A 56,707-nucleotide genomic window follows, 5' to 3' on the forward strand; every position below is an offset into this window, starting at 1 on the left:
ATTATTATTGTATTGCTGGTCGGCGCTGCGGCGTTACTGGTGGTGCCGGCGATGCGCCAAAGCGACAAAAACACTGCCGCTAGCCGCGATACGCTGAATAAAGCGTTTTATCAGGATCGTCTGCACGAACTGGAGCAGGACGAAGATCAGGGCGTGGTTGCCGAGCGTCCGGAGATGGTGAAGGAACTGCAGCAAAATCTGCTCAATGATATTCCCGGTCAGCAGGACGCGCAGGCGAAGCCGATCAACCGTTGGGCACTGGTGCCCGGCGTAGCGTTACTGGTGGTGGTCACCCTGGGGTTCTATCTGAAAACCGGTGGACTGGCGCAGGTGCTGGACTGGCAGCAGGTGGAAGCTCAAATGCCGGAGCTACGCGCTCGGGTTGCCAATGAACGTGCCCAACCGCTGAGCATGGAAGAGATTGCCCGTCTCGGCCTGGGGCTGCGTACTGCGTTGCAACAGGATGACCGCAATATCAACGACTGGATGATGTTGGGGCGGGTCGGCATGGCATTGAACAACGCTACCACCGCGACTCAGGCATTCGCCCATGCTTATCAACTCGATCCGAATAGTCTGGAAGTGCGCCTCGGCTACGCGGAAGTCTTGACGCGCTCTAACGATCCAGAGGATAACAAGCAGGCCACGCAGATGCTGCGCAAGATGATCGCCGAAGATCATACCAATCTGCGCGTGTTGAGCCTGTTGGCGTTTAATTCCTTTGAGCAGGGCGATTTCAAGCAGGCTATTGGTGCCTGGCAGGTCATGCTGAAACTGTTGCCGGCTAACGATCAACGCGCCGAAGTGATAAAGCGCAGTATTGAACAAGCAAAAACACAGGCAGGCGGAGAAACTGTTAAACTTGGCGTTAACGTGACGTTATCGCCGCAGGCGACTAACGCTTTGCCGCCGCAGGGGACGCTGGTAATCTCGGTGACCGATGGTGCCAATCCGGTGCCGGTGGCGGTAAAACAGCTGCCCTTAAGCCGTTTCCCGCTATCATTCTCTTTGGATGACAGCAATGCCATGATGCCTGAACGCCTGCTTTCGGCCCAGCATCAGGTCAAGGTGCGGGTGCGGATTTCTCAGGACGGTCTGGCCACGCCACAGGCGGGTGACTGGTTCGGTGAGAGTGCGCTGCAGAATTTCAGCGGTAAAGAGCAGATTGACGTTCAGATAAACAAACAGGTTCCCTGAATAAAAAGACCGAACGTGTTTTCATGGAGAAGAATATGAATTTTCGCCTGACTGGGCTGGCTTTCACAACGGTGTTATTGGTGGGCTGTGCCAGCACGCCACAAAATGAACCACAAGGGCGATCCGATCCTCTGGAAGGATTTAACCGGACGATGTTCAACTTTAACTATAACGTCCTGGATCCGTATGTCCTGCGCCCGGTGGCCGTGGCCTGGCGTGACTATCTGCCGATGCCGGCGCGTAATGGCATCAGCAACTTCACCTCCAACCTGGAAGAACCGGCCAGCATGGTCAACTCCTTCCTGAAGGGTGATCCGTACAAGGGAATGATCCACTTTAACCGTTTCTTCCTCAACACCCTGTTGGGGATGGGCGGCCTGATCGACGTGGCTGGCATGGCTAACCCGAAACTGGCGCGTGAAGAGCCGAACCGTTTCGGCAGCACTCTGGGGCACTACGGTGTGGGTTACGGCCCTTATGTGATGTTGCCGGGCTATGGCAGCTTCACCCTGCGTGAAGAGGGCGGTGACTGGGCGGATAGCCTCTATCCGGTGCTGAGCTACCTGACCTTCTGGATGTCGGCGGGTAAATGGGTGGTTGAGGGGATAGAAACCCGTGCCGAGCTGCTCGATTCCGACGGCCTGCTGCACAACTCTTCCGATCCATACCTGATGGTGCGTGAAGCCTACTTCCAGCGCAACGACTTCCTGGCGAACGGCGGCTCGCTGAAGCCGGAAGTTAACCCGAACGCCCAGGCAATTCAGGGCGATCTGGACGAGATAGACTCGCAATAACCTCGGTTGGTAGCGAAGATAAAGAACCCGCTTTGATGGCGGGTTTTTTATGCTTTGAGATTAGCGGGCAAAAAAAAGCGCCCCGCAGGGCGCTCTGACTTCATCATCGAAAGGATTAGAAGCGGTAGTTGAAGTTGGCGCCGTACAGCCAGGCCTTGCCCACTGAATCGAAGGTGTATGGACCTTCTTTGATGGTGACTTTCTGGCCGTGCATGTAGGAGATACCGACGTCAACCGAGGCGTCTTTGTTGAACGCATAGCTGGTACCGGCACTCAGCCACAGGCGGTCCTGATCCGGGATTGAGATCGAACGGTTTTGAGCAGGAACCGGGCTGTCATCGAAGGCGATACCGGTACGGAAGGTCCAGTTGTCGTCGTAGAAGTAGGTGGTACCCAATGCGATGCGGTAAGAATCTTTGAAGCCTTCATGCTTCTCGAACAGCGTCTGACCGTTGCTGCCGGTGGCTTTCAGCTCCTGGAACTGGCTCCAACTGGTGTAAGCCATGCTGTAGTGAACGGCCCACTGTGGCGCAACCTTGTTGTAGCCCGAGATTTCCCACATTTCTGGCAGGTTCAAGTCCAGAGAACCGGGAATGGTGCTGCCGTTGGTGCCCATAGGCAGGCCGAGAGCACCCAGGAGTGGATTATAGGCGGATGGCAGGCTGCTCTTGTAATCGCCGTCGAACTTGATTTTCACTTCGGAGCGGTAGGTGAAACCGTAACGGTTGTTTTCATCCACTTCATACAAAATACCGGCATTCCAACCGAAACCCCATTTGTCACCTTTCAGGTGAGATATCTGGGTATCGGCCGGGATCTGTGATACCGGGCCTGCCAATTGCGGAGGCAACTGACCAGAGCCTGCGATCAATTTCGGCAATTCACCGGCATAACGCTCAAGCTTGGCTTTGGCGTAAACCGCATCAAAGCCCAGGCCGAAGCTGAATTGTTTGTTCAGACGATAAGCACCGCTCAGATTGAGGTTTAGGGTGGTCAGGTCGGTTTTACCGCCATAAGCCCCTGCGGTGTAACCGTCGTTGAATTCGGTAGCCAGGCCGTAGTTACTGGTGACAGAGCCACCCACGGCAAACTGATCGTTAATTGGCTGTACATAATGCAGGTTCGGCACCCAGGCGGTAGGGGCGATGTTTTTTGCGTCCAGGCTGGCACCTGAAGGTGATTTGCCTGAAATGTCCACGTCCGGATCGATAAACACAGCGCCGAAAGACAGCTCTGGGCGAGTGTACATCATCAACAGGGCTGGGTTACGGCTGGCAGAAGCCGCAGTGTCTGCCATGGCACCTTCACCAGAATACGCACGTCCTAAACCAGCTGCTGAGAACTCGTTCAGCTGGAATCCGGCGGCAGACACGTTTGAAGAAATAATTGCCACTGCAGCTGCGAGAGCTGATTTAGTAAATAGGTTTTTCTGGCTCATGACCAAAACCTCATTTTATGTGTTTATTATTTAAACATGTTACATAAAGTAACAAGGAAGCGCGCGATTGTAGGGTCCGATCCCATTCAGACAAATCAGACCAGTGGCTGAATTATAGGTCCGACCTGTGAGAATGTTGCAACATTGTTTTTGAAATATTTCCAAATTGATATCAAAAGAGAGATCTGGCTAACAAAAAACCAGCGATAGATAACAAAATTCTTACCATTCCTTAGCAGACAACGATTTTCATTTGTGATTTCCATCACTTAAAACACCTATAAAAAGTAAGTGCTAGTGATCGGTTTCACCACAGAGTAAAATAGACACAGAATCTTGTATCTTTGCGCCAGCGTTTAAATGGCAATTTGGATGCGCGTAATGGCGGTCCCTGAGGAGAATTAACCATGTCAAATTCACTTAATAAATGTAGCGCCCAGGAAACTGCCGCTTGTTGCTGTGTAGACGTTGGCACCGTCATGGACAATACCGATTGCACCGCCTCCTACAGCCAGGTGTTTGCCAATCAGCAGGATGCAGAGAAAATGTTGGCCGCGTTGACTGAAAAAGCCCGGGGTGTGGAATCTGACCCTTGCGACATCAGCAGTAGCATTAAACCGGTTGACGGTGGTGTAGAACTGGTGGCTGATTTCACCTTTGCCTGCCAGGCAGAAACCTTTATTTTCCAGCTCGGCCTGCGTTAATTGCTGCTTTAAAAGGGTGCGGGGCTTACCCGCACCGTCTTCTGCCCCATAATCCCTCCCTGGAAAGTTGCTCCTGCTCTCAGTTTTCACTTCTGCCGGTTTGCCAAATATAAACATTTGGTTAACAATGACCCCATCAGGTCAGACCTCTTTTTAGCCGTTGCGCTGACGTTATTCTCTTCAGGAGCGTTTATGAGTAAGGCACTGCCGTTGGTGACCCGTCACGGTGACCGTATTGCGATTATAAATGGACTGCGCACCCCCTTTGCCAAACAGGCGACCGCTTATCACGGTATTCCGGCGGTGGATTTGGGTAAAACGGCGGTGAGTGAACTGTTGGCCCGCACTGGCATCGATCCGGCGTTGATCGAGCAACTGGTGTTCGGCCAGGTGGTGCAAATGCCTGAAGCGCCGAATATTGCGCGTGAAATTGTGCTCGGTACCGGTATGAGCGTGCATACCGATGCCTACAGCGTGTCGCGTGCCTGCGCCACCAGCTTCCAGGCGATTGCCAACGTGGCGGAAAGCATTATGGCCGGTAGCATCAGTATCGGCATTGCCGGCGGCGCTGACTCTTCTTCCGTTTTGCCTATCGGCGTCAGCAAAGCGCTGGCGCGCACGCTGGTGGACGTTAACAAGGCCCGTACCCTGTCACAGCGCCTCAAGCTGTTCAGCCGACTGAAATTCCGTGACCTGATGCCGGTCCCTCCGGCGGTGGCGGAATATTCTACCGGCCTGCGTATGGGGGATACTGCCGAGCAAATGGCGAAAAGCCACGGCATCACCCGGGAAGAGCAGGATGCGCTGGCGCACCGTTCACATCAGTTGGCGGCCAAAGCCTGGGAACAGGGGCTGTTGCACGATGAGGTGATGACCGCCTACGTGCCGCCGTATCGCACCCAAATTAGCGAAGACAACAACGTCCGCAAAGACTCCAGCCTGGCTTCCTACGCGAAGCTGAAACCGGCATTTGACCGTAAGCATGGCAGCGTTACTGCCGCCAACAGCACGCCGTTGACCGACGGTGCGGCGGCGGTACTGATGATGAGTGAATCGCGGGCGAAAGAGCTGGGCTTACAACCGCTGGGCTACCTGCGCAGCTTTGCCTTCTCTGCCATCGACGTGTGGGAAGATATGTTGCTCGGGCCGTCCTACGCAACACCGCTGGCGTTGGATCGCGCCGGTATCGGCCTGGCTGATCTGACGCTTATCGACATGCATGAAGCTTTCGCCGCACAAACCCTGGCCAACCTGAAGATGTTTGCCAGTGACGAGTTTGCCCAGCAAAAATTGGGTCGCAGCCGGGCGATTGGTGAAGTGGATATGGATAAATTCAACGTATTGGGCGGCTCGATCGCCTACGGCCACCCGTTTGCCGCTACCGGCGCACGCATGATCACCCAAACGCTGCACGAGCTGAAACGCCGTGGTGGTGGGCTGGGGTTGACCACCGCCTGTGCGGCCGGAGGGTTAGGGGCCGCAATGATCGTAGAGGTGGAATAATGAGTTTTGAAAACGCATTGCACGAACAGCGAGCCAAGCCCTCAGCCTTTCAGCTGACGATACGTCCGGACAACATTGGCGTGATCACCATTGATGTCCCCGGCGAGAAGGTGAATACGCTGAAGGCCGAATTTATCGAACAGGTCAACGACGTACTGATCCGCGCGCAGCAGCATCCAGCGCTGGAAGGGCTGGTGATCGTTTCCGGCAAGCCGGATTCGTTTATTGCCGGCGCAGACATCACCATGATTGCCGCCTGTACCACCGCCAAAGAAGTCGAAACGCTGGCGAAGAAAGGCCAAAGCACCCTGGCACAGATTGCGGCATTCCAGGTTCCGGTAGTGGCAGCCATTCACGGTGCCTGCCTGGGTGGCGGCCTGGAGCTGGTTTTGGCCTGCCACGGCCGCGTCTGCTCATTGGATGATAAAACTGCACTCGGCCTGCCGGAAGTTCAGTTGGGTTTGCTGCCGGGATCCGGCGGCACTCAGCGCTTGCCGCGGTTGATTGGTGCCAGCAAGGCGCTGGACATGATCCTGACCGGCAAACACATTCGGGCGCGTCAGGCGCTGCGTCTGGGGCTGGTGGACGACGCGGTGCCGCAATCGATCTTGCTGCAGACCGCCATCGAACGAGTCAAACAGGGTTGGCAAAGCCGACGTGAATTGCCGTGGCAGGAGCGTTTGCTCAACGGCCCGCTGGGTAAAAGCCTGCTGTTCAGCATTGTACGCAAGAAAACGCTGGCAAAAACGCACGGCAACTATCCGGCGGCGGAGCGCATTATTCAGGTGGTGCGTACCGGTCTGGATAATGGTAGCGCCAGCGGTTATGAAGCCGAGGCCAAGGCCTTCGGCGAGCTGGCGATGACGCCACAGTCAGCGGCGTTACGCAGCCTGTTCTTTGCCTCTACCGCGTTGAAGAAAGAGCGCGGCGGCAATGCACAACCTCATGCATTACATCGTATCGGGATCCTCGGTGGCGGCTTGATGGGCGGTGGGATTGCCTGCGTGACCGCTACGCGCGGCGGTCTGCCGGTACGAATTAAAGACGTTAACGAAACGGGCATTAACCACGCGTTAAAATACAGCTGGGATGTGCTCAGCAAACGGGTTCGCAGTAAACGCATGCGTCCGGCTGAGCGACAAAAACAGATGATGCTGATCTCCGGTTCGACCGATTACACCGGTTTTGATCGGGTGGACGTGGTGATTGAGGCGGTGTTTGAAGATCTGTCGCTCAAGCAGCAGATGGTGGCCGAGATCGAACAACACGCGGCCCCGCACACTATTTTTGCCTCCAATACTTCATCGCTGCCGATTGGCCAGATTGCTGCCGGCGCGCAGCGGCCGGAGCAGGTGATCGGCCTGCATTATTTCAGCCCGGTCGATAAAATGCCGCTGGTAGAGGTGATACCTCATGCCGGTACCAGCGAAGAAACCATTGCCACCACCGTGGCATTGGCGCAAAAACAGGGCAAGACGGCGATTGTGGTTGCCGATCGTGCCGGTTTCTACGTTAACCGCATTTTGGCTCCTTATATAAATGAAGCGGCGCGTTGTCTGTTGGAAGGTGAGCCGATCGAATCGCTGGACAAGGCGCTGGTCGACTTCGGCTTCCCGGTCGGGCCGATAACCCTGCTCGATGAAGTGGGCATTGACGTCGGCACCAAGATAAGTCCGGTGCTGGTGGAACAGTTGGGGCCGCGCTTTGCCGCCCCGGCGGCTTTCGATGCGGTGCTCAAAGACGGGCGTAAAGGGCGCAAAAACGGCCGTGGCTTTTATCTGTACCCGAGTGAAGGCCAGCAACGTCAGCGGCACAAACGTGCCGATACCTCGGTGTATGTTCTGCTTGGCATTACACCGAAGTCGCATTTGCAGCAGGCGGTTATTGCGCAGCGTTGCGTGATGATGATGCTGAACGAAGCGGCGCGCTGTCTGGATGAAGGCGTGATCCGCAGCGCCCGCGACGGTGACATCGGTGCCGTGTTCGGCATTGGCTTCCCACCGTTCCTTGGCGGGCCCTTCCGCTATATGGATCAGCTTGGCGCCGACAAGGTGGTTAAAACGCTGGAGTACCTGCAGCGCCAGCACGGGGAATATTTTGCGCCCTGTGAACGTTTGCAGCGCATGGCCCAGCAGGGCGAGCGCTTCTATCCGCAGGGGTCTTGAGCGGCGCGCTGACGTGAATTGTACTAGAGTAGGATCAAGGGGCTTTGTGATCGTTATCACTCCTTGCACTACCGGCAATCCCACCCACTGTACAGGGGGATAGGGACGAGGTAACGTAGCCCGATGGCGGTGTAAAACTGGCCGCCATCAATAAAATTCATGTTGAGAAGGTTAAAATTTAACCTGTTGAATTGGTTGTTATGTGAGCATTGAATGCGTATCGGAACGCTATTGATGTAAAAAACAGCGTTTTCTTTACGTGAACTTTCAGGCAAAATGCCCGGCCGCCATAAAGAGACGGCGCGTTATCGTTTCAAAGCTTTTGCTTTGGGGTTGTAAAACTCGGCGATACAGCACGCTCGGCGTTTCTGTATAGCGTTATTTTGTCAACAACAGCGGTGCAATATGCAAGTTTTGATTATGCGTCACGGAGAGGCGGCACTCGATGCGGCCAGCGATTCGGTAAGACCTCTTACTGTTTGTGGCCGTGATGAGTCACGTCAGATGGCGGCCTGGTTAAATACCAAGTCTGTGGATATTGAACGAGTGCTGGTCAGCCCCTATCTGCGGGCCGAACAGACGCTGGCCACGGTGCGCGAAGCCTTGACCTTGCCGGCGAGCGAAGAAGTGCTGCCTGAGTTGACGCCGGGCGGAGACGCCAGCCTGGTGGGCAGTTATTTGCAGGTGCTGGCACAGCAGGGGATCAGCTCGGTGCTGATTGTCTCCCACTTGCCGCTGGTGGGTTACCTGGTGGCTGAGCTTTGCCCGGGTGAATGTCCGCCGATGTTTGCCACCTCGGCAATCGCCAACGTTGATCTGGCGGCTGACGGCAGCTGCGGTAAATTTGAATGGCAGGTCAGTCCGTCGCAGGTGATGGCTAAAGTGTAGGGGCCGCAGGCCGGTTGCAAACAAAAGGGCGATGTTAAATATCGCCCTTTTGTCATTTCTGCCGTTTAGTCGGCCAGTTCGACCAGCAGCAAGATGGCCGCGGTACCGCCCCATTCCTTGGGGGCCTGGTGGAACACCAGTACGTCGGGATGCTGCGCCAGCCACAGCGGGGTTTGCTGTTTAAGGATATGCTTGCCGTGGCCGTGCATCACACAGGCGCAGTGTACGTGTTCGCGTCGGCAAGCGGCGATCAATGCGCCCAACTCCTGCTTGGCCTGCATTTGGGTCAGGCCGTGCAAATCGAGAAACAGCTCCGGTGAATAGTCACCGCGGCGCAGTTTTTTCAGTTCAAAAGCACTGTAACCGGGGCGCACATAGCGCGTCGGGCCTTCCTCTTCCAACTGCGGTTGGTATTCATCCGAGAAATAATAACTGGCGTCCACCTGTTCCTGCAGCAGGCGCTGCGGGGCAATTTGTTTGGTTTTTGGCTTGGGTTTACGGTGGACAATGGTGTCCTGACGCAGCTTTTTTGCGTCTACTACCGACTCTCTGAAGAGCTGCAATTCATCTTTGCTCAGAGGGTGCTTGTTCTTCATTTTTCATTCACCGGAAATCATTTATCGCGGTAGTTTACCGTGTCGCGGGTATCTGTCGACGCAAAATTCGCGCCAAAATGAAAAGCGCAAGGGGTTAGCGTGATTTGTCGCGGGCTTCATGGCAAACTATGCGGCTAAATCATGAATCACAGTGCCTGCCGGAGGGCAAATTGGACAAAATTTTCGTCGAGGAAGCAGTGAATGAACTGCACACCATTCAGGATATGCTGCGCTGGACGGTGAGCCGTTTTAACGCCGCGGATATCTACTATGGTCACGGAACCGACAATCCGTGGGACGAAGCGGTGCAATTGGTGCTGCCGAGCCTGTTCCTGCCGCTGGATATTCCAGAGGACATGCACACCGCACGTTTGACCTCCAGTGAGCGCCACCGCATCGTTGAACGCGTGATCCGCCGCGTCAACGAGCGCATTCCGGTCGCCTACCTGACCAACAAAGCCTGGTTCTGCGACCTGGAGTTTTATGTTGATGAGCGCGTGCTGGTACCGCGTTCCCCGATTGGCGAACTGATCAACGATCGCTTCAGCGCACTGATCCCTCATCCTCCGAGCCATATTCTCGACATGTGTACCGGCAGCGGCTGTATTGCCATTGCCTGCGGCTATGCTTTCCCGGATGCGGAAGTGGACGCGGTAGACATCTCCGCCGACGTGCTGGCGGTGACCGAGCGCAATATTCAGGCGTTGGGTGTTGAACAGCAGGTGACGCCGATCCGTTCCGATCTGTTCCGCGATCTTCCGGCGATCCAGTACGATTTGATTGTCACCAACCCACCGTACGTTGATGCAGAAGACATGTCAGATCTGCCGGAAGAGTTCCGCTTTGAACCTGAACTGGGTCTGGCGGCGGGTAGTGACGGCCTGAAGCTGGTACGTCGCATTCTGGCCTGTGCGCCGGATTACCTGAGCGACGACGGCGTGCTGATTTGTGAAGTGGGTAACAGCATGGTACATCTGATGGAACAGTATCCGGATATTCCGTTCAGCTGGTTGGAGTTCGAAAACGGCGGTGACGGGGTGTTCATGCTAACCAAACAGCAATTGGTAGATTGCAAAGAGCATTTCAGCATCTATCGCAGCTAAGCATTCTTCGGGCCTGCTCTGGCGGGCCCAACAGAGATAATAATTAAGGGTAAGGATCCGCGATGGCAGGAAACAGTATTGGGCAGATTTTCCGCGTCACCACTTTTGGTGAATCTCACGGTGTGGCGCTGGGCTGTATCGTAGACGGTGTGCCGCCGGGCATTCCGCTTACCGAAGCTGATTTGCAGCACGATCTGGACCGCCGTCGTCCAGGCACCTCGCGTTATACCACCCAACGCCGTGAGCCGGATCAGGTCCGTATTCTTTCCGGCGTGTTTGAAGGTGTGACTACCGGTACCAGCATCGGGCTGATAATCGAAAACACCGACCAGCGCTCGCAGGACTACGGTGCGATTAAAGACGTGTTCCGTCCGGGGCATGCAGATTACACCTACGAACAAAAATACGGCGTGCGCGACTACCGTGGCGGCGGCCGTTCTTCGGCACGTGAAACGGCCATGCGTGTTGCAGCAGGGGCGATTGCCAAGAAATACCTGCAGCAGAAATTTGGCGTACAGGTGCGTGGTTACCTGGCGCAGATCGGCGACGTGGTCTGTGAGCTGAAAGACTGGGAGCAGGTCGAACAGAACCCGTTCTTCTGTCCGGATCCGGACAAGCTGGAAGCCCTGGACGAGCTGATGCGCGCGCTGAAAAAAGAGGGCGACTCCATTGGCGCCAAGGTCAGCGTAGTGGCAGAAAACGTGCCGGTAGGCCTTGGCGAACCGGTGTTTGACCGCCTCGACGCGGATTTGGCGCATGCGTTGATGAGCATCAATGCGGTAAAAGGCGTGGAAATTGGCGACGGCTTTAGCGTTGTGACCAAGCGCGGCAGCGAAAACCGCGACGAAATCACCCCGGAAGGTTTCCAGAGCAACCATGCGGGCGGCATCCTTGGCGGTATCAGCAGCGGGCAGGCGGTGATCGCCCATCTGGCGCTGAAACCAACCTCCAGCATCATGGTGCCGGGCAAAACCATCAATCGCCAGGGCGAAGCCGTGGAAATGGTCACCCGTGGCCGCCATGACCCTTGCGTAGGCATCCGTGCGGTACCAATTGCCGAAGCGATGATGGCGATTGTGCTGATGGATCACCTGCTGCGCCAACGTGCGCAGAACGGTGATGTGGTTTCTAACGTTCCACGCTGGTAATCACCATGAAAAACTGGATGTTGGGCATTCTTGCCCTGATGGCTTCGGGTTCCGCCATGGCATTGACGCCGTGGCAGAAAATCGAGAACCCGGTGGCCGGTGCGCCGCAGGCGGTGGGGGGGTTTGCCAATGGTTGCATTATCGGTGCCCAGCCGCTGCCGTTGAACTCGCCGGATTATCAGGTGATGCGCCCCGATCAACGCCGCTACTTTGGCCACCCGGATCTGCTGGCGTTTATCCAGCGTCTGAGCAGCAAGGCAAGCCAAAAAAATCTCGGAACGGTACTGATCGGCGATATGGCGATGCCGGCCGGCGGGCGCTTCAGCAGCGGCCATGCCAGCCATCAGTCCGGGCTTGATGTCGATATCTGGCTACAGTTGCCGCGCCAACGCTGGAGTGCACAGCAACTGCTGAAGCCGCAACCGATCGATTTGGTTTCCAGCGACGGTAAGCAGGTGGTTGCGCGCCAGTGGCAACCGCAGATTGAAACTTTAATCAAAGCGGCGGCGCAGGATCGGGAAGTGACACGCATCTTCGTCAACCCGGCGATCAAGCAGCGTCTGTGCCTGGATGCCGGTGCCGATCGTGACTGGTTGCACAAGGTGCGGCCGTGGTTTGGCCATCGTGCGCACATGCATGTGCGCCTGCGTTGTCCGGCCGGTAGCCTGGAGTGTAAAGAACAGGATACCCCACCGCCGGGTGACGGCTGTGGTGCCGAACTGGCAAGTTGGTTCATTCCGCATCAGCCGAGTGCCAAGCCGGGTAAACCGGTACCGCCGCCATTACCGCCTACCTGTCAGGCATTGCTGAATAACCATTTTGCTGCGGAATAATATACCCAAAGTAATTGGAGTTGCATCAAGGCGGTAAGGGAATGAATCCCGATGAGCTTACATGAGTAAGTGATTCGGGTGAATGAGTGCAATCAACACAGATGCAGCTTCAAATAAGAGGGGTATAAATGGAGTGGTTCGTCGTTGGCCCCGAGATGCTCGGGGTTTTGTTTGTGGTGGCATTGCTGGCGGGCTTTATCGACTCCATTGCCGGTGGGGGTGGGTTGTTGACCGTACCGGCACTGCTGGCGGTGGGGGTGTCTCCAGCGCAGGCGCTGGCGACCAACAAACTGCAGTCGGTGGGGGGCTCCTTATCCGCCAGCCTGTATTTCATCCGCCGACGAGCCGTTGATCTCAACGATCAAAAGCTGACAATTCTGTTGGCGCTGATCGGTTCTGTTGCCGGAGCGATCCTGGTGCAGCACATGCGTGCCGATCTGCTACGGCAAATGTTGCCGTTATTGGTGATCGGCATCGGCCTGTACTTTCTGCTGACCCCGCGTCTGGGGGAGAGTGATCGACAGCGCCGTTTGAGCGCCTTGCCGTTCGGGCTGGTGGCCGGGGGCTGCGTGGGTTTTTATGACGGCTTCTTTGGCCCTGGTGCCGGCTCCTTCTACGCACTGGCCTATGTGACGCTGTGCGGTTTTAACCTGGCCAAATCCACCGCTCACGCCAAGGTGCTGAACTTTACTTCCAATTTTGGCAGCCTGGTGTTGTTTATTATCGGCGGCAAAGTGGTGTGGAGCATCGGTCTGGTGATGCTGGTAGGGCAGGTGCTGGGAGCACGGCTCGGGGCGCATATGGTGATGACCCGTGGGCAAAAGCTGATCCGCCCGATGATCGTCATCGTTTCTCTGGTGATGAGCTGCAAGCTGTTGTACGACAATCACGGTACGGAAATTCAGCAGTGGCTGGCGCTGCATTTTTAGCATGCCAAGCGAGCGGTAACATGAAATAATTACCGCTTTATTTTTGTGGTTATTGGATTTGTTTATGTCAGACACGCAGGCTACCCATCAATACGAACAGCTGATTGATATCTTTAATCAGTGCTTCAGTGATGATTACAACACCCGGCTGGTTAAAGGCGACGATGAGCCGATTTATTTGCCGGCCGACGACCAACTGCCATACCACCGCATTGTCTTTGCCCACGGCTATTACGCCAGCGGCATGCATGAGATTTCTCACTGGTGCATTGCCGGTGAACAGCGTCGCAAACTGGTCGATTTCGGTTACTGGTACTGCCCGGACGGGCGCGACGCACAGACGCAAAGCGAATTTGAAGCGGTGGAAATTAAACCGCAGTCGCTGGAGTGGATGTTCTGCGTGGCGGCCGGTTTCCCGTTCAACGTCAGCTGCGACAATCTGAACGGTGACTGCGAACCGGATCGCATCGCCTTCCAGCGTAAGGTACGCGAACGGGTACTGTTGCTGTTGGAACAGGGAATACCCACAAGACCTGCGCGCTTTATTCAGGCGTTACAATCGTTTTACAATACGCCACCGCTGACGGCTGAGCTTTTCCCCTATCCGGAAGATCTCAACTGACTATATTGTTTAAATGAAAAATATACCCAATAGCTTTCGAGCTGTAGCTAGGCGGCAAGCAAACGAATCCTCAGGAGCTTACCTTGGTAAGTGACTGGGGTGAGCGAGCGTAGCCAACAATGCTGCGGTTTGGAAGATGAAGGGTATTAGAGGAAATTTGATGATCGCAGAATTCGAAGCGCGCATTTTGGCGCTGATTGATGACATGGTAGAGCACGCCAGCGATGATGAACTGTTTGCCGGTGGCTACCTGCGCGGTCATCTGACGTTGGCGGTTGCCGAAGTGGAAGAGCTGGGTGAGCACAGCGCCGAAGCGCTGAAAACGCAGGTGGAAAGCAGCCTGCATAAAGCCATTGCTGCCGGTGAGCTGTCGCCGCCGGACCAGGTATTGGTGTATGGCATGTGGGAAAATCTGTATCAAACCGCACTGCCGACCGCCTGACTCGCTTTACGAGGCGCTGATAACAGCGCCTCGTAACACCGCGATTAAACCGCACGCCCCTTCAGCAGTTTTCTTACCCACATCCGGTTCGGATTCAATGCCGCCAACATTTCTGCGTCGCCCGGCAAGGGTTCGCCGAACAGCTGCGCCGCCAAAATTTCCGCCGCCAGCGGTGCCGAGCACAGTCCACGCGAACCTAGCGCGCCAATCACAAACAGATTGGGATAACCTGGCGCATTGGCGATAGCCTCGCCGCGTTGATGCTGGCGTTGCAGATGCTGATACTGCGTCAGCGTAACCTGATAGTCTGGTACCGCGCCAATCATCGGCAGATGATCGCGGGTGGCGCTGCGCACGCCGCAGCGGGCATGCTGACCGCTGACGTCCACCTGCAGCGGCCAGCTCTGATCCGGCAGGCAGCGCAGCAGGCGGGCACGGTTATCCTGCTGTTCTTCCTCGCGGTATTCGGTGGCGGTTTCACCGCGCTGGTAGCTGGCGCCGATACAGTGCTGTTGGTTGTTGGCATTGACCGGCGTCAGGTAGCCGTCGTAACACAGTACCTGTTTCAATTCGCTCAGCGCTGGAGTGGTGGGAATATGGGAGACTTGGCCGCGCACCGCATAAACCGGCAGCGCTTCGCTGGGCGCCAGTTCGCCAAGCCGGTGGCCGTTGGCCAGGATCACCGTCGCATGCTGTCGGATTTCACCCTGGTTGACACTGAGCTGCCAGCCGCTGTCGGTGGCGGTCAGGGCCTTGACGTCAGATTCATAGTGACAACTCAACCCCTGACGTTGCGCCAGGGCTATCGCATTGCGCGTCAGCTCGGCCGGACACAGCCAGCCACCCTGCGGGTAGTTAATGCCGCCAAAACCACTGTCGATACCGCACAGGGCGCTGAGCGTGGTGCGATCGGCCGCCACGGCCAGCTGCGGTGGCCATGCAACCGCCAACATGTTGGCAATCTTCCCGGCACTCTTTTCATCATAGGCCAATTGGCTGACGCCACACCACTGGTGGTCAAACGTCACGCCCTGTTTTACCAGCGTGTCGTACTGACGGCGGGCAAAAAGGAAAGCGGCGCTGAAGAAATTCTCCAGGGCATCGCCGCGGCCGTTCAGCAACGGATAAAGCGCTCCCTGACGGTTGCCCGATGCCCCTTCGGCCGCCTGAGGTTCGGCACAATACAGCGTGACCTTGGCACCACGGCGCAGCAAGGCGAGGGCAGTCAAGGCGCTGGCAACGCCGCCGCCAATGATAGCGATATCGTCGGTATTGTCGGCTGCCGGGCGCAGTAACCAGGGCGTGGGGTGGGCAACTGCCGGCGCATCGGCAGGCAACTCGCCAATCAGCATTTCACGTTTCTGGCCGAACCCTTTGCTTTTTATGACTTCAAATCCGGCCTGCTGCAGCCCGCGCCGCACAAAACCTGCGGCGGTGAAGGTGGCCAGGCTGCCCCCCGGCCGGGCAAAGCGCGCCATGGCGGCGAACAGCTGCTCGGTCCACATATCCGGATTTTTCGACGGGGCGAAGCCGTCGAGGAACCAGGCGTCGATTTGGCGGTGCATGCTGGCGTCGAAGTGCGGTAGCAATTCGTTCACGTCACCGAACCACAGATCCAGCGTAATGCGGCCTTCCGCCAGCAACAGCCGGTGGCAGCCCGGCAGCGGCAACGGCCATTGGGCGCGTAACTCGTCGGCATAGGAAGCCAGCTCTGGCCAACGCGCATGTGCCGCTGCGAGATCGGCCTGCAGCAGCGGGAATTTTTCAAAGCTGATAAAGTGCAGCCGCTGCAGCGTGGCCTCCGGCGTTGTGGCACGGAAGTCGGCAAAGGCTTGCCACAGGGTTAAAAAATTAAGTCCGGTGCCGAAGCCGGTTTCCGCCACGATAAACAGCGGGCGAGGGTGCTCGCCAAAACGTGGCGGCAGCCGATTGCCCTTGAGAAACACGTAGCGGGTTTCTTCCAGCCCATCCTGATTAGAAAAGTAGACGTCATCAAACTGTTTCGAAACAGGTGTACCCTGTTCATTCCAGGATAACGCTGCGGTTTGGATCGGGGCGTGGCTCACGGTTGGTTGCTCGTAACTCAAGGGGTGACGGGATTCTAACGGCGCTGGCGCTATGGCGCAAACTGGATAAGAATAAAGCTGAAAAACGCTGATCGGACTTGTTCGGCGTACATCTGTACGCTAAAGTGCGATGCAAAATCCCGAATGTAAAATTGTGGAAGAGGTACTGAATGAAACGTGCAGTGATTACTGGCCTGGGAATCGTCTCCAGCATTGGTAACAACCAGCAGGAGGTCCTGGCGAGCCTGCAGGAAGGACGTTCTGGGATCACTTTCTCCCAGGAGCTGAAAGATTCCGGCATGCGTAGTCACGTATGGGGCGATGTTAAACTGGACACTACCGGTCTGATCGACCGTAAAGTGATGCGCTTTATGAGCGATGCGTCCGTTTATGCCTATCTTTCCATGGAAGAAGCTATCAAAGACTCAGGTCTGGCTGCCGATCAGGTTTCCAACGATCGCACCGGTCTGGTCGTTGGCTCAGGTGGCGGCTCTCCGCGTAACCAGGTTGCCGGATCCGACGGCATGCGGGCCAAAGGCCTGCGCGGCGTTGGCCCGTACATGGTGACCAAAGCTATGGCTTCAGGCGTTTCCGCCTGCCTGGCAACCCCGTTCAAAATTCGTGGCGTCAACTATTCCATCAGCTCAGCCTGCGCAACCTCTGCACACTGCATTGGCCACGCGGTTGAACTGATTCAACTGGGCAAGCAGGACGTAGTCTTTGCCGGCGGTGGTGAAGAACTGTGCTGGGAAATGGCCTGTGAGTTCGATGCAATGGGCGCTCTGTCCACCAGCTACAACGACACCCCGGAAAAAGCTTCCCGTACCTATGACGCAGCGCGTGACGGTTTCGTCATCGCCGGCGGCGGCGGTATGGTGGTAGTAGAAGAGCTGGAACATGCTCTGGCACGTGGCGCGCACATCTACGCTGAGATCATCGGCTACGGGGCGACCTCCGACGGTGCCGATATGGTTGCGCCGTCAGGCGAAGGCGCAGTGCGTTGCATGAAGATGGCTATGCAGGGCGTTGACACCCCAATCGACTACATGAACGTGCACGGGACTTCTACGCCGGTTGGCGATGTGAAAGAACTGGGCGCTATCCGTGAAGTGTTTGGCGACAACACCCCGGCAATCTCCTCCACCAAGGCCATGACCGGTCACTCACTGGGCGCCGCCGGCGTGCAGGAAGCGATCTACAGCCTGTTGATGGTTGAGCACGGCTTTATTGCGCCGAGCATCAACATCGAAAATCTGGATGAGAAAGCTGCAGGCATGAACATCGTGACTCAGCCGACTCAACGCGAGCTGACTACCGTAATGTCCAACAGCTTCGGTTTCGGCGGCACCAACGCCACGCTGGTAATGCGTAAGCTGCAGAAGTAATACCGGCTCAAGGTTTTAGAATAAAGCCCGCGTTTTCGCGGGCTTTTTAATGCCTGTCGATCCTGCCGGTTGGCCGCTCGGAGTTATCTCAAATTACATCTTCTGACGGAACGTTAACGCTTCATTCAGCCTTTTGCGCATACAATGGCTCAATAGCGCGTATATCACTCGGCGTAGGATTTCAGAGTGATCGAACATTGAGGCAATAGAATGAAAAAGTTAATTGCAGTTGGGCTGCTGTCGGTATTTTTGGCTGGGTGCGCGACTGAATCACCTTGTGTTCCGGTTTATGACGATCAGGGGCGTTTGGTGCACACCAACACCTGTATGAAAGGCACCACTCAGGATAACTGGGAAACCGCAGGCGCTATCGCCGGTGGTGCAGCGGCGGTTGCCGGTCTGACGCTGGGTATTATCGCGTTAACCAAATAACCTTCCGTCGGTGAGTTTCCCCGTATAAAACCCAGCCTCCGCGCTGGGTTTTTGTTTGGCTGAGACGCCACCGGTTGATTGATATTAAAGTATTTTTATTTCCAGCCACCTGGCAAAGACGGCTTTGACAGCGGGTGTAAATTCCATTCTTGCGCAAGCACTTGGCCGATATAATCCGGCATTCCACACTCTGGAATCACCTGATGTCGGCTTTGGCGTCCATCTCTTTATCCACGCACCGTTTGCACTTCGCTAAAAAGCGGGCCTGTGCAGGGATGGCTATTGGTCGTCAGTTGGCTGTTGTTGAATACCCAATTGGCGTTGGCCAGCCATAATTGCAGCCTGCAGTTCAGCGGTGAAGCGCCAATGGACCAGCATACGATGCATATGCAAAACAGCCTGCCTTCGTCAGATCAGATGCAAACTCAGGGGCCACTGCTGTCGATGCTGGTGGTGCCGGCGGTGTATTTGTTGTTGCACCGTAAGGGATGATGGAACGGGGGCGCGGTATTCTGCGCCCCCGGATCACTGCGTCAGAAATTACTTCACCAGGAAGGCTTTAAACTGGGGGGTCATCACGGCACTGAACCCTTCGTCGGTCTTGCTGATCAGATAGACCGCCAGCCCTTTCTCCTGCGCCAGTTTCAGGGCTTTTTCTGTCCCCAGTACCATCAGTCCGGTATCCCAACCGTCGGCTTCCAGCGCGGTTGGGGCGATCACCGTGGCGGACACCAGACGGTGGGTTATCGGCCGGCCGGTGGTGGGATCGATCACGTGCGAATAGCGCTTACCGTCCTGTTCGAAATAGTTGCGGTAGCTACCGGCAGTACTGATGCCATAACCCTGTAAATCCACCAAAGCCTGTACCGCATTTTCGCGGTCGGTAGGCTTTTGGATCGCCACCCGCCAGGGTTTGCCCTGGCCGTTAACGCCGCGGGAAGAAACCGCACCGCCAACCGAGACCAGGTAGTTGGTGATGCCGTTGCGCGCCATCAACCCTACCAACTGGTCAACGCCATAGCCTTCACCCAGCGTTGAGAGATCGACATACATCTCCGGCAGATCTTTTTGCAACCATTCACCATGATCGTCAGCGATCAGTTTGAGGTGCTGCAGGCCAACATTTTTTTGCGCCGCCTCTATTTGCTGTTGGCTCGGTACCTTGACCACTCGCTTATCCGGCCCAAAGCCCCACAAATTGACCAGTGGGCCGACGGTAATATTCATCGCGCCCTGAGTATCGCGGCCGATGCGCTGGGCCATCAGAATAATGTCCGCCATGCCGCGTGGGATCTGCTGTGGATCTACGCTGCGGCTCTGATTAAAGCGCGACAGCACAGAATCATTGCGGTAGGTGGAGATATCGTCGTTGGCGCGTTCCAGCACGGCGTCGATCTGCTGCTGTAACTGTTGTTGATTGATGGCCACATCACCGCTGACCTTGACGCTGTAGAAGGTGCCCATGGTTTTGCCCTCAATATCAATCTGCGGGCGGGTATTCTGGTCATTGCAGGCGGTCAGCAAGCTGAGCGCCATGCTCAGCAACAGCCCTTTGGCGAAAACGTTAGCCATAAAAAATCCTTCAAATCTGGGAAAGGCGTTACAAATAAAGCAAAGTGCGGCGAATGAAAAGCGGATAAAGGTAAAAGAGCATTTTACTGGCGTTGCCGTCGCGCTTGGGCTAACTTCTGGCTCCTGATCCCCGGTTGTTTTTTTGAAGCGCTCAACATGAGTTCAAATATCGTTATCCGGCTGTTCCAGCCGTTCCTGAAAGATCGTTTTTTACATATTCTGCTGGTGGCCGGCGTGTTGATGGCGGTTGTTAATCCGCAACAACTGCCTGCACTCGGCGGTTTTATCGACTGGCGAACCATTATTACCCTGCTGGGACTGATGCTGTTGACCAAGGGGGTTGAGGTCAGCGGCTATTTTGACTTTATTGGCCGCAAGATAGTCAATACGCTGCACAGTGAGCGGCGGCTGGCGCTGTTTCTGGTGTTTGCTGCCGCACTTTTGTCGTCATTCCTGACCAACGACGTGGCGCTGTTTATCGTTATTCCGCTGACTATCACGCTAAAAAAACTGTCTTCGCTGCCAATTAGTCGGTTAATTATCTTCCAGGCGCTGGCGGTCAATGCCGGTTCGCTGCTGACACCGATTGGTAACCCGCAGAACATTTTGCTATGGAGCAAATCCTCGCTGTCGTTTCTGGCTTTTATTGCCCAGATGGCGCCCTTTGGTGCAGCGATGCTGGCCAGCCTGCTGCTGTTAACCTGGTTCAGTTTCCCGGCGCGGGAGATCGTTAAAGCCCCACATACCGAAGGCTACCCTTACCAGCGACGCCTGTTGCTGAGCTGCGTGGCACTGTACGTGATTTTTCTGCTGTGTCTGGATATCGACCTGCCACTGTATGGCCTGTTGGCGGTGTTCGCCGGTTTTTTACTGCTGGCACGCCGGGTGTTGTTGCAGATTGACTGGAGCCTGATTTTTGTCTTTATCGCCATGTTTATTGACGTGGGGTTATTCACCCGTCTTGAGGCCGTTCAGCCCTGGTTCGCGGACATTGCCAGGCTGGGCGAGGGGGGTATTTATGCCCTGGGGATCGGCCTGTCGCAGGTGATCAGCAACGTGCCGGCGACCATTTTACTGCTTAACTACGTGCCTTCCAGCCAACTGTTGGCCTATGCGGTCAACGCCGGTGGCTTTGGCTTGGCGATAGGCTCACTGGCTAACCTGATTGCACTGCGGATGGCGGGCGAGCGAAAAATCTGGCTGAAATTCCATTACTACTCGCTGCCACTGCTGGCATGGAGTGGTTTGCTCGGCTGGTTGCTGGCTTAAGAGCGATATTTCTACTTGAAATACCGCTCTCCTTTGGCGCATCTGTTAGCCGCGTGCGGCCAGCAAACAGATGCTGCGGGTGACCTGATAGGACTTCACAAAGGCGCTGACCGGCAGAAATTCAAAGCGCGAATGGAAATTGTGCGCACCGGTGAAGTAGTTGGGAGTCACCAGCCCGCGGCTGGATAACGCAGCACCGTCGGTACCACCGCGCATCGGGATCACCTTTGGCGGAATACCGTGGGCGGCGAGTGCGCCGAAAATCAGTTCGATGGCACGTTTATCTTCACCGATCGAGTTACTGATATTGCTGTAGATATCCGTGACGCTGCAGCTTACCCGGGCGCGCGGATAGTTTGCCGCCACCTGCTGCACCACTTCTTGAATGCGTTCTTTACGCGCATTGAAACTCGCCAGATCGAAATCACGGATCGACACTTTCAACGTGGCGAGGTTGGCATTGGCCGTCAGGTCGTTGAACCAGAAGTAGCCTTCACGTCCCTCGGTATGCTCCGGCGTATCCCGGCTGTCGAACTGATTGATGATGTCGTTGGCGATACGAATCGGGTTGATCAGCACATTTTTGGCCGACATCGGGTGAGCGGTCACCCCCTCAATACGGATTTCCGCTGCCGCGGCGTTGAAATTTTCATACACCACTTCGCCCAGTTCGCAGCAGTCGATGGTATAGGCGAAGTCTACGTCAAAGCGTGCCAGATCCAGTGCCTTGGCACCGCGCAGGCCAATCTCTTCATCCGGCACAAAAGCCACCAGGATATCGCCGTGACGGTCGGTAGCGCTCAGGTTAGCCAGCAGGGTCATCACTACCGTCACCGCCGCCTTGTTATCGGCGCCGAGTACGCTGGTACCGTCGCTGAAAATAATCTCTTCATTCGGGTAGGCCAGGATCTCCGGGTGCTCGGCGGTGCGCAACCAGATGTCATGCTCTGCGTTCAGGCACAGATCCTGGCCGCTAAAGCGCAGGCGCTGCGGGTGAATATTTGCCGACAGACCGACGTCAACGGTATCGATATGGGTAATAAAACCGATGCGCGGCGCACCGGGCTGGTTGCCGGGTTTACGTGCGGTAACGGTGGCGTGCTCATCAATTTGCACATCAGTCATCCCCAACTCGCGCAGTTCGGCTGCCAGCAGTTTGGCCATATCATGCTGACCCGGAGTGCTGGGCAGGGTTGTGGCGGTGGCATCGCTCTGGCTGGTTACCGCCAGATAGCGGAAGAAACGTTCGGTGAGCTGTTCGGCTATGGCGCTGGTCATGCGAGTTCCTCTCGGTAAGCGGTCTATCGGTTTTAATGCTAAATCAGCCGGTTGTCCAATGGTGCAATGCTTTCGCTATCGGAATGCGAGACGCCGCTCAAAATAAAAAAATAGCGGGGCAACTAGGAAATAGTCGCGGGTAACTGCGGCAAAATCGTTGTTAGCTCTGGGGTGCGGATGCCCCAACAAAAAAATCTGAACGCTAAAGGAGAATTCATGCGCTCACGTCACGCTTTGCTTATAACTTTGTTATCCCTGGGAATATCTCAGACTGCCTGGTCCTCTACCGACGGTGGTCATGCCAACAGCAACGCCAATAGCCGCGAAGTGGCCAGCGCGCTGGGCGGCCTGAAGAACAAAACCTATAGCCTGGATCAGGCTCCGAAGATCCGCGTAGCCAGCTTCAATATTGCCGCCGGTAAAGTCAGTGACATGACCGCCATCGCCAAGGCGATCAAGGCGATGAACGTCGACGTGGTGGCGCTGCAGGAAGTGGACAAGCTGACCGGCCGCAGCGGCAAGCTGGATCAGGCTGATGAACTGGCCAAGCTGACCGGTATGCACGTGGTCTTTGGCCGCGCGATTGACTTTGACGGCGGGGAATATGGCCTGGCGTTCCTGTCAAAATATCCGCTGCATGACAGCAAAATCTACCCGCTGCCCTCCGGCCAGCGAGAACAGCGCATTGCCTTCAGTGCCCAGACCGACGTGCCTGAGTTCCCGGCGCCGATTACGCTGATCAACACCCATCTGGACACCAAGGAAGATCCGGCCATGCGTCTGGAACAGGTGCGTGAATTGAACGATCGCACCATTGAGATGCGCGGTATCAAGCTGTTGTTTGGCGATATGAACGACGTTCCGGGCAGCGTCACCTGGAGCGAACTCAGCCGTTACTGGAACGACATCATGCCCACCGCGCAAGATGGCCGCAGTTGGCCGGCGGAAAATGCCGAAATCAAGGTCGACTACATCTTTAGCGGCAATGCCCAACGCTGGCATCTGGACAGCCTGACGGTGCCGAACGCCAGCGGCGACTGGAACGGTATTCACTGGCCGGCAGTCAGCGATCACCTGCCGGTGGTTGCCGAGCTGCGCTTGACCGAGCAGTAGTTTAATCAAAAGCAGTATTGTCAGCTTAAACGGGTGAGATCCGCGCCAGTCGTTCGATGGCGGCGCGGATTTCACCGGGTGTCAGGGCCGAAAAGCCTATTCACATCGAAGACGTTTCACATGGTAAAGGCCAAACCCAAACCTATTGGCATACTGTCTTGAAATCCGAATCTGGACATTTCCGCATCAATGAATAATAATTATCATTACCAACAAGAAAACAGGAAGTTACAATGAATAGTGACGCGTTAGTATGGAAAAAATTCGCGCAAATAGGGTTAATCGGCGTTGCGCCGTTAATTATTCTATTCACTTTTTTCAAACTATCTCCTGATAATTCGATTTTTATTTATTTTTCTGACCTGACTAAAGATTTTAGTGCAAACATTTCGACGACTAATTTGGCACTCACAAAACCTCTTGCATTTTATTGCAAAGTAGCACCTTTTTTTTCTCTGTACTTTGCAGCTAAACACATAAATCAAGTGAAGTCCAAACCAAATATAAAAAACATGGCTTCGATGGTTTTTTATTCAATCGGTTTTGTTGCTGTATACTTAATCATGTTTTATATTTTTGTGGTAGGCCAGTTTGACATGAATAATGGAAATCGCCTGTTGAAGGCTACTGCATCAAATGATTATACAATCATTCTCTATTATATTATTGTTTTTGCCGGGATGTACACGCTAACATTTATACTCTTGATGTTAGTGAGGCTTTTGTATTCCGAGTTTAGAAAATCCATAATATATAAATAGAGCCTTATGGGAAAAGGCTCTATTTATTTTACGTGACTGCCTATTAATGTGCTGTGCGGACAACTTCGTTGTTGAACTTTTCAACCAGCCCTGCATCAATATAAGATGCACCATATGCAATCAGCACTGAGGCAGAAATTGCCAAGGCTGAAGTAGCAAGCACTGATAATCCAAGCAGTGACAATACGCCGGTCACCATAGCCATTGCGACGGCACTGGCAACACCACTGAGTACCATGGCCTCGACTTCATATACCAACGGTCCCCAGTTACCGGTATTATAACCCTCTGTGGCTTTTTCACGGATCTTATCAATCTTCATGACAATATCTGTCACCTTGAAGAATTTACTAAACTGACCAAGCCGATTTGCCATATCTTGAGCATTAACATTTTTCATTGCATTAATAAGTGCTTGCTTATCTCCTTGTTTCACTTTCATTGAAGGATTTGACATCACTTTGTTAAATGACGCTATCGCATCATTATAACTTCGGATGTTTCTACCTTGAAAGTTCCGAATATTATTAGCAATTGCGTCAGCATAACTTTTATATTGTCGGCCAGCATGATTGCTAATTTTCTCACCTGCATCAGCGATAACTCCGCTAGCTTCCATGAGAAAATTCCTTTCATCTTTCACGTACGCAGTGACTTCCTTTTTGGCCGTATCTCTGCGAGATGCCCAGGAAGGATTATGGTAATTTTTGGGTGCGACGACTTCTTCAAGACCTGTAATACTATCATCTTTTTGGACGTAAACTAAAAAAACAGAATCCTTACCGACGCGAGCATAATACCGTCGAGGTTTCCTACTATCGATTTCTACTATTCCGTCATAAACAATATTTGGATGGCCAGGAATAGATTTCAGATATTTCTTTCCTGAGGAACTGCTATTATTTCCACCTTTGTTACCATCACCAGTATCGCCACCCCAATGAACTCCGCTACCAGAATCAAGAGCATGAACTCCCTCGAAGGTCATCGTCACACCGTTAATCGTGTCTGTTAGTGTTCCGCCGTGCCCCACGTTAGGACCACCGCTAAGGCCAGTAGAACCTCCCTTCACACCACCGGTTGGGCCACGACTATCTTTCCCGTCTCCACCACTCATATAAAGCTCCTTTTATATTCCTTAACGGTTATTAAGGTAGGGGCATTATTGGTTAGTTCGAATGTGGAATAAATCACTTCGCGTTGTTTTACGGCTGACACAACAGACTAATAAGTTTATGTCACTTATTGCGATGGTATTGGCTGCAACGGCTCCACCAAAGGGGCGTATAAACTGGCGCTACAAGGGTTTCGGGTGAAAGAGTTGATTGGCGGTTTGGACTTCTGGCTTCGCGATGGCCATCCATTGGCCACCGGTGAACAGCCGGGCTCGCTGCAGGGAAGTGCTATTGGCGAAGACTGCGGCTGCGCCTGAGGGATTAAAACACCAGCGCCAATACCAGAGCCAGCACCAGAATAAACAGGATAAACGCCACGGCCGGTTTGCTCAGCGCTTTTTGCAGCGGTTGGGGCAGGGCAGCAATCAGTGGGTTGAGCAACGGCTGCGGTTCGGCATGGCTGCCGGACTGCGGCTGTGCCGGACCGGTCTTTTCCAAACGGCGCGCAAACAGCTGGTTGATCAGGTCGCTCATCTGCGGATGGGTCAGCGGTGCGCCGGCATTGCAGTGAAAACGTGACTGACAGTAGTCATTCAACTGTTGCTGCTCCTGCGGATCCGCAGGATGCTTAAGTGCGGCTAACAGGTTGTTCAGCGTCGGTGCGGTTTGCGGGCTCAGCGCTACCTTCACCTGCAAAAACTGATTCAGCAGTTGGAAATGGCGAGCGGGCAGCGGATCGTTGGTTTTGACCCCGCTGAGATCAAACAGCGTCTGCCAAATTTTGACCGGCGATTCGCCGGTGGCGGCGCTCAGCTTGGTCACCTGCAGTTGCAGGCTTTGATGTTCTGCAGGCAGCAGCGGGCGATCGCTGGTGGTGGTTTGTTGCGGGAGCGGGATGGTCAGGCTGCCGGTCTGCAACAGGTTTAATACCTGCTGCAACTGCGGGTGGCTCAATTGACTCAGCACCGTATGGCCAAACTGCTGGCGAATAAAGTCGCTGACGGCCTGGCGGTTATTGCCCTGCGGCAGCAGATCGGTGAGTTGTTGCAACAATTGGCGGTTGGCATGGCTCTGCTGCACCTGCGCCAGGCGGTTTTGCAACAGTTGCTCGGCCGGTTGGAAATGGCGTGCCAGTAGCTCACTGTTATTGTCTGTTTGCAGATCATGACGCAGCGTGACCCAAATCTCTGCGGACTTGGCCGGGCTGAGCGCCATGATCTTGACGATCAGCTTCTCCAGCGTCGTGCGTTGTGCCGGGGAGAGCGGACTACCGTCAGTGGTTGTGGTTTTGTCCGGGCTAGGGGAACGATCGCTGGCGATCGGGGTGCCCGGTCCACTCAAAGGTTGCATATCACCTGTCCTTCGCTGTATATCCCCTGCTTACTTGGCGTTGCCACTATGTTGGCTGCGCAATCTCACCCGAATCACTTACCTGAGTAAGCTCATCGGAACTCGCTTGCTTGCCGCCTTGCCGCAACACCCATTACTTTGGGGAGAGAATAATCGTCGTACCCGGCGAAAAGCGCAGGATTGTGCGTATGATACCTGTAAACGGCCGCGACCAATACCGTCCTCAGACATTTCTTTACAGGCAAAACATTGCTAAAAGCGTCTGCGCCGCTAAGATAAGCGCAGACTTGGAATTGAGGACGGCATGGTTAGACAGCAGCGGATTGCGAAATGGTTTTTATACCTGGCTTGCCTGGTGGTGCTGACCTGCATGACTCAGCGCATGGCGAGCCTGCATGCGTTGCAGCAAGTAATGGGTCTGCCTGCCGCCAGCACTCTCACCTCTGCCACCGATGACGCCGCCGAACTGCAACCCACTCCCTGCGAACTGAGCGCCAAATCCTTGTTGGCCTCGCCGCCGGTAATGTTCGAAACCCTGCTGTTCGGCCTGGGTCTGTTACTGGTGCTGTTGGCACCTACCGTGGCCGCGCGTCTGCGCATTCCCCCTCCCAGAGTCATTTCCCCCACGACCCTCAGGGTACATCTGCGATTATGCGTGTTCCGTGAATGAGTTCATCACCCGTCTTTTTTGGTTGATTGATTCATTTATGGAGAAAAAACATGTTGAATATCATCAGGTCGGCATTAGCCTGCCTGTTACTGCTGTGGCTACCTGCTTTGCAGGCGGCGGACAGCGGCTGGCTACAAAGTCCGACTAACGATCACGCCAAGGTGCGGCTGCGCGCCGATACCTCGCACAGCGGGGAAACCCGTTTGCTGCTGGCCATAGAGCTGCAAAAAGGCTGGAAAACCTACTGGCGTTCGCCGGGGGAAGGCGGTATTGCGCCGACCATCGCCTGGCAGGGTAATCCGCCACCGGCGACCTGGTACTGGCCAACGCCGCAGCGTTTTGACGTTGCCGGCATTTCCACCCAGGGTTATCACGACCGGGTTGAGTTGCCGCTGGTGATGAAAGGCGAGCTACCACGCCAGTTGGCGGGTACGCTGACGCTGTCTACCTGCAGCAATGTCTGCATTTTGACCGACTACCCGTTTAGTCTGGATCTTGACGCGCCGTCCGACGCGCAGTTTACCCATGACTTTGCCCAGGCAATGGGGCAGGTACCTATTGCCGATGGGGTGGTGGAGAGTATTAAAGCCGGTTATCAGCGCGGAGAACTGCAGATCAGCGCCGAGCGTGCTGCCGGTTGGCAGCAGCCTGAGCTGTTCTTCGATACGCTGGAGGATGCCGATCTCGGCAAACCCAAGGTCAGCAGTGACGGCACCCGGATGTTCGCGCGGGTGCCGGTCAGCGACGGCTGGGGTGATAGCGCACCGGATCTGCGTGGCAAAACCCTGACGTTGGTTATCGGTGACGGCGGCGTGGCGCAGCAGGTGACGTTACCTATTGAAGGGCCACTGGCTTCACCGGTTGCGGCGAGTTTCTCGCTGTGGCAGGCGGTGCTGATGGCGCTGGCCGGTGGCTTGATCCTCAACCTGATGCCGTGCGTGTTGCCGGTATTGGGCATCAAACTGGGCTCGATTTTGCAGGTCGAACAGCGTGACCGGCACAGTATTCGGCTGCAGTTCCTGGCTTCGTCGTTCGGCATTGTGGCGTCGTTTATGGCGCTGGCTTTGCTGATGACGCTGCTGCGACTGAGCAACCAGGCGCTTGGCTGGGGCATTCAGTTCCAAAACCCGTGGTTTATCGGTTTTATGGTGCTGGTGACGCTGTTATTCAGCGCTAACCTGTTCGGCCTGTTCCATCTGCAGCTTTCCTCTTCGCTGAACACCAAACTGGCGACCCATAACGGTCGCGGCCTGAGTGGGCATTTCTGGCAGGGCGCTTTCGCTACCTTGCTGGCGACGCCATGTTCCGCACCTTTCCTGGGTACCGCGGTGGCCTTTGCTCTGGCAGCACCGTTGCCGGTGCTGTGGGGCATGTTTGTCGCGCTGGGCATCGGGATGAGCCTGCCCTGGCTGTTGATTGCCGCCTGGCCGGCGCTGGCGCTGCGTTTACCTCGTCCAGGACGTTGGATGAACAGCCTGCGACTGGTGATGGGGTTGCTGATGCTGGCTTCTTCGTTGTGGCTGCTAAGCCTGATGACCAACCATATCGGTGGCGTCCCTACGCTGGTGGTGGGTGTTCTCGCGCTGCTGGCCCTGTTGCTGGCGGTCGGCTGGCAACATGGGGTTCGCCTGGCGGCCAAGCTGGCAGCCGCTACCCTGGTGCTGGTTGGGGTGGTGCTATTGGCCGGTTCGCTGACCGCCGGGCTGTGGCGTCAGCCGTTGCATGACAATGTGGCCTGGCAACCGCTGAGCGAGGAGGCGATCACCCAGGCGCTGGCCCAGAACAAACGGGTGTTTGTCGACGTCACCGCTGACTGGTGTGTGACCTGTAAAGCCAATAAATTCAATGTACTGCTACGCGATGACGTGCAAAAAGCGCTGGGCGCCGAGGACGTTGTCGCCCTGCGGGGGGACTGGAGCCGTCCATCGGCCGAAATTAGCGCCTTCCTGCAACAGCGCGGCAGTGTCGCCGTGCCTTTTAACCAAATCTATGGCCCCGGCCGCCGCGACGGCGTGGTGTTGTCCCCGTTGTTGACCCGCGATGCCGTATTGCAAACCCTGTCCGCCGCCAAAGGAAATTCACAATGAAAAAATTAATGATTTTACTGATGCTGATCGCTACCCCTGTCTGGGCCGCAGCCCCATTTACCCCGGAACAGGAAGTCCGCATTAAAGAGCTGATCCGTGAAACGCTGGTGTCGAACCCCGATATTCTGGCGCAGGCGGTCGATGCCTGGCAGCAGCAAACCACCGGCCAGCAAATCAGCCAGGCGATCAAGCAAAACGCCAAAGCCCTGTATGAAGACCCGGCCAGCCCGCGTCTGGGGGCGGCCAACGCCAAACTGACGCTGGTGACCTTTACCGATTACAACTGTCCGTACTGCAAGCGTTTTGATCCGATGCTGGAGAAGATCGTCAAACAATACCCGGACGTCGCGTTGGTGGTGAAATTATTGCCATTCAAAGGCGAAAGCTCGGTCAGTTCGGCACGGGTGGCATTGACTGCCTGGCAACAGCATCCGGACCAGTTTTGGGCGTTGCACCAGCGGCTGATGGCGAAAAAAGGTTTCCATGACACCGCCAGCATTACCGCTGCCCAGCAGAAAACCGGGGTGAAAGAAGTGGCACCCAGTGAGCTGAGCATGACCACGTTGCGCACCAATATGGAGTTAGCAGAAAAATTGGGCGTGCAGGGGACGCCGGCGACGCTGATCGGCGATCAGATGTTGCCGGGGGCCGTGTCTTACGAGGAACTGGAGGCGATGGTGAAACAGCAATTGGCGAAGGTCAAAAATGGCTAGGCTGCGGCGTTGGGCGCGGGAACTGCTGATCCTGCTGTTGATTGTCCTGGTAGCGGCGTTCGGCATGGACTGGCTGCGTGCACCGCAGGCTCCGCCAGCCTTCGATTCGCAGGCCCTGACGACGCTGAGCGGTGAGCAGGTGTCACTGGCACAGCTCAGTCAGGATAAACCGTTGCTGGTCTATTTCTGGGCCAGCTGGTGCGGTGTTTGCCGCTTCACCACTCCCTATGTCGCCAGACTGGTCGGCGAGGGGGGCAACGTGTTGACCGTAGCGCTGCGCTCCGGTGACGATGCTCAGGTGGCGCAGTGGTTGGCTGCTAAAAGGGTGTCCTTGCCGGTGGTTAACGATCCGCGTGGCGAGCTGTCGGCGCAGTGGCAAATCGGCGTTACCCCAACGCTGGTGATCATCTCCAAAGGCCAGGTGGTGCAAAGCACCACCGGCTGGACCAGCTATTGGGGCATGAAGCTGCGGCTGTGGTGGGCCGGGCTGTAATCACCGGTTTATTCGACCGCTATCACCTGACGAATCGCCCGGCACAGCCGGGCGATACCTTCTTCTATCAGTGGCGGCGTGTTGGCGGCGAAATTCAACCGCAGGCCGTGCGCGCCACGCTGTTCTTCGGCATAAAAACACTCACCGCGTGCAAAAGTCACGCCTTCTCGCCAGGCTACCGGCATCAGTGCTTCGGTGCTGACGGCGGCGGGCAGCGTCAGCCAGATAAACAACCCGCCCTCCGGCGTTTCAAACCGGCAGCCTGGCGGCAGTTGTTGCTGTAATGCGGCGACCATCACATCCCGGTGCTGGCGATAGACTCGTCCGGCACGCCGCAGTTGCTTGTCGTAGCGACCGATGGTGACGAAGGCGTCCAGCGCGCGCTGGATCAGGTTGGAACTGGTAAAGCTGTCGACGTGTTTCAGTCTGGCGATACGTTGATAGTGTTCGCTGTCCGCCACCAGATAGCCGATGCGCATGCTGGGCAACAGCATTTTGGAAAATGTGCTGACATAAATCACCGCTCCCGGCTGCGCGAGTGCCCGCAGCGAGGGCAATTGCTTGCCGTTGTAGCGCAAATCACCGACAAAATCGTCCTCGAGGATCACCACCCCGGCATGTTGAGCCAGTGCCAACAGGCGACGCCGCCGGGTTTCACTCATGCAGCGCCCGGTAGGGTTATGGAAATTGGGGATGGTGTAAATCAGCTTCGGCCGGTGTTTTTCCAGCAGGGCGGGCAGTTGGTCAACCAGCATGCCGTGCCGATCGCTGGGAATAGTGACGATATTGATGCGGTGCAGGCGCAGCAGCCCCAGGGCTTCGGCGTAGGTCGGCTGTTCGACGATCACCGTATCGCCTGGCTCCAGCAGGCTTTGCACAATCAGGCTGATGGCGTGTTGTGAGCCGTTGGTGATCAGCAATTGTTCCGCATGGGTCGGAATGCCCTGCGCGGTGAGGATCCGCCCCAGCGTATCGCGCAGCGGGTAGTAGCCACAGTATTCACCATAGCTGAAGGCCTCTTCCGCATGGCGGCTGAGCACCGACAGCAAGATCTTGCGAAACTCTTCCTGCGGGAAAACTTTCGGACTGCCGACACCGGCAGCAAAGTTGATGATGCTGTCCGGCAGGGGGATATCGGGGTAGCCATCCAGTCGTGAGGTCAGGGTGGTAAAGCGCTCCGCCGGAAAAGGGACATCGGTTGCCGGTTTTGGCTGTGCGGGCAGTGGCAGCGGGGGCTGGACATAGGCACCGCTGCCACGCCGTTGGCGCAAAAAGCCTTTGGCCGCCAGTTCAGCATAGGCGTTGTCAACCGTCAGCCGGCTGACAGCCAGTTCGGTGGCCAACGTACGGGTTGAAGGCAGCTTATCACCATCGACAAACACGCCGCTCAGGATCGCCCGCCGCAGCGCCTCCTCAATTTGCAGATACAGCGGAACATCCTGCTGACGGTCTAATGGAATATGCATGCGAAATTGGCTCGGTTAACGGTGATGATTTTTACTATACCCCATAGCAACAGGCCTTCAAGCGGATAAAAGTGGCCTGCATAACATCGGGGGAAAGTGGCTCTGGCGGCAAAATCGCGCGGCGTTAGAATCTCTGCCTGAGTTTATTACCGCCGTTTTTTGAGGGTGTCATGTCATTACCATCGGGTGTTTCCGCCAGGCCGGTTTTCCCCGGCGCGGGTATTTTACAGGGCAGCAGTCAGGGTTATGTGATTGCCATTATCAGCGCCATGTTGCTGGCTTTTACCGCCATTATTATCCGCGTGCTGACGCAGTATTATCACCTGCCGACCTTTGTGCTGGCCTTTTGGCGAGCGGCATTGGTGGCGCTGGTTTTATTGCCGGCATTGCTGCTGTTTAAGCCCGAGTGGGCGCGTTTACGGCGTTCCCAGATCCCATTTTATGCCTGTTATGGCCTGCTGCTGGCGGTATTCAACAGCCTCTGGACGCTGTCGGTGGCGCTGAACGGCGCGTCGGTGGCGACCATCCTGACTTACTGCTCGGTGGGTTTTACCGTTTTCCTCGGTTGGATTATCTACAGCGAACGCCTGAACCTGCGCCAGTTGGTGGTGATTGTGGTCAGCCTGGGGGGCTGTTTTCTGGTCAGCAACGGTGACAGCATGGGCAACAGCCATTTTAACCTGCCGGGGTTGTTGGTCGGTATGCTGTCCGGCATCGGTTATACCCTCTACACGCTGGGCGGACGGGTGGCGACTGAACGCCATTATCCGGTGTGGAATACCATTTTGTACGTGTTTGGTTTTTCCGCCGTCTATCAGTGGCTGTTCAACATCGCGCTGACGTTATACCCACTGGCGGCTTTCCATGGCATGACCGGCTCCTTGTGGTTCCTTTCAGAGGGGGGGCAGGGCATCGAGTGGCGCGGTTGGCTGTTGCTGCTAACGCTGGCCGCAGGCCCGACGCTGTTGGGGTTCGGCCTGTACAACATCAGCCTGAAAACCTTGCCGCTGGCGGTGGCGAACCTGATTTTGTCGCTGGAGCTGGTGTTCACGGCGGTGATCGCCTATTTCCTGCTGGGGGAAAACATGAGCTCGTTACAACTGCTCGGCAGCGCCCTGGTGATGGGCGGGGTGCTGATGCTGAAGAACAAGACGGCTGAGGCGTGATTTGTTACCCTTGAGTCAATATGTGGAGGTAATAATGACCAATAACCCAAGATTAAAACGGGCGTTAATCGCTTAAAACGGCAGTGTTTTACGACCAAAAAACACTGCCACAGACATTTGGCTGTGGCTCTTGCAATGAATATAGAGAAAGCGCCATGACTGAAAAACACTGGTCAAAAACAGAACTGCTGCACCAAACGGTGACCAACCCCAATATTATCGTCAAAGGGACCCACAGCTATTACAGCGACTACCTGGATGACGGCTTTGAGCGCTCCGTGGTGCGTTATTTGCACGGAGACGAGGTCAGCCAACAGTGGCAGCCGCTAGGCGTGATAGACCAATTGCTGATCGGCGATTATGTCTGCATTGCCGCCGAGGCCGTGATCCTGATGGGGGGTAATCATACTCATCGTGCCGATTGGTTCTGCCTGTATCCGATGATGGAAAGCATTCTGGCTTCCTATCAGCCGAGGGGTGACACCCGGCTCGGAGACGGCTGTTGGATCGGGATGCGGGCGATGCTGATGCCGGGCGTGAACATTGGGGAAGGGGCGATAGTGGCTGCAGGCAGTATTGTGACCAAGGATGTTGAACCTTACGCTATGGTGGGGGGTAATCCGGCACGGCCGATCAAACTGCGGTTTAGCCCGCAGACTATCGCCCGGCTACTTGCTTTGCGCATTTATGATTTGTCGGCGGAAGACTTTTCGCGCGTGCAGCCTTTGCTGGCTAACGATGATATTGCGGCCCTTGAGCAGGCGGTAGCTGAAATTAAGCGCTAAATGAAAAGGGCGGGAATAACCCCGCCCGAGTTTGATTAAAGCCCGAGATACCCGGGCCTAGCGCACCGAGGGGCCATTATGGGACACGTCCATGTGTCCCACCCTACGGGCCGACTGGAAGTCGTTCCAATTTGCTCCCGGCAAATTGGTCGGCAGCTAAAGCTGCTACGACCCCTTCGGCACGCTCTCCCTAATAACTGGCTCTGTAGGTCGTTTGATGTGCAGAGTGATCCCGCCCTTTGACTTACTCGGCCTTGGCCGCTTCCGCCGTTTGGCGGCGTTTGCGCACTATGCGCAACACCAGCGGCAGTACCAGAACGGCCACCGCCAACACCAGCAAGGTTTGCGCGATGCTGCTGCTCCACAGAATGCCAAACTCCCCGTTGCTGATCGACAGTGCGCGGCGCAGGTTCTGCTCCAGCATCTCTCCCAATACGAAGCCCAGGATTAGCGGCGACATTGGGAAGTGCATTTTCCTCAGGATATAGCCAAACACCCCCAGTCCGACCATCAACAGCAGGTCAAAGGTGGTGCTGTGCACCGCATACACACCGACCGCCGACACTGCGGCAATGGCCGGTACCAGGAACCACAGGGGAATGGTCAGCATGCGGGTGAACAGGCCAACCAGCGGCAGGTTCATGATCAACAGAATGACGTTGGCAATCAGCAGTGCGGCGATCAGCCCCCAGACAATATCCGGCTGCTCGGTGAACATCGCCGGGCCGGGTGTGATGTTGTACAGCGTCAGTGCGCCCATCATCACCGCCGTGGTACCGGAACCCGGAACCCCCAGCGTCAGCATCGGAATGAACGAACCACAGGCCGATGCGTTATTGGCCGCCTCTGGAGCCGCCACGCCACGGATATCACCTTTACCGAAGGTGTCGCTGTTGCCGCTGATTTTCTTTTCGGTCATATAGGTCAGCGCACTGGCGATGGTGGCACCCGCGCCTGGCAAAATGCCGACGAAGAAACCCACCACCGAGGAACGCAGCGTTGGGCCAACGCACTGGGCGGCTTCCTTGCGGTTGAACAGCAGGCGGCCGGTTTTGCGCACCAGTTTTTGTCCGCCGCTGGTGCTTTCCAGCATCAACAGGATTTCACTGACCGAGAACAGGCCGATCACCACCACGATAAACTGTACGCCGTCGGAGAGATGAACGCTGTCGAAGGTGAAGCGATAAACGCCGGTGTTGGCATCGACCCCGACCGTCGCCAGCCCCAGGCCAATCAGCGCCGCCAGCAGCGACTTCAGCGGGTTCTGGCTCATCATGCTGCCCAGACAGGCGATGGCGAACACCATCAGGGCAAAATATTCCGCCGGGCCGAACGCCAGTGACCAGCGTGCCAGCAGTGGGGCGAACAGGATAATGCCACCGATAGCGATCATCGAGCCGGTAAACGAGCTGACCGCCGAGATTGACAGCGCCACACCGGCGCGCCCCTGCTGTGCCATCGGATAGCCGTCCAGTGCCGTCATGATCGCCGCCGCGTCACCCGGCACGTTGAGCAGGATTGAGGAGATACGACCGCCGTACTCGCAGCCGATATACACCGTCGCCAGCAGGATCAGCGCGGACTCGGCCGGCAGTTTGAGGGCGAACGCCAGTGGCAGCAAAATAGCCACGCCGTTGATCGGCCCCAACCCCGGCAGCAGGCCGACAATGGTGCCAACGAAGCAGCCGATCAGAGCGATAATCAGGTTTTGTGGCACTAACGCCACCTCAAACCCTTGAGACAAATACATCCAGGTTTCCATCTTCGCCCCCGTTAGCTCAGCCAAACGCCGAGTGGCAATGTCACATCAAGTAAGCGGTCAAAGGCGTAATACAGCGCTACACCCATCACTACGCCGGACACCAATGCCGCTTTCAGGCTGGCATGGAACAGCAGGCCAATGCTGAAGGTCAGTAATGTCGTTGCCAGCGGAAAACCCAGCCACTCGAAGCCCCAGGCGTACAGCACCAGCGTAATCACCAGCACCAGCAGGCGCTGCATTACCTTGTTATGCGGCCATTCAACCACCTGAGGCTTGTTCAGCAGCAACAACGCTGCGCACAGCGCCATCAGGCTGAGAATCGCCAGCGGGAAGGGACGGGGTCCCAGCGGTTCGTAGCTGTATTCGCTCTGAATACCCCAGCCGATAAACAGGCCGCCAATGCACAGCAGCAGCCAAAAACCGGCGAAAATGCGATCGCTCATGGTAGCCCCCGGTTACTTGGCCAGGCCGAAAACTTTGGCCTGTTCGCGGTACTGATTGACCTGGTTTTTCACGTAGGCATCCAGTTCCTTGCCGCTCAGGTTAAATTCAAACAGACCACGCAGATCGCGCTGTTTTTTGAACTCGTCGGTTGCCATCATTTTCTTGAAGGTGTCGAGCCACCACTGGTACTCCTCTTCGCTGACCTTTGGCCCAACGTAGAAACCGCGGATAATCGGCCATACCAGATTGAAGCCTTGCTCTTTGGCGGTCGGCACATTGGCCAGCTGGCCCGGCAGACGTTGATCTGCATATACCGCCAGCACGCGGATTTTGTCGCCCTGCAGGTAAGGCACCATTTCGCTCAGATCGCCGGAAACCGCCTGAATGTGGTTGCCGAGCAGCGCAGTAACCGGCTCGCCACCGCCTTCGAAGGCTACGTAACGCATTTTGTGAGGGTCTACCCCGACTTCACGGGCCAGCAGGGCGGTTTTCATCCAGTCCTGGCTGCCGATAGAGGCACCGGCACCGAATACCACGCTGTTTGGATCTTTCTTGAAGGCGTCCATCAGGTCTTTCAGGGTTTTGTATGGCGAGTCGGCGCGGACGGCAATCATGCCATAGTCGGTACCGACGGCGGCCAGCCATTTCACGTCGTCCACGTTATAGCGGCCGAATTTCCCTTGTGACAGGTTCAGCAACGAGCCGCCGGAGAAGGCGACTACCGTGCCGAACTCTGCCGGACGTTGGGCAACGATGGCGTTGTAGGCAACGGCGCCAACGCCGCCGGGCATGTAGGTAACGCGCATCGGTTTATCGATGGCTTTGGTTTCCTGCAGCGAGACCTGAATCAGCTTGCAGGTCAGATCAAACCCACCGCCGGGCTTGGCAGGGGCGATACATTCGGTGCGTTTTGGTGCTTCCACGGCAAAGGCCTGATTGGCTGCCAGCAGCAGGGCGGTAGCGGTCAGAGTGCGGGTGATTATTTTTTTCATTGCTTTCCCCAAGGTATTTTTCAGTCGGTGCGGATCCCCGCCGATACGGGTTGCTGGATTGTTAAATCAACAACCTTTCATTTACCTTTCAACCGGCGGAAAAGTTTCCGGGATGTGATACGCATCTCCTGTTAGTGCCAATAGCACCACGATAGCTGGCCCAATTGACCGCTGCGCTAACACATGCGGTGAGGTAATAACAGCCCATAAACCTTGCTTAAAGCTTGCGTAATGTCAGTTTTGCCGTCTCAGCCTTGAGATAAAATGGCGAAAATTAAAATTAGTGCAGGTGCAGGTTTATGTTTTCATTAGGGAAGTTATTTGGTGGCAGGGACAGCGAGAAAGTCAAAGCTATCAAAATGTTGCCGTCGGCATATGCCGACCTTTCCGGGGAGGAAGGTGAGTGCCGGCTGAAACGCCTGCGCCCGGACATCGGCGTTTTTGAACTGCATTTCGCCGATCCCAAAGGCGATAAATACGTTTGCCCTATGACGGCCTGTATTACCGGCATTGATATTATTTTTGCTGCCAATAATCGCTCGGTATTGGTTTCTCCTCCATTCACGCCAGCCAAATTGCAGCCGGTGTTGGATATCGCCCTGGCCGACAGAGAAAAGTAATAGCCTGCCCGCTGAATAGACGGCTGCGCCGACGGGCCAGAGTTTATTCAGTGTCACAATTGTGCCCCAGCTCCCAAAACTGGCCCGGTATAACACTTCTATACCCCCGTCTTCCGTGCCATCCTTCGGTTATCAAAATGTTAATTAACAACGGGCCGGATCTGGGCACCATCACGCAGTATTCGGTCTGCAGGCATAGATAAATCAATGGAATGGAAACATGCGTCTGTTATTGGTTGAAGACCATCCCGAGCTATCCCACTGGCTGCAAAAGGCGCTGACCGGCGTCGGTTTTGCCGTTGACGTTACGCCTGACGGGCTGGCGGCTGACCACCTGCTGTTAAACGAGACCTATGCGCTGGTGGTGTTGGATGTAGCGCTGCCGCGGCTTAATGGCCTGGAACTGCTGGCCCGGCTTCGTAAACGCGGGCAGGATTTGCCGGTGCTGTTGCTGACGGCCAGAACCGACGTTGCCGATCGCGTCAAAGGGCTGAATCTGGGGGCCGACGATTACCTGACCAAACCGTTTGAACTCGATGAATTGGAAGCGCGCATTCGGGCGTTGCTGCGCCGCAGCGTCGGCGTCACCCAGCAGGCGTTGCAGTATGGTGCGCTGACCTATCACGATGAAGGCTATTTCCAACTCGACGACAAACCGCTGCAGTTGACGCCCCGAGAATTGGCGGTGCTGACCGCTTTGATCCACCGGCGTGGCCGCCCGGTTGCCAAACAACAGCTGTTTGAACAGGTATTTACCCTGTCCGATGAAGCCAACCCGGAAAGCATCGAACTGTACGTTCATCGGCTGCGGAAAAAACTGCAGGGCAGTAATGTGGCGATCATCACCCTGCGTGGTCTGGGCTACAGCCTGGAGCTTTGCAATGAGGTGGTTTAACGCGCCACGCTCACTGTTTTATCAACTGTTGTTGTTCTTTGGCTTACCCTTGTTGGTGCTGGGCAGCATCTCGATATATACCCACTATTTCAGTGCGATGAATGCCGCCACGCTGGCCTATGATCGCACGCTGCTGGCGTCGGCACGTACCGTGGCGGAACGGCTGGTGGTGCGCAATGGCCGGCTGGAGGCGGACGTGCCCTATATAGTGCTCGACAGCTTCGAGCGCAACATGAACGATCAGCTTTATTACGAAGTGATCTCCCCGCAGGGCGACAGTATTTCAGGCTATAACGACCTGCCGCCGATGCCGCCCCATATCCTGCGTTCCAGTCTGTATCCGGCGTTGGTACATTTTTATGATGCCCAATATCGCGGTCGACCGATTCGCGTGGCCGCGTTGTACCAGCCGATTAACGAATCTGGCGTGATGGGCATGGCGACCATTCTGGTCGCGGAGACGCTGGAATCGCGCCGCTATCTGGCGCGGCAAATGATGCTTTCCGCCTTGCTCAGCCAGGGAACGGTGGTGGTTTTGACCATGATCCTGGCCTTCGCGCTACTCAAGCGGGTGCTGAAACCGATGCGCAAACTTTCCGGCATTATGCTGCGGCGCGATCCGGGTGAACTGACGCCGCTGCCGATGGTATTGCCCTGGTCGGAAATGCAGCCGCTATTGCTGGCATTCAACCGTTATATTGAACGACTGCGGCTGATGGTGGCGCGTCAGGAACGTTTCAGCGCCGACGCTTCACACCAGTTACGTACGCCGTTAACCGTACTGAAAACTCAGGTGGGGGTAGCACTGGCCAGCGATCAACCGCAGCAGTGGCGGGAAAGCCTGCTAGCGATGAGCACCACGCTGGATAATACCGTGGCACTGACCGATCGCCTGCTCTACCTTTCCAGGCTTAAAGCCCATGAGCACCATGCCGATCGCAAACTGCAGCCGGTCAATCTGGCGCAGGTGCTGCGCGATGCCTGTTTTTCACGGCTGCCGCAGGCACGCAGCAAACGCATCGATCTGGGGTATGAGGGGGAATCCGTCTGTTGGGTCGGCGGCGAGGCGTTGCTGCTGACCGAACTGTGCGCCAATCTGCTGGATAATGCGCTGAAATACACCCCGAATCAGGGCACGGTCACGGCGCGGTTAAGCATGGATAAGGTGGCTGGGGAATGCGTGCTGGAAATTGAAGACAGCGGCCCGGGCATTGCCGAACAGGATACGGCACAGGCGCTGCAGCCGTTTCATCGGCTGGATAACGTGGGCAATCAGCCCGGTGCCGGTTTGGGGCTGGCGCTGGTCAGCGACATCACCCGTTATCACGGCACCCGCCCGGAACTGCTGACCTCGGCCACCCTGGGAGGCCTGTTGGTGCGGGTGCGTTTTCAACTGTTGCCTTAGCTTTCACACTCTGCGGTTTGCTTGGCCTTACGGCCCAGCGGCGTGCGCAGACGCTGCGACAGGATCACACCCAACAAGGTAATGCCGCCGCCGATCAAGTGGTAGCTGTGCAGATGTTCATGCAGGAACACCACCGCAATGATGGCGGTAAATACCGGAGCCAGATTCATAAAGATCGATGCGGTATTGGCACCCAGACGCATCACGCCGTGGATCCACAGATATGGTGCGACGATCGAGGCCGGGATACCGGCGAACAGCACCAGCGGAATATTTTGGCGGGTCAAGGCAACGTCCTGCGCCATCAGGAAGTTAGGCAGCAGCAACACCACGCCGAACAGGATCTGCACATACAGGGACTGCCAGTTGGGCAACGCAATCGCCCAGCGCTTGGTCAGTACACCGTACAGCGCATAGGCGGCGGTGGCGGCAAACATCATCAACTCGCCTTTGCCGATGCCATGTTGCAATAACTCACCTGGATTACCGGCGCTCACCAGCCAGATCAAACCGGCCAGCGATAGCAGGCTGCCGATCGCGATACCCACCGTAGGGGCCACTCGCAACAGCACTATGCTGATCAGAATAGTCAGTAACGGGATCAGGGAAACAATAATGCCCATAAACAGCGCGCTGACGCTGTGCGCCGCGTAATAAGCCAGACTCTGATACAACACCATACCCAGCATGCCGAGAACCATTAATTTCCACCAGTTGGCGCGAATCGCCGCCCAGTGACGGATCACGCCGGGCAGCACGAAAGGCGTCAGCGTGATCAGTGCCAGTAACCAGCGATAGAAGGAGATGGCGGCCGGATCGATGGCGGTAGCGGAGAGCTTGCTGACCACGGCATTGATTGACCAAATCAACACTGCCAGCAGAGGGAACAGCATATTCATGATAATTATTCTCATTAACAACGGACATGCTGGCTAGTTTACCTGTGTCCGGTTTATTATATATAGTGATATTCAGACAAAATTTACCCTAAACAAGACAAGTCACGGGACGAAACCATGCCAGAAATCCGTCATTACCCCGAGGCACTGATCCCGGCGCCACGACCGGTGCAGTTCCGCTGTGAGGAGTTCAACGCCCGCACGGAGTTCCAGCCGCACCGGCACAGCTGGGGGCAATTGATGTGGGTCAAGGCCGGAGTTATGGTGCTGCGCATCGGCGGTCAACGTTTTCTGGCACCGCCTGAGTTTGTGCTGTGGGCGCCGGCGGAAATTGAACACTCTTGTTATAACCAGCGTCTGGCGCAGTGCCGCATGGTCGATATTGCGTTGCCGCTGTGTGCCGGGATGCCGGCCGATCCCTGTCTGGTCAGCGTGACGCCCATTTTCCGCGCCATTGCCGAAGATTTTTATGCACGCAAACAATATATCCCGCAGAGCAAACAGGACTTGCGCCTGTGCCGGGCGCTGATCGACCAACTGCTTCTGTCGCCGGTTCAACAAACCTACCTGCCGTCATCCGAAGACAAATTCCTGGCACCGGTGTTGGAGGCGCTGGAACATTGTCCTTCGGACAATACGTCGCTCGCCGCCTGGGCTGCCCGGGTCTATACCACCGAACGTACGCTGTCGCGCCGTTGCCAGCAGGATCTGGGCATGTCATTTAGCGAATGGCGCCAGCGTTTGCGTTTCCTGCATGCCGTGTCCCTGCTGGAACAGGGCAAAACCGTGCAGGAGGTGGCGCTGGAGGTAGGGTACAGCTCGGCCTCGGCGTTTATTGTCATGTTTCAGCAAATCGCCGGGACCACCCCCGAGCGCTTTCGCCGGGCATGATTCAGTGGCACACTATTTCCCAGATAACTCTTCATACTTGACGCCGCCTCTGTGTTGGCTGCGAGCACTCACCCCAGTCACTTACTTGAGTAAGCTCCTGGGGACCCCTGCTCTTACCGCCTTGATGCAGCGCCAATTATTTTGGGTATAAATAGCCGTAAACCGTCGGAGCAATAAGTGAAAATCCTGGTTGATGAAAATATGCCGTACGCGACTCAATTGTTCAGTCGTTTGGGAAATGTGCAGGCGGTGCCTGGCCGCCCGATCCCGAGTGATGCGCTGGCCGATGCCGATGCGCTGATGGTGCGTTCGGTGACTAAAGTGAATGAAGCCTTGCTGGCCGGTACCCGCATTGGTTTTGTCGGCACCGCGACCGCCGGTACCGACCACGTAGACGACGTTTGGCTGCAGCAGCAGGGCATAGGTTTTTCTGCCGCACCGGGTTGCAACGCCATTGCGGTAGTGGAATATGTGTTCTCCGCACTGATGCTGCTGGCCGAACGCGATGGTTTCCAACTGCGGGATAAAACCGTCGGTATTATCGGTGTTGGCAACGTAGGCTCACGCCTGGATGCCCGCCTGAAAGCCTTGGGTGTCCGAACCTTGTTATGCGATCCGCCGCGCGCTGAACGCGGTGATGCCGGTGAGTTTTGGCCGTTGGAAAAGCTGGTGGCGGAAGCCGACGTGCTCACTTTCCATACGCCATTGAATAAATCCGGCCCTTACAACTCGCTGCATCTGGTGGACGCGGAACTGCTGGCTGCATTGCCGGACCATCGCATTCTGATCAACGCCTGTCGCGGTGCGGTGGTGGATAATGCTGCCCTGTTGCAGGCACTGGAGAAAGGCAAAAAACTGAGTACCGTGCTGGACGTGTGGGAGCCGGAACCGGAGCTTTCGCTGCCGTTGCTGGCGCGGGTGGATATTGGCACCGCGCATATTGCCGGTTACACGCTGGAAGGCAAGGCACGTGGCACCACTCAGGTGTTTGAGGCCTTCAGCCGCCACCTGGGCCAACCACAACAGGTCGAGCTGGCCTCGCTGCTGCCGGTACCCGAATTCAGCCAGATCCAACTCAATGGGCCGCTGGATGAAGGCAAATTAAAACGATTGATGCACTTGGTGTATGATGTGCGCCGCGATGATGCGCCGCTGCGCAAAGTGGCCGGGCAACCGGGCGAGTTTGATCGTCTGCGCAAGCATTACCAGGAACGCCGCGAATGGTCTTCATTACGCGTCCAGTGCGATGACAGCGCCAGTGCGGAGCTGCTGCACAAGCTGGGTTTCCTGACGGCATAAGGCTTTCTTAAGCCACAGCGACTAATTTTGTTATCAGGGTGCGGTAATACCCTATGGCTTTCAAGTTGCGGCCAGGCGGCCAACTCGTGAGTCCCCAGGCGCTTACTTAAGTAAGTAACTGGGGGGAGCGAGTGCAGCCAACAACGCTGCGGCTTGAAAGACGACGGGTATATTAGCCGCCCATCTGCATTTGAATAAATACTCTGGAGAAACCCAATGTCTGACGGCTGGAATATCGCTCTGCTTGGCGCCACTGGCGCGGTAGGTGAAGCGTTGCTGGAATTATTACAGGAACGCCAGTTCCCGGTGGGCGAACTCTATCCATTGGCAAGTGAACGCAGCGCCGGTGCCACGGTGCGCTTCAACGGCAAATCGGTACTGGTGCAAAACGCGGAAGAATTTGACTGGTCACAGACGCAACTGGCGTTCTTCGTCGCCGGAACCGAGGCTTCGGCCCGCTATGCGGAAGAAGCCGGCAACATGGGGTGCCTGGTGATCGACACCAGCGGCCTGTTTGCGCTGGAACCGGACGTGCCGTTGGTGGTTCCTGGGGTGAACCCACAGGTACTGGCCGATTACCGTAACCGCAATATCGTTGCCGTGGCCGACAGCATGGTCAGCCAACTGCTGACCGCGATCAAACCGCTGACTGAGCAGGCCGGGCTTTCCCGTCTGCACGTCACCACCCTGATGTCGGTATCGGCACGCGGCAAAGTGGCGGTCGACGATCTGGCCGGTCAAAGTGCGCGCCTGCTGAACGGCATTCCGGCTGAAGCGGGCGTTTTCGCCAAGCAGTTGGCGTTCAACCTGCTGCCGTTGCTGGCCGACGAACAGGGCAGCGTGCGTGAAGAGCGTTTGATTGTCGATCAGGTGCGTAAAGTGCTGCAGGACGAAGGGCTGCCGATTTCCGTGAGCTGTGTGCAGTCGCCGGTATTCTACGGCCATGCCCAGGTGGTTCACCTGGAAGCGTTGCGCCCGATGTCTGCAGAAGAAGCGCGCAGCGAGCTGGAACAGCTGGATGATATCCAACTGAGCGAAGAAGACGACTACCCGACCCAGGTGACGGAAGCCTCTGGCAGCGATGCGTTGAGCGTCGGTTGTTTGCGTAATGACTATGGTATTCCGGAAATCCTGCAGTTCTGGTCGGTGGCCGACAACGTGCGTTTCGGCGGCGCGCTGATGGCGATCGAAACCGCAGAGCGTCTGGTGCAGGAGCAGATGTACTGATGTCTGAAGTTGCCTTGCCCACCCAGCCGACGTTGAAAATCGCGCTGGGGATTGAATATGACGGCAGCCAGTATTACGGCTGGCAGCGTCAGCAGGAAGTCGCCAGCGTGCAGGCCTGTCTGGAACAGGCGTTGAGCAAGGTAGCGGATGCGCCGATCAGCGTCTTGTGCGCCGGACGTACCGACGCCGGGGTGCATGCTACCGGTCAGGTGGTGCATTTCGAAACCACCGCGCAACGCAAGGACGCGGCCTGGACGATGGGCGTTAACACCCATCTGCCGCCGGATATCGCCGTGCGTTGGGTGACGGGCGTGAGTGAAGATTTTCATGCTCGTTTCAGCGCGACTGCGCGCCGTTACCGCTACATTATTTATAATCACCGCTACCGCCCGGCGGTATTGCAGCAGGGGATGACCCATTTTTATCACCCGCTGGATGCCGAACGGATGGAAAGGGCGGCGCAGGCGCTGCTGGGCGAGAACGACTTTACTTCGTTCCGCGCCGTGCAATGCCAGTCGCGCACGCCGTGGCGTAACGTAAAACACGTTAAAGTTACGCGCTACGGTGAGTATATTGTGGTAGATATCAAGGCGAATGCCTTTGTACATCATATGGTTCGCAATATTGTCGGTAGCCTGATGGAAATTGGCTGCGGCAATCAGGATGAGAATTGGATGGCCGAATTACTGGCGCTGAAGGATCGTAATCTGGCTGCGGCGACGGCGCGAGCCGACGGGTTATACCTGGTTAGCGTTGATTACCCTGAGCACTTTGCCATACCCCGGCCGCCAATGGGGCCGCTGTTTTTACCCGACAATTAAACGCCGGCGCGCCCGACGCGTTGTTCCCTTGTGTACCTGCCGGGTGGGTGAGACACCCGGTAAAAGAGAGAACCTATGGACATCATCAAGTTTGTAATTGATTTTATTCTGCATATTGACGTGCATCTGGCCGAGCTGGTAGCGCAATACGGTATGTGGGTGTACGCCATTTTGTTCCTGATCCTGTTTTGCGAAACCGGGCTGGTGGTGACACCTTTCCTGCCGGGCGATTCTCTGTTGTTTGTTGCCGGTGCGCTGGCGGCATTGCCGACCAACGATCTGAATGTACATGCCATGGTCGCGTTGATGATAGGCGCGGCGATACTGGGCGATGCGGTGAACTACACCATTGGCCGGCTGTTCGGGGAAAAGCTGTTCAGTAATCCGAATTCGAAAATTTTCCGCCGCAGCTACCTGGATAAAACCCACCAGTTTTATGAAAAACACGGTGGGAAAACGATTATTCTGGCGCGATTTGTGCCGATCGTGCGTACATTTGCGCCGTTCGTTGCTGGTATGGGGCATATGTCCTATCGCCATTTTGCCGCCTACAACGTGATTGGTGCACTGGTTTGGGTGCTGCTCTTCACTTATGCTGGCTACCTCTTCGGCGATCTGCCGATCGTGCAGGAAAACCTGAAACTGTTGATCGTGGGTATCATCATTGTTTCAATTCTGCCGGGTGTCATTGAAATTTGGCGCCATAAGCGTGCGGCTGCCCGCCAGCAAAAACAGTAAAAACATCGCTTAACCTGTCGGTTCGACCAGTTTTTTGTCCACAGAGTCGGGCCGATATGGTTTAATGAGCGACATTTATGGTCTGTTCCTGTTAACAACCTTGAAACCTGTGCCTTGCTCGCGCGCATGCCGCGTTTTGCTCAGGCATTTTTTCATTGGTGTTCTCGGGGGGATTGTTAAAGCATGAACAGCGGACTGGCGTCTGCCAGGTTCAAACAGAAAGGTCATCGATGAGCTGGATTGAACGAATTCTTAACAAGAGCAATATCACCCAAACCCGCAAGGCAAGTATTCCTGAAGGGGTCTGGACTAAATGCGATAGCTGCGGTCAGGTTCTCTACCGCGCCGAGCTGGAGCGTAATCTGGAAGTGTGCCCGAAATGCGACCACCACATGCGCATGACTGCGCGTATGCGTCTGCATACCCTGCTCGATGAAGGCAGTGAAGTGGAGCTGGGCAGCGAACTGGAGCCGAAAGACGTTCTGAAGTTCAAGGATTCCAAAAAGTATAAAGACCGCCTGGTTGCCGCACAGAAAGCGACCGGTGAAAAAGACGCGCTGGTAGTAATGAAAGGCACGCTGTACGGCATGCCGATTGTCGCTGCTTCGTTCGAATTCGCCTTTATCGGCGGTTCCATGTCGTCCGTGGTCGGCGCGCGCTTTGTGCGTGCGGTTGAGCAGGCGCTGGAAGACAACTGTCCGCTGGTGTGTTTCTCAGCCAGTGGCGGTGCCCGTATGCAGGAAGCGCTGATGTCGCTGATGCAGATGGCGAAAACCAGTGCCGCACTGGCGAAACTGCAGGAACGCGGTCTGCCGTACATTTCGGTACTGACCGACCCGACCATGGGTGGCGTTTCCGCCAGTCTGGCTATGCTGGGTGATATCAATATCGCCGAGCCGAAAGCGCTGATCGGCTTTGCCGGCCCACGCGTTATCGAGCAGACGGTGCGTGAAAAACTGCCGCCGGGCTTCCAGCGCAGTGAGTTCCTGATTGAAAAAGGCGCGATCGACATGATCGTACGCCGTCCGGAAATGCGCCAGACTCTGGCGAGTATCCTTTCCAAGCTGACCAACCAGCCGCAGCCGCATTTCGATGAAGCCGCGCCGTTGTCCGAGCAGGAAAATCAGGCCGACGCCTGAGAGCAATAAGTTCCCCGCGCCGGTATCCATCGGCGCGGGGTTCAGCCGCCATTTTGTGGCTAAATGACGGCTGATAACGGAGAGCATCGCCTTTACCGCGGTGAGGGTGGTGCCCTGATGGATTAATGAACCCAAGTTCAGTGACGGGACTCATGCAAAACCACCAAATTCCCCAAGCCACGTCGCCATTGAGCTCGTGGCTTTTCTATCTGGAACGTCTGCACAGCCAGGCGATCGAACTCGGCCTGGAACGCGTACAGCGCGTTGCGGCGCATCTTGATTTACTCACTCCTGCACCGACGGTATTTACCGTAGCCGGTACCAATGGCAAAGGCACCACCTGTCGCACCCTAGAAACCATCCTGATGGCGGCCGGTTTGCGCGTTGGCGTCTACAGCTCGCCGCACCTGGTGCGTTATACCGAGCGGGTACGTATTCAGGGCGATGAACTGAGCGAGGCCGAACACTGCCGCTCGTTCGCCGCCATTGAAGCGGGCCGGGGTGATACTTCACTGACCTACTTCGAATTCGGCACCCTGTCGGCGCTGCAACTGTTCAAACAGGCTAAGCTTGACGTGGTGATCCTGGAAGTCGGACTCGGCGGCCGTCTGGATGCGACCAATATCGTCGATCCGAGCGTGGCGGTGGTGACCAGCATCGCGTTGGATCATACCGACTGGCTGGGCAACGATCGCGAAAGCATTGGCCGTGAAAAGGCCGGGATCTTCCGCAGCGGCAGACCGGCGGTGGTGGGTGAACCGGATATGCCGGCCACCATTGGGCAGGTAGCAGAAACGCTGGGTGCCCAACTGTATCGCCGTGGCGATGCCTGGAGCTTCAGCGAGCAGGGCGAACGCTGGCAGTGGCAAGGCGGCGGTACCTTGCTGACCGATTTGCCGATGCCCAACGTGCCGTTAGCCAATGCGGCAACGGCACTGGCGGCGCTGCATTTTTCTGCGTTGGAAATTGATGAGCGGGCAATCTTTACCGGCTTGCAGCAGGCGACATTGCCTGGACGTTTCCAGATTGTGCGACGCGATCCGATGCTAATCCTCGACGTGGCGCATAACCCCCACGCGGCAGGTTACCTGGCCGGGCGTCTGGCGACCTTACCGCGCAATGGCGGCAAGGTACGTGCGGTGGTGGGGATGTTGTCGGATAAAGACATCGCCGGTACGCTGGCCTGTCTGAGTGAGCAGGTCGATGAGTGGTATTGCGCGCCGCTGGACGGACCGCGCGGGGCCAGCGTCGAACTGTTGGCGCAATATTTGACGGAACCGCGGCAGTTTGCCGATGTCGAAACTGCCTGGCGTCAGGCTATGCAGGACGCAGATATTCAGGATATTGTGATCGTCTGTGGATCGTTCCACACCGTTGCACAGGTTATGGCGGCGTTAGACGAGTGGGGAGTGTGAGTGGCAAGTAAATTTCAAAACCGATTGGTCGGTACCGTGATTTTGGTCGCGCTGGGGGTGATTATCCTGCCAGGGCTGCTGGACGGTAAAAAGAAACATTATGAGGACGAATTCGCCGCAATTCCATTGGTGCCGAAGGCCGGTGATGTGGAAGAAAACGACGTCGTGCCGCCGGTAAGCCAACCGCTGCCGGCACAGCCGCCGGAAGGGGCAGGCGCACTGGTAGAGCAGCAGGCGGCCAATGAGGCAGCAGCGCAGCAGGCTGTCCGCCAGCCGACGCAGCAGCCGACGTTGGTGAACCCGCCGGTCGAAACCCGTCCACAACCGACGCCGCAGCCGCAGGTGAAGCCTAAACCGGTAGAAACCAAACCGGTGGAAGTGAAGCCAAAACCGGTACCGCAACCCAAACCGGTGGAGACGAAGCCGGTGGTGAAACCTGAGCCAACGCCAGTACCCAAGCCTGAGCCTGCACCCGTGCAGAAACCGGCGGAAGAGAAAGCGCCGGCAGGGCAGGCTTATGTGGTGCAGCTCGGTGCGCTGAAGAACGCTGCCAAGGTGAACGAGGTGGTGGCATCGCTCAGGCTGTCCGGCTACCGCGCCTTTACCGTGCCATCAACGCCGGTACAGGGTCAGATCACCCGGATCTACGTCGGCCCGGATGCCTCAAAACAGAAGCTGCAGTCTTCGCTGTCCGCGTTGAACTCGATCAGTGGTTTGAGCGGTCAGGTGAAGCCGTACGGCGTACGTTAAGATTATGGGGCGCAGTATGCTGTGCCCCATAATCGATACATGCCGATATAATCATTAAAAATAATGTGCCTTTCGTAGCTGAAATGGCCTATGTAGGCGCGGCGATTGGGAATTTTGTTATCGCCGCTTTTTATTTGTAGCGGGGCAGGAAAACCCCTACGCAAACGTTTACGTTTTCTGTTAGAATTCGCCGCGAAATGGATGCAGGGGCGATTCATCATTGGAATAGTTCATGGTCTGGATTGATTACGTCATTATAGCGGTGATTGGATTTTCGGCTCTGGTGAGCCTGATCCGAGGGTTTGTTCGCGAAGCATTGTCACTTGTGACATGGGGATGTGCGTTTTTTGTTGCCAGCCATTTCTACTCTTACCTTGCAGTCTACTTCACTCGTTTTGAAGATGAACTGGTGCGAAACGGCATCGCGATTGCCATCTTGTTTATCGCGACCCTGATCGTAGGCGCTATTGTTAACTATGTGATTAGCTCACTGGTAGAGAAAACCGGGTTATCAGGTACCGACCGGGTGCTGGGCGTCTGTTTTGGCGCACTGCGCGGCGTGTTGATCGTTTCGGCGATACTGTTTTTCCTGGATACCTTTACCGGTTTCTCACAAAGTACCGACTGGAAACAGTCGCAGCTGATCCCCCAGTTCAGTTACATCATCAGGTGGTTCTTTGACTACCTGCAGAGCACGTCGAGTTTCTTGCCGACCCATTTACCGGGGCGGTAGCGCTGATGAGGAAAAGACAACATGTGCGGTATTGTCGGTATCGCCGGTTTTATGCCGGTAAACCAGTCGATTTATGATGCGTTGATGGTGCTTCAGCACCGTGGCCAGGATGCCGCAGGCATCGTCACCATAGATGCCCATAATGGGTTCCGTCTGCGTAAGGCAAACGGTCTGGTGAAGGATGTGTTTGAGGCACGCCATATGCAGCGCTTGCAGGGCAACATGGGGATTGGCCATGTGCGCTACCCGACGGCTGGCAGCTCCAGTGCCTCAGAGGCTCAACCCTTCTATGTAAACTCGCCGTTCGGCCTGACGCTGGCCCACAACGGCAACCTGACCAACGCCCATGAGCTGCGCCAAAAGCTGTTTGAAAGCGGCCGCCGCCATATCAACACCACCTCCGATTCCGAGATCCTGCTGAACGTACTGGCCAGTGAGCTGGATCGTTTCCAACATTATCCGCTGGAATCCGACAACATTTTCACCGCCGTTGCCGCCATGCATCAGCAACTGCGTGGCGCTTACGCCTGCGTAGCGATGATCATCGGTCACGGTCTGCTGGCATTCCGTGACCCTAACGGTATCCGCCCGCTGGTGATCGGCAAGCGTCAGCTTGAAGATGGCCGCAATGAATATATGGTGGCTTCCGAGAGCGTCGCACTCGATACGCTGGGCTTCGAGTTCTTGCGTGATGTGGCGCCGGGCGAAGCGGTGTATATCACCGAGAAGGGCCAACTGTTCACTCGTCAGTGCGCAGAGAACCCGAAAACCAACCCGTGCCTGTTCGAATACGTCTATTTCGCTCGTCCGGACTCCTTTATGGACAAGATTTCGGTCTACAGCGCACGCGTGCGCATGGGGCAGAAGTTGGGTGAGAAGATTGCCCGCGAGTGGGAAGATTTGGACATCGACGTGGTGATCCCAATCCCGGAAACGTCCTGTGATATCGCGTTGGAAATCGCGCGTATCCTGGATAAGCCGTACCGTCAGGGTTTTGTGAAGAACCGCTATGTCGGCCGCACCTTTATTATGCCGGGCCAACAGGCGCGCCGTAAGTCGGTACGTCGCAAGCTGAACGCCAACCGTGCCGAGTTCCGCGACAAGAATGTGCTGTTGGTGGATGATTCCATCGTGCGCGGCACCACTTCAGAGCAGATCGTGGAGATGGCGCGTGACGCCGGGGCGAAACGAGTTTACCTGGCTTCCGCTGCGCCGGAAATTCGCTTCCCTAACGTCTACGGCATCGACATGCCGAGTGCCAATGAACTGATTGCTCATGGCCGTGAAGTAGACGAAATCCGCCAGATCATCGGTGCCGATGGTCTGATCTTCCAGGACCTGGACGATCTGATTGAAGCGGTACGCGAAGAGAACCCGGACATCACCCAGTTCGAGTGCTCGGTATTCAACGGTATCTACGTCACCAAAGACGTCGACCAGAGCTACCTTGAGTATCTGGAATCGCTGCGTAATGACGACGCCAAAGAAATACGTGGTCAGACCGAAGCGGAGAATCTGGAAATGCACAACGAAGGTTAATTTCCCCCCCTTGACCAAAACAGTGCACCGCGGCGTTCTCTGCGGTGCATTATCCCTCCCTGACTTGCTTATGCAGCCCCATTGCGGCAAAGTCTGCCTGATCCTATTTTTTCCTTGGCAGAGGCCAGCTTTATGAAACGACTCATCATCGGTATTTCCGGCGCCAGCGGCGCAATCTATGGCGTGCGTCTGCTACAGGTATTGCGTGACGTCGCAGAGGTGGAAACCCATTTGGTGATGAGTAATGCGGCGCGACAGACGCTGTCGCTGGAAACCGATCTCAGCCTGCGTGAAGTGCAGGCGCTGGCCGATGTGGTGCATGACTCGCGCGATATTGGCGCCAGCATTTCTTCCGGTTCGTTCAAAACGGCCGGCATGGTGATTTTGCCCTGTTCAATCAAAACCTTATCCGGTATTGCCAATAGCTACAGTGACGGTCTGCTGACGCGTGCCGCCGACGTGGTGCTGAAAGAACGCCGCCGGTTGGTGCTGTGCGTACGCGAAACCCCGTTACATCTTGGCCATTTGCGTCTGATGACTCAGGCGGCGGAAATGGGCGCAGTGATTATGCCGCCGGTACCGGCGTTTTATCATCGTCCTGCCAGCGTAGAAGACATCATCGATCAAACGGTAAACCGGGTGGTCGATCAGTTTGACATTGAATTACCGCAAGATTTATTTGCCCGCTGGCAAGGTGCCAATTAACAAATTTCTCCCCAATTTGGCACATTTGTGCAACACCGCACTGAATTAGGGCGGCGCATGCACCATAATGATCCCACTTCATCACGCTCACTGTTTCAAGGCTCTGGTATTTATCCATTGCCCGTGGCGCGGCCAACACTGGCCGATTTAATTTTGCGGTTATCGTCCCAGGAAACAGTTTTGTGAAGGCCGGAGCCGTTCCCTCCGCCTACAGCAACAAATGTGGCACGATTACTGCAAATTGATTTGGTGGAAAAGTAATGCCCGCAGTGGCATCAAAAAATCAATTTGAGGGTGATTTATGAAAAAGCTGGTTAAGGTTCTTCCTTTAGTCTTGGCTTTAAGCGCGGCAAGCAGCGCATTTGCCGCAGTACCATCAACGCTGAAGATCGGCACCGATCCGACCTATGCACCCTTTGAATCCAAAAATGCCAAGGGCGAGTTGGTCGGTTTTGATATCGATCTGGCCAAAGAGCTGTGCAAACGCATAAATACTAAATGTACCTTTGTGGAAAGCGATTTTGACGCGCTGATCCCGTCCCTGAAGGCGAAGAAAATTGACGCCATCATCTCTTCTTTGTCGATCACCGAAAAACGCCAGCAGGAAATTGCCTTCACCGACAAGCTGTATGCCGCCAACGCCCGCCTGATCGCGCCGAAAGGTTCCAAGCTGTTGCCTACCGTAGATGCGCTGAAAGGCAAGAGCGTCGGCGTGCTGCAGGGGACCACCCAGGAAGCCTATGCCAACGCCATGTGGCAGCCTAAGGGCATCACTGTCGTGCCTTATCAGAACCAGGATCTGGTGTACGCCGACCTGGCATCCGGCCGTATCGATGCCGCCTTCCAGGATGAAGTGGCAGGCAGCGATGGCTTCCTGAAACAGCCTCCAGGCAAGGACTATGCTTTTGCCGGTGAATCGGTGAAGGATGACAAATTCTTCGGCGTGGGCACCGGAATGGGCCTGCGCAAGACCGATACCGAACTGAAGGCGGCGCTGGATAAAGCCTTTGCTGAAATGCGCAAAGACGGCACTTACGACAAGTATGCGAAGAAATATTTCGACTTTGACGTCTACGGCGGTTAATGCCGCATACCGTTCCATGTTGTGACTACGGGGCTGGCCCGCCGGCCCCGATGGTTCGGGATCCAATGACGACAGGGTGAAGTAAATGCTGCAAGGCTATTCCCAATTGATATTAGAGGGGGCTCTGGTGACGCTGGAGCTGGCCCTCAGTTCCGTACTGCTGGCGCTGGTCATCGGTTTGATCGGTGCCGGCGGCAAGCTTTCCCAAAATCGCCTGCTTTCTACCGTGTTTGGCGCTTATACCACGCTGATCCGTGGCGTACCCGATCTGGTGCTGATGCTGCTGATTTTCTACGGCCTGCAAATTGCGCTCAACAACCTCACCGAACTGCTTGGCTTCTCGCAAATCGATATTGATCCGCTCAGCGCGGGCATCATCACCCTCGGGTTTATTTACGGTGCCTATTTCACTGAAACCTTTCGCGGTGCCTATATGGCGGTGTCGAAGGGGCAGATCGAAGCGGCAACGGCCTACGGCTTCACCGGTTCACAAATTTTCCGCCGCATTCTGTTCCCTGCGATGATGCGCTTTGCCCTGCCGGGCATAGGCAACAACTGGCAGGTGATCCTGAAGGCCACGGCGCTGGTGTCTATTCTGGGCCTCAATGACGTGGTGAAAGCTACTCAATTGGCCGGTAAAGGCACCTATCAGCCGTTCTTCTTTGCGATCGTGGCCGGTGTGGTTTATCTGGTGTTCACTACCGTTTCCAACGGTGTGCTGCTGTGGCTTGAACGGCGTTATTCCCTGGGCGTCCGGAGGGCTGAGCTATGATCGAAATTTTACAACAGTATTGGCAATCGCTGCTGTGGAGCGACGGTTACCGTTTCACCGGGGTCGCCGTCACCCTGTGGCTGCTGATTTCCTCGGTGGTAATGGGCGGTTTGCTGGCGATCCCGATGGCGGTGGCACGCGTTTCCTCCATCACCTGGGTGCGTTTCCCCGTGTGGCTCTACACCTATATATTCCGTGGTACGCCACTGTACGTGCAGTTGCTGGTGTTTTACTCCGGTATGTACAGCCTGGAAATCGTGCGTGGGACAGACTTCCTCAACGCCTTCTTCCGCAGCGGGCTTAATTGCACCATTTTGGCGCTAACGCTGAACACCTGTGCCTACACCACCGAGATCTTCGCCGGGGCGATACGCTCGGTGTCGCACGGTGAAATCGAAGCGGCCAATGCTTACGGTTTCTCTCGCTTCAAAATGTACCGCTGTATCATTTTGCCTTCAGCACTGCGCACCGCGCTGCCGGCTTACAGCAATGAAGTGATCCTGATGCTGCACTCGACCGCGCTGGCGTTCACCGCCACCGTGCCTGACCTGCTGAAGATAGCGCGAGATATCAATGCGGCGACCTACCAGCCGTTCTATGCCTTTGGCATTGCAGCGGTGCTGTATCTGATCATCTCTTACGGATTAATCAGCCTGTTCCGCAAGGCGGAAAAGCGCTGGATGGCACACGTTAATCACTGATAATGACGGGAACCTACTATGTCTGAGAATAAATTAGCCGTCACCGAACTGCATAAACGCTATGGCGAGCACGAAGTGCTGAAAGGCGTCTCGCTGGCGGCCAACGCAGGGGATGTGATTAGCATCATCGGGTCTTCCGGCTCCGGTAAAAGTACCTTTTTGCGCTGCATTAACTTCCTGGAGAAGCCAAGTGAAGGCGCCATCAGCCTGAACAACGAAGATATTCGCATGGTGCGCGACAAGGACGGCCAGCTCAAGGTCTTCGATAAGAAACAACTGCAGTTACTGCGCACTCGCCTGACCATGGTGTTCCAGCATTTTAACCTGTGGAGCCACATGACGGTGCTGGAGAACGTGATGGAGGCACCGGTGCAGGTTCTGGGGCTAAGCAAGACCGAGGCGCGTGAGCGCGCGATACGTTATCTGGACAAGGTGGGGATCGACGAGCGTGCCCGTGGTAAATATCCGGTGCACCTGTCCGGCGGCCAGCAACAGCGCGTGTCGATCGCACGGGCGTTGGCGATGGAACCGGAGGTGTTGTTGTTTGACGAACCGACCTCGGCACTGGATCCGGAACTGGTGGGCGAAGTGCTGCGCATCATGCAGAAGCTGGCGGAAGAAGGCAAAACCATGGTGGTGGTGACGCACGAAATGGAGTTTGCACGCCATGTTTCCAGCCACGTGATCTTCCTGCACAAAGGGTTGATCGAAGAACAGGGGCCACCGGCTGAGCTGTTCGGCAATCCGAAAAGTCCTCGCCTGCAGCAGTTCCTTTCCGGCGCGTTAAAATAATGGGTTTTTGGGGCCAGAACTTTCTGGCCCCAATAGGCTCTTCAGCGGGCTGCGCCCCGCTGATTAATCACATCATCCAATGCCTGTTCCAACTCCAAAAAGCGGAAGCTGAAACCGGCTTCTTCCAGCCTTTTCGGTACCGCTCGTTGCCCACCCAGCACCAATACCGCCGCTTCACCCATCAATAAACGCATGGCAAAGGCCGGCACGCGTAAAAACGCAGGTCGGTCGAGCACGTTGGCGAACTGAGCGGCAAACTGTTCGTTGTGAACCGGGTAAGGGGCCACCATATTAAATGGCCCTTGCAGGGTGTGGTGATTCAGTAAATAGACGATGCCGTCGACCATGTCTTCCAGGTGGATCCACGGCAGATATTGGCGGCCGTCGCCTATGGGGCCGCCCAGTCCAAGGCGGAATGGCGGTAACATTTTAGCCAACGCGCCGCCTTTGGCTGCCAGCACCACGCCGGTACGAAGCAGACAGACGCGGGTAGCCTCGCTTTGCGCTTGCAGCGCCAGAGACTCCCAGCGTTGGCACAGCTGATGGGTGAACTCGTCATGCGGGGCTTCGTCTTCGGTGACTACCGCCTGGCCCTGATCGCCATAATAGCCGGTTGCGGAACCGGAAATCAGCACGCCGGGCGGTGTGCTAGCGGCGTTAATCAGCTTGGCCAATTGTTCGGTCAGATCCCAGCGGCTGTGGCACAGGCGTTCTTTCTGCGCTTTGCTCCAGCGCTTGTCGGCGATAGGCTCACCGGCCAGGTTGATGACGGCGTCAAAACCGTCCAGTGAGGGCTTGTCCTGCAGCGTTGACCAGTAGCTGACCTGCTCGCCAAAGCGCTCACGTGCGCGTTGCACGTTGCGGCTCAGCACCGTAATTTGATGAGAAAGGCCCAGCAGCCGTTGCGTCAGGCTGCTCCCTATCAATCCTGTGGCGCCGGTTATCAGGACTCGCATGGTCGATTCTCCCTGAAACGGTGGTTTTCAGGCCCGGCGATAGCT

56 protein-coding genes and 1 pseudogene (2 of these 57 only partly in view) are annotated in these 56,707 nt (G+C 56.1%); 43 read left to right on the forward strand and 14 right to left on the reverse strand.

Going from position 1 to position 56,707, the window contains the following annotated elements; translation table 11 throughout:
* Positions 1–1,197, forward strand: the 3' portion of a protein-coding gene (gene ccmI / locus OCH02_RS00560; protein ID WP_261429231.1) for a c-type cytochrome biogenesis protein CcmI. Its footprint begins 15 nt before the window's first position; the window shows 1,197 of its 1,212 coding nt (coding positions 16–1,212); its start codon lies beyond the left edge, outside the window; it ends in the stop codon at positions 1,195–1,197.
* Positions 1,198–1,232: 35 nt separating this feature from the next.
* Positions 1,233–1,991 (forward strand): phospholipid-binding lipoprotein MlaA, encoded by a 759-nt coding sequence (mlaA, locus tag OCH02_RS00565; protein ID WP_261429232.1) that lies wholly within the window; start codon positions 1,233–1,235, stop codon positions 1,989–1,991.
* Between the two features lie 115 nt (positions 1,992–2,106).
* Here the strand turns inward: mlaA and fadL are convergent, their stop codons facing one another.
* A complete protein-coding gene (fadL, locus tag OCH02_RS00570) occupies positions 2,107–3,429 on the reverse strand; it encodes a long-chain fatty acid transporter FadL (RefSeq protein WP_261429233.1) in 1,323 nt (440 codons plus the stop codon).
* 407 nt (positions 3,430–3,836) lie between these two features.
* Here fadL and OCH02_RS00575 point away from each other — a divergent pair, with 407 nt between their 5' ends.
* From OCH02_RS00575 to sixA, 4 genes are all read left to right on the forward strand, one after another.
* Positions 3,837–4,133, forward strand: a complete 297-nt coding sequence (locus OCH02_RS00575) for a YfcZ/YiiS family protein (protein WP_135317410.1) — start codon at positions 3,837–3,839, stop codon at positions 4,131–4,133.
* A gap of 192 nt (positions 4,134–4,325) precedes the next feature.
* On the forward strand, positions 4,326–5,636 hold the full coding sequence (gene fadI, locus OCH02_RS00580; protein WP_261429235.1) for an acetyl-CoA C-acyltransferase FadI: 1,311 nt from the start codon (positions 4,326–4,328) through the stop codon (positions 5,634–5,636).
* Positions 5,636–7,801, forward strand: coding sequence for a fatty acid oxidation complex subunit alpha FadJ (gene fadJ / locus OCH02_RS00585; protein ID WP_261429237.1), 2,166 nt, complete (start codon positions 5,636–5,638; stop codon positions 7,799–7,801). The genes fadI and fadJ overlap by 1 nt, the downstream gene beginning before the upstream one ends.
* Positions 7,802–8,206: 405 nt before the next feature.
* Positions 8,207–8,689 (forward strand): phosphohistidine phosphatase SixA, encoded by a 483-nt coding sequence (gene sixA, locus OCH02_RS00590; RefSeq protein WP_017893534.1) that lies wholly within the window; start codon positions 8,207–8,209, stop codon positions 8,687–8,689.
* A gap of 65 nt (positions 8,690–8,754) precedes the next feature.
* Here sixA and smrB read toward each other — a convergent pair whose 3' ends face one another.
* Positions 8,755–9,285: an endonuclease SmrB gene (smrB, locus tag OCH02_RS00595; protein ID WP_261153411.1), complete on the reverse strand. Its 531-nt coding sequence runs from the start codon at positions 9,283–9,285 to the stop codon at positions 8,755–8,757.
* Between the two features lie 170 nt (positions 9,286–9,455).
* Between smrB and prmB the strand changes: the two genes are divergently transcribed.
* The 6 genes from prmB to OCH02_RS00625 all read left to right on the forward strand — a co-directional run bounded on the left by prmB (position 9,456) and on the right by OCH02_RS00625 (position 14,362).
* A complete protein-coding gene (gene prmB, locus OCH02_RS00600; RefSeq protein ID WP_261429239.1) occupies positions 9,456–10,388 on the forward strand; it encodes a 50S ribosomal protein L3 N(5)-glutamine methyltransferase in 933 nt (310 codons plus the stop codon).
* A 62-nt stretch (positions 10,389–10,450) separates the two neighbouring features.
* Entirely contained in the window at positions 10,451–11,536 is a 1,086-nt protein-coding gene (gene aroC / locus OCH02_RS00605; RefSeq protein ID WP_261108524.1) for a chorismate synthase, read from the forward strand.
* 5 nt (positions 11,537–11,541) lie between these two features.
* Positions 11,542–12,369, forward strand: a complete 828-nt coding sequence (mepA, locus tag OCH02_RS00610) for a penicillin-insensitive murein endopeptidase (RefSeq protein WP_261429240.1) — start codon at positions 11,542–11,544, stop codon at positions 12,367–12,369.
* A 128-nt stretch (positions 12,370–12,497) separates the two neighbouring features.
* Complete coding sequence (locus tag OCH02_RS00615; RefSeq protein ID WP_261429241.1) at positions 12,498–13,298, forward strand: sulfite exporter TauE/SafE family protein; 801 nt, start codon at positions 12,498–12,500, stop codon at positions 13,296–13,298.
* A 64-nt stretch (positions 13,299–13,362) separates the two neighbouring features.
* On the forward strand, positions 13,363–13,920 hold the full coding sequence (locus tag OCH02_RS00620; protein ID WP_012146084.1) for an elongation factor P hydroxylase: 558 nt from the start codon (positions 13,363–13,365) through the stop codon (positions 13,918–13,920).
* 160 nt (positions 13,921–14,080) lie between these two features.
* Positions 14,081–14,362 (forward strand): YfcL family protein, encoded by a 282-nt coding sequence (locus OCH02_RS00625; protein WP_012146083.1) that lies wholly within the window; start codon positions 14,081–14,083, stop codon positions 14,360–14,362.
* A 44-nt stretch (positions 14,363–14,406) separates the two neighbouring features.
* On the opposite strand, the gene mnmC is transcribed toward OCH02_RS00625, so the two are convergent.
* Positions 14,407–16,428 (reverse strand): bifunctional tRNA (5-methylaminomethyl-2-thiouridine)(34)-methyltransferase MnmD/FAD-dependent 5-carboxymethylaminomethyl-2-thiouridine(34) oxidoreductase MnmC, encoded by a 2,022-nt coding sequence (gene mnmC / locus OCH02_RS00630; protein WP_261429243.1) that lies wholly within the window; start codon positions 16,426–16,428, stop codon positions 14,407–14,409.
* A 170-nt stretch (positions 16,429–16,598) separates the two neighbouring features.
* On the opposite strand from mnmC, the gene fabB reads away from it, so the two are divergent.
* The 3 genes from fabB (at position 16,599) to OCH02_RS00645 (ending at position 18,737) form a co-directional block, all read left to right on the forward strand.
* Entirely contained in the window at positions 16,599–17,813 is a 1,215-nt protein-coding gene (fabB, locus tag OCH02_RS00635; protein WP_012146081.1) for a beta-ketoacyl-ACP synthase I, read from the forward strand.
* A gap of 210 nt (positions 17,814–18,023) precedes the next feature.
* Positions 18,024–18,245 carry a hypothetical protein gene (locus OCH02_RS00640; protein WP_004947462.1) on the forward strand — a complete coding sequence of 74 codons (222 nt, stop codon included), beginning with the start codon at positions 18,024–18,026 and terminating at the stop codon, positions 18,243–18,245.
* Between the two features lie 267 nt (positions 18,246–18,512).
* Positions 18,513–18,737 carry a hypothetical protein gene (locus OCH02_RS00645; RefSeq protein ID WP_261429244.1) on the forward strand — a complete coding sequence of 75 codons (225 nt, stop codon included), beginning with the start codon at positions 18,513–18,515 and terminating at the stop codon, positions 18,735–18,737.
* Positions 18,738–18,785: 48 nt separating this feature from the next.
* On the opposite strand, the gene apbE is transcribed toward OCH02_RS00645, so the two are convergent.
* Entirely contained in the window at positions 18,786–19,817 is a 1,032-nt protein-coding gene (gene apbE / locus OCH02_RS00650; RefSeq protein WP_261429246.1) for an FAD:protein FMN transferase ApbE, read from the reverse strand.
* 156 nt (positions 19,818–19,973) lie between these two features.
* Here apbE and OCH02_RS00655 point away from each other — a divergent pair, with 156 nt between their 5' ends.
* A complete protein-coding gene (locus OCH02_RS00655) occupies positions 19,974–21,086 on the forward strand; it encodes an SLC13 family permease (protein ID WP_261429247.1) in 1,113 nt (370 codons plus the stop codon).
* Between the two features lie 45 nt (positions 21,087–21,131).
* On the opposite strand, the gene pepT is transcribed toward OCH02_RS00655, so the two are convergent.
* Positions 21,132–22,364: a peptidase T gene (gene pepT / locus OCH02_RS00660; RefSeq protein ID WP_261429249.1), complete on the reverse strand. Its 1,233-nt coding sequence runs from the start codon at positions 22,362–22,364 to the stop codon at positions 21,132–21,134.
* A 216-nt stretch (positions 22,365–22,580) separates the two neighbouring features.
* Between pepT and OCH02_RS00665 the strand changes: the two genes are divergently transcribed.
* Both OCH02_RS00665 and cui read left to right on the forward strand, forming a co-directional pair.
* The gene (locus tag OCH02_RS00665) at positions 22,581–23,477 is read left to right on the forward strand and encodes an endonuclease/exonuclease/phosphatase family protein (protein WP_261429250.1); all 897 of its coding nucleotides are present in this window, start codon (positions 22,581–22,583) and stop codon (positions 23,475–23,477) included.
* Between the two features lie 233 nt (positions 23,478–23,710).
* Positions 23,711–24,238: a colicin immunity protein Cui gene (gene cui / locus OCH02_RS00670; RefSeq protein WP_261429251.1), complete on the forward strand. Its 528-nt coding sequence runs from the start codon at positions 23,711–23,713 to the stop codon at positions 24,236–24,238.
* Positions 24,239–24,281: 43 nt separating this feature from the next.
* Here cui and OCH02_RS00675 read toward each other — a convergent pair whose 3' ends face one another.
* Positions 24,282–25,355 carry a colicin-like pore-forming protein gene (locus tag OCH02_RS00675; protein WP_261429252.1) on the reverse strand — a complete coding sequence of 358 codons (1,074 nt, stop codon included), beginning with the start codon at positions 25,353–25,355 and terminating at the stop codon, positions 24,282–24,284.
* Positions 25,356–25,469: 114 nt separating this feature from the next.
* Between OCH02_RS00675 and OCH02_RS00680 the strand changes: the two are divergent.
* A pseudogene (locus tag OCH02_RS00680) lies at positions 25,470–25,670 on the forward strand (rhodanese); the annotation flags it as partial.
* A 4-nt stretch (positions 25,671–25,674) separates the two neighbouring features.
* Here the strand turns inward: OCH02_RS00680 and flk are convergent.
* Positions 25,675–26,703 carry a flagella biosynthesis regulator Flk gene (gene flk, locus OCH02_RS00685; RefSeq protein ID WP_261429253.1) on the reverse strand — a complete coding sequence of 343 codons (1,029 nt, stop codon included), beginning with the start codon at positions 26,701–26,703 and terminating at the stop codon, positions 25,675–25,677.
* Positions 26,704–27,007: 304 nt separating this feature from the next.
* On the opposite strand from flk, the gene OCH02_RS00690 reads away from it, so the two are divergent.
* From OCH02_RS00690 to OCH02_RS00705, 4 genes are read left to right on the forward strand one after another with little or no spacing between them, the layout of a single operon-like run.
* A complete protein-coding gene (locus OCH02_RS00690) occupies positions 27,008–27,373 on the forward strand; it encodes a copper resistance protein (RefSeq protein ID WP_261429254.1) in 366 nt (121 codons plus the stop codon).
* A 50-nt stretch (positions 27,374–27,423) separates the two neighbouring features.
* Complete coding sequence (locus OCH02_RS00695; RefSeq protein ID WP_261429255.1) at positions 27,424–29,460, forward strand: protein-disulfide reductase DsbD family protein; 2,037 nt, start codon at positions 27,424–27,426, stop codon at positions 29,458–29,460.
* On the forward strand, positions 29,457–30,173 hold the full coding sequence (locus OCH02_RS00700) for a DsbA family protein (RefSeq protein ID WP_261429257.1): 717 nt from the start codon (positions 29,457–29,459) through the stop codon (positions 30,171–30,173). The genes OCH02_RS00695 and OCH02_RS00700 overlap by 4 nt, the downstream gene beginning before the upstream one ends.
* Positions 30,166–30,666 (forward strand): protein disulfide oxidoreductase, encoded by a 501-nt coding sequence (locus OCH02_RS00705; RefSeq protein ID WP_261429258.1) that lies wholly within the window; start codon positions 30,166–30,168, stop codon positions 30,664–30,666. The genes OCH02_RS00700 and OCH02_RS00705 overlap by 8 nt, the downstream gene beginning before the upstream one ends.
* An 8-nt stretch (positions 30,667–30,674) precedes the next feature.
* Here OCH02_RS00705 and OCH02_RS00710 read toward each other — a convergent pair whose 3' ends face one another.
* Positions 30,675–32,132: a PLP-dependent aminotransferase family protein gene (locus OCH02_RS00710; protein ID WP_261429259.1), complete on the reverse strand. Its 1,458-nt coding sequence runs from the start codon at positions 32,130–32,132 to the stop codon at positions 30,675–30,677.
* A 170-nt stretch (positions 32,133–32,302) separates the two neighbouring features.
* Here OCH02_RS00710 and OCH02_RS00715 point away from each other — a divergent pair, with 170 nt between their 5' ends.
* Together OCH02_RS00715 and OCH02_RS00720 are read left to right on the forward strand one after the other, a co-directional pair.
* Positions 32,303–33,298, forward strand: coding sequence for a DMT family transporter (locus OCH02_RS00715; RefSeq protein WP_261429260.1), 996 nt, complete (start codon positions 32,303–32,305; stop codon positions 33,296–33,298).
* Between the two features lie 155 nt (positions 33,299–33,453).
* Complete coding sequence (locus OCH02_RS00720; protein ID WP_261429261.1) at positions 33,454–34,083, forward strand: CatB-related O-acetyltransferase; 630 nt, start codon at positions 33,454–33,456, stop codon at positions 34,081–34,083.
* A 244-nt stretch (positions 34,084–34,327) separates the two neighbouring features.
* Here OCH02_RS00720 and OCH02_RS00725 read toward each other — a convergent pair whose 3' ends face one another.
* Genes OCH02_RS00725 through OCH02_RS00735 form a run of 3 tightly spaced genes read right to left on the reverse strand, consistent with a single transcriptional unit; the run spans position 34,328 to position 37,281 of the window.
* A complete protein-coding gene (locus OCH02_RS00725) occupies positions 34,328–35,845 on the reverse strand; it encodes a tripartite tricarboxylate transporter permease (protein ID WP_261429262.1) in 1,518 nt (505 codons plus the stop codon).
* Positions 35,846–35,856: 11 nt separating this feature from the next.
* Positions 35,857–36,288 (reverse strand): tripartite tricarboxylate transporter TctB family protein, encoded by a 432-nt coding sequence (locus OCH02_RS00730; protein WP_135317380.1) that lies wholly within the window; start codon positions 36,286–36,288, stop codon positions 35,857–35,859.
* A gap of 12 nt (positions 36,289–36,300) precedes the next feature.
* Entirely contained in the window at positions 36,301–37,281 is a 981-nt protein-coding gene (locus tag OCH02_RS00735) for a Bug family tripartite tricarboxylate transporter substrate binding protein (protein WP_261429264.1), read from the reverse strand.
* A 299-nt stretch (positions 37,282–37,580) separates the two neighbouring features.
* Here OCH02_RS00735 and OCH02_RS00740 point away from each other — a divergent pair, with 299 nt between their 5' ends.
* From OCH02_RS00740 to OCH02_RS00750, 3 genes are all read left to right on the forward strand, one after another.
* On the forward strand, positions 37,581–37,901 hold the full coding sequence (locus tag OCH02_RS00740; protein WP_261429265.1) for a hypothetical protein: 321 nt from the start codon (positions 37,581–37,583) through the stop codon (positions 37,899–37,901).
* A 220-nt stretch (positions 37,902–38,121) separates the two neighbouring features.
* Positions 38,122–38,796: a transcriptional regulator TctD gene (gene tctD, locus OCH02_RS00745; RefSeq protein WP_261429266.1), complete on the forward strand. Its 675-nt coding sequence runs from the start codon at positions 38,122–38,124 to the stop codon at positions 38,794–38,796.
* Positions 38,783–40,201, forward strand: coding sequence for a sensor histidine kinase (locus OCH02_RS00750; RefSeq protein WP_261429267.1), 1,419 nt, complete (start codon positions 38,783–38,785; stop codon positions 40,199–40,201). Before tctD ends, OCH02_RS00750 begins: the two co-directional genes overlap by 14 nt.
* Here the strand turns inward: OCH02_RS00750 and OCH02_RS00755 are convergent.
* Positions 40,198–41,100 carry a DMT family transporter gene (locus OCH02_RS00755; RefSeq protein ID WP_261429268.1) on the reverse strand — a complete coding sequence of 301 codons (903 nt, stop codon included), beginning with the start codon at positions 41,098–41,100 and terminating at the stop codon, positions 40,198–40,200. The two genes, OCH02_RS00750 and OCH02_RS00755, sit on opposite strands and share 4 nt — an antisense overlap.
* A 117-nt stretch (positions 41,101–41,217) precedes the next feature.
* Here OCH02_RS00755 and OCH02_RS00760 point away from each other — a divergent pair, with 117 nt between their 5' ends.
* The 15 genes from OCH02_RS00760 (at position 41,218) to hisP (ending at position 55,706) form a co-directional block, all read left to right on the forward strand.
* Complete coding sequence (locus tag OCH02_RS00760) at positions 41,218–41,991, forward strand: AraC family transcriptional regulator (protein WP_261429270.1); 774 nt, start codon at positions 41,218–41,220, stop codon at positions 41,989–41,991.
* Positions 41,992–42,168: 177 nt separating this feature from the next.
* Positions 42,169–43,290: a 4-phosphoerythronate dehydrogenase PdxB gene (gene pdxB, locus OCH02_RS00765; RefSeq protein ID WP_261429271.1), complete on the forward strand. Its 1,122-nt coding sequence runs from the start codon at positions 42,169–42,171 to the stop codon at positions 43,288–43,290.
* A 216-nt stretch (positions 43,291–43,506) separates the two neighbouring features.
* Positions 43,507–44,517 carry an aspartate-semialdehyde dehydrogenase gene (locus OCH02_RS00770; protein ID WP_261429273.1) on the forward strand — a complete coding sequence of 337 codons (1,011 nt, stop codon included), beginning with the start codon at positions 43,507–43,509 and terminating at the stop codon, positions 44,515–44,517.
* Entirely contained in the window at positions 44,517–45,338 is an 822-nt protein-coding gene (truA, locus tag OCH02_RS00775; protein ID WP_261429275.1) for a tRNA pseudouridine(38-40) synthase TruA, read from the forward strand. The genes OCH02_RS00770 and truA overlap by 1 nt, the downstream gene beginning before the upstream one ends.
* A gap of 75 nt (positions 45,339–45,413) precedes the next feature.
* On the forward strand, positions 45,414–46,076 hold the full coding sequence (locus tag OCH02_RS00780; RefSeq protein WP_261091442.1) for a DedA family protein: 663 nt from the start codon (positions 45,414–45,416) through the stop codon (positions 46,074–46,076).
* A 230-nt stretch (positions 46,077–46,306) separates the two neighbouring features.
* Positions 46,307–47,215, forward strand: coding sequence for an acetyl-CoA carboxylase, carboxyltransferase subunit beta (gene accD / locus OCH02_RS00785; protein WP_135317370.1), 909 nt, complete (start codon positions 46,307–46,309; stop codon positions 47,213–47,215).
* Positions 47,216–47,367: 152 nt separating this feature from the next.
* Complete coding sequence (gene folC / locus OCH02_RS00790) at positions 47,368–48,630, forward strand: bifunctional tetrahydrofolate synthase/dihydrofolate synthase (protein WP_261429276.1); 1,263 nt, start codon at positions 47,368–47,370, stop codon at positions 48,628–48,630.
* Positions 48,631–49,380, forward strand: coding sequence for a cell division protein DedD (gene dedD / locus OCH02_RS00795; protein WP_261429277.1), 750 nt, complete (start codon positions 48,631–48,633; stop codon positions 49,378–49,380). It begins immediately after the preceding gene.
* 232 nt (positions 49,381–49,612) lie between these two features.
* Positions 49,613–50,113 carry a colicin V production protein gene (gene cvpA / locus OCH02_RS00800; protein ID WP_012146043.1) on the forward strand — a complete coding sequence of 167 codons (501 nt, stop codon included), beginning with the start codon at positions 49,613–49,615 and terminating at the stop codon, positions 50,111–50,113.
* Positions 50,114–50,134: 21 nt separating this feature from the next.
* Complete coding sequence (gene purF / locus OCH02_RS00805; protein ID WP_012146042.1) at positions 50,135–51,652, forward strand: amidophosphoribosyltransferase; 1,518 nt, start codon at positions 50,135–50,137, stop codon at positions 51,650–51,652.
* Positions 51,653–51,784: 132 nt separating this feature from the next.
* Positions 51,785–52,357, forward strand: a complete 573-nt coding sequence (locus OCH02_RS00810) for a UbiX family flavin prenyltransferase (protein ID WP_012146041.1) — start codon at positions 51,785–51,787, stop codon at positions 52,355–52,357.
* 301 nt (positions 52,358–52,658) lie between these two features.
* Complete coding sequence (gene hisJ / locus OCH02_RS00815; RefSeq protein WP_012146040.1) at positions 52,659–53,441, forward strand: histidine ABC transporter substrate-binding protein HisJ; 783 nt, start codon at positions 52,659–52,661, stop codon at positions 53,439–53,441.
* 85 nt (positions 53,442–53,526) lie between these two features.
* Positions 53,527–54,213 carry a histidine ABC transporter permease HisQ gene (locus OCH02_RS00820; protein ID WP_261091473.1) on the forward strand — a complete coding sequence of 229 codons (687 nt, stop codon included), beginning with the start codon at positions 53,527–53,529 and terminating at the stop codon, positions 54,211–54,213.
* Positions 54,210–54,914 carry an ABC transporter permease gene (locus OCH02_RS00825; protein WP_012146038.1) on the forward strand — a complete coding sequence of 235 codons (705 nt, stop codon included), beginning with the start codon at positions 54,210–54,212 and terminating at the stop codon, positions 54,912–54,914. Before OCH02_RS00820 ends, OCH02_RS00825 begins: the two co-directional genes overlap by 4 nt.
* 18 nt (positions 54,915–54,932) lie before the next feature.
* Positions 54,933–55,706 carry a histidine ABC transporter ATP-binding protein HisP gene (gene hisP, locus OCH02_RS00830; RefSeq protein ID WP_012146037.1) on the forward strand — a complete coding sequence of 258 codons (774 nt, stop codon included), beginning with the start codon at positions 54,933–54,935 and terminating at the stop codon, positions 55,704–55,706.
* Between the two features lie 41 nt (positions 55,707–55,747).
* On the opposite strand, the gene OCH02_RS00835 is transcribed toward hisP, so the two are convergent.
* Both OCH02_RS00835 and folX read right to left on the reverse strand, forming a co-directional pair.
* On the reverse strand, positions 55,748–56,662 hold the full coding sequence (locus OCH02_RS00835) for a TIGR01777 family oxidoreductase (protein WP_261429278.1): 915 nt from the start codon (positions 56,660–56,662) through the stop codon (positions 55,748–55,750).
* Between the two features lie 27 nt (positions 56,663–56,689).
* A protein-coding gene (gene folX / locus OCH02_RS00840) for a dihydroneopterin triphosphate 2'-epimerase (protein ID WP_012146035.1) crosses the window boundary here: on the reverse strand, positions 56,690–56,707 show its end. Its footprint extends 354 nt past the window's final position; only the last 18 of its 372 coding nucleotides appear in the window; its start codon lies off the right edge, out of view; it ends in the stop codon at positions 56,690–56,692.

This window comes from Serratia quinivorans (genome assembly GCF_946227985.1).
Classification (GTDB): Bacteria; Pseudomonadota; Gammaproteobacteria; order Enterobacterales; family Enterobacteriaceae; genus Serratia; species Serratia quinivorans_A.

Coding starts and splice junctions, on each gene's coding strand:
- truA (WP_261429275.1), top strand. CDS start 44,517: ATGTCTGAAGTTGCCTTGCCCACCCAGCCGACGTTGAAAATCGCGCTG.
- sixA (WP_017893534.1), top strand. CDS start 8,207: ATGCAAGTTTTGATTATGCGTCACGGAGAGGCGGCACTCGATGCGGCC.
- fadL (WP_261429233.1), bottom strand. CDS start 3,429: ATGAGCCAGAAAAACCTATTTACTAAATCAGCTCTCGCAGCTGCAGTG.
- OCH02_RS00615 (WP_261429241.1), top strand. CDS start 12,498: ATGGAGTGGTTCGTCGTTGGCCCCGAGATGCTCGGGGTTTTGTTTGTG.
- OCH02_RS00705 (WP_261429258.1), top strand. CDS start 30,166: ATGGCTAGGCTGCGGCGTTGGGCGCGGGAACTGCTGATCCTGCTGTTG.
- OCH02_RS00770 (WP_261429273.1), top strand. CDS start 43,507: ATGTCTGACGGCTGGAATATCGCTCTGCTTGGCGCCACTGGCGCGGTA.
- OCH02_RS00665 (WP_261429250.1), top strand. CDS start 22,581: ATGCGCTCACGTCACGCTTTGCTTATAACTTTGTTATCCCTGGGAATA.
- aroC (WP_261108524.1), top strand. CDS start 10,451: ATGGCAGGAAACAGTATTGGGCAGATTTTCCGCGTCACCACTTTTGGT.
- OCH02_RS00810 (WP_012146041.1), top strand. CDS start 51,785: ATGAAACGACTCATCATCGGTATTTCCGGCGCCAGCGGCGCAATCTAT.
- OCH02_RS00780 (WP_261091442.1), top strand. CDS start 45,414: ATGGACATCATCAAGTTTGTAATTGATTTTATTCTGCATATTGACGTG.
- cui (WP_261429251.1), top strand. CDS start 23,711: ATGAATAGTGACGCGTTAGTATGGAAAAAATTCGCGCAAATAGGGTTA.
- hisP (WP_012146037.1), top strand. CDS start 54,933: ATGTCTGAGAATAAATTAGCCGTCACCGAACTGCATAAACGCTATGGC.
- OCH02_RS00730 (WP_135317380.1), bottom strand. CDS start 36,288: ATGAGCGATCGCATTTTCGCCGGTTTTTGGCTGCTGCTGTGCATTGGC.
- purF (WP_012146042.1), top strand. CDS start 50,135: ATGTGCGGTATTGTCGGTATCGCCGGTTTTATGCCGGTAAACCAGTCG.
- OCH02_RS00835 (WP_261429278.1), bottom strand. CDS start 56,662: ATGCGAGTCCTGATAACCGGCGCCACAGGATTGATAGGGAGCAGCCTG.
- OCH02_RS00825 (WP_012146038.1), top strand. CDS start 54,210: ATGATCGAAATTTTACAACAGTATTGGCAATCGCTGCTGTGGAGCGAC.
- cvpA (WP_012146043.1), top strand. CDS start 49,613: ATGGTCTGGATTGATTACGTCATTATAGCGGTGATTGGATTTTCGGCT.
- mepA (WP_261429240.1), top strand. CDS start 11,542: ATGAAAAACTGGATGTTGGGCATTCTTGCCCTGATGGCTTCGGGTTCC.
- pepT (WP_261429249.1), bottom strand. CDS start 22,364: ATGACCAGCGCCATAGCCGAACAGCTCACCGAACGTTTCTTCCGCTAT.
- OCH02_RS00625 (WP_012146083.1), top strand. CDS start 14,081: ATGATCGCAGAATTCGAAGCGCGCATTTTGGCGCTGATTGATGACATG.
- apbE (WP_261429246.1), bottom strand. CDS start 19,817: ATGGCTAACGTTTTCGCCAAAGGGCTGTTGCTGAGCATGGCGCTCAGC.
- OCH02_RS00700 (WP_261429257.1), top strand. CDS start 29,457: ATGAAAAAATTAATGATTTTACTGATGCTGATCGCTACCCCTGTCTGG.
- OCH02_RS00735 (WP_261429264.1), bottom strand. CDS start 37,281: ATGAAAAAAATAATCACCCGCACTCTGACCGCTACCGCCCTGCTGCTG.
- hisJ (WP_012146040.1), top strand. CDS start 52,659: ATGAAAAAGCTGGTTAAGGTTCTTCCTTTAGTCTTGGCTTTAAGCGCG.
- OCH02_RS00755 (WP_261429268.1), bottom strand. CDS start 41,100: ATGAATATGCTGTTCCCTCTGCTGGCAGTGTTGATTTGGTCAATCAAT.
- OCH02_RS00675 (WP_261429252.1), bottom strand. CDS start 25,355: ATGAGTGGTGGAGACGGGAAAGATAGTCGTGGCCCAACCGGTGGTGTG.
- mlaA (WP_261429232.1), top strand. CDS start 1,233: ATGAATTTTCGCCTGACTGGGCTGGCTTTCACAACGGTGTTATTGGTG.
- OCH02_RS00725 (WP_261429262.1), bottom strand. CDS start 35,845: ATGGAAACCTGGATGTATTTGTCTCAAGGGTTTGAGGTGGCGTTAGTG.
- smrB (WP_261153411.1), bottom strand. CDS start 9,285: ATGAAGAACAAGCACCCTCTGAGCAAAGATGAATTGCAGCTCTTCAGA.
- accD (WP_135317370.1), top strand. CDS start 46,307: ATGAGCTGGATTGAACGAATTCTTAACAAGAGCAATATCACCCAAACC.
- OCH02_RS00620 (WP_012146084.1), top strand. CDS start 13,363: ATGTCAGACACGCAGGCTACCCATCAATACGAACAGCTGATTGATATC.
- OCH02_RS00690 (WP_261429254.1), top strand. CDS start 27,008: ATGGTTAGACAGCAGCGGATTGCGAAATGGTTTTTATACCTGGCTTGC.
- fadI (WP_261429235.1), top strand. CDS start 4,326: ATGAGTAAGGCACTGCCGTTGGTGACCCGTCACGGTGACCGTATTGCG.
- folC (WP_261429276.1), top strand. CDS start 47,368: ATGCAAAACCACCAAATTCCCCAAGCCACGTCGCCATTGAGCTCGTGG.
- OCH02_RS00710 (WP_261429259.1), bottom strand. CDS start 32,132: ATGCATATTCCATTAGACCGTCAGCAGGATGTTCCGCTGTATCTGCAA.
- OCH02_RS00820 (WP_261091473.1), top strand. CDS start 53,527: ATGCTGCAAGGCTATTCCCAATTGATATTAGAGGGGGCTCTGGTGACG.
- tctD (WP_261429266.1), top strand. CDS start 38,122: ATGCGTCTGTTATTGGTTGAAGACCATCCCGAGCTATCCCACTGGCTG.
- fadJ (WP_261429237.1), top strand. CDS start 5,636: ATGAGTTTTGAAAACGCATTGCACGAACAGCGAGCCAAGCCCTCAGCC.
- OCH02_RS00760 (WP_261429270.1), top strand. CDS start 41,218: ATGCCAGAAATCCGTCATTACCCCGAGGCACTGATCCCGGCGCCACGA.
- OCH02_RS00750 (WP_261429267.1), top strand. CDS start 38,783: ATGAGGTGGTTTAACGCGCCACGCTCACTGTTTTATCAACTGTTGTTG.
- OCH02_RS00740 (WP_261429265.1), top strand. CDS start 37,581: ATGTTTTCATTAGGGAAGTTATTTGGTGGCAGGGACAGCGAGAAAGTC.
- OCH02_RS00640 (WP_004947462.1), top strand. CDS start 18,024: ATGAAAAAGTTAATTGCAGTTGGGCTGCTGTCGGTATTTTTGGCTGGG.
- flk (WP_261429253.1), bottom strand. CDS start 26,703: ATGCAACCTTTGAGTGGACCGGGCACCCCGATCGCCAGCGATCGTTCC.
- OCH02_RS00715 (WP_261429260.1), top strand. CDS start 32,303: ATGTCATTACCATCGGGTGTTTCCGCCAGGCCGGTTTTCCCCGGCGCG.
- OCH02_RS00695 (WP_261429255.1), top strand. CDS start 27,424: ATGTTGAATATCATCAGGTCGGCATTAGCCTGCCTGTTACTGCTGTGG.
- OCH02_RS00655 (WP_261429247.1), top strand. CDS start 19,974: ATGAGTTCAAATATCGTTATCCGGCTGTTCCAGCCGTTCCTGAAAGAT.
- OCH02_RS00720 (WP_261429261.1), top strand. CDS start 33,454: ATGACTGAAAAACACTGGTCAAAAACAGAACTGCTGCACCAAACGGTG.
- fabB (WP_012146081.1), top strand. CDS start 16,599: ATGAAACGTGCAGTGATTACTGGCCTGGGAATCGTCTCCAGCATTGGT.
- OCH02_RS00575 (WP_135317410.1), top strand. CDS start 3,837: ATGTCAAATTCACTTAATAAATGTAGCGCCCAGGAAACTGCCGCTTGT.